Source organism: Roseicella sp. DB1501 (genome assembly GCF_013112485.1).
Taxonomy (GTDB): Bacteria; Pseudomonadota; Alphaproteobacteria; order Acetobacterales; family Acetobacteraceae; genus Paracraurococcus.
In genome coordinates this window covers 224,876-280,771 of record NZ_JABFHG010000004.1, presented here as the reverse complement: position 1 = coordinate 280,771, position 55,896 = coordinate 224,876, and the positions used below count along the sequence as shown (strand labels likewise).

The following is a 55,896-nucleotide window of genomic DNA, read 5'->3' as shown; positions in this document are numbered from 1 at the left end:
GGCTGACGCCCGAGGAGCAGGCAGAGACGGCGGCGGAGGTGCTGGCGCTGCTGACCTCCCCGGCCATCGCCGCGGCCTTCGCCCCGGGCAGCCTGGCCGAGGCGCCGATCGCCGGGCGGATCGGTGGCCGGCTGGTCACCGGCCAGGTGGACCGGCTGGTGGTGACGCCGGAGCGGGTGCTGGTGCTCGACTACAAGACCAACCGCCCGCCGCCCGCCTCGGCCGAGGCGGTGCCGCCGCTCTATCTGCGGCAGATGGCGGCCTATCGCGCCGTGCTGCGGCAGGCCTTTCCGGGGCGGCAAGTGGATTGCGCCCTGGTCTGGACCTATGGCGCCCGGCTGATGCCGCTGCCCGGCAGCCTGCTGAACGAGCACGCGCCCTTGCCGGCCGAGGACCGCTGAGGGGCGCAGGCCGAGTCGCCAGGCGCCCGCGCCGCACGCATGCCGGGCGTGAGCGCACGCCTCCTTGACCCGGCCGCGACGGCGCCCGACCTTTGCGGCAGCTTCGGGGCACTCCGCCCCCTCGCCCGGCCCCTGGCCAGGCGGGTCCGAGACAAGGCATGCAATCCATGAGCGAACTGACCAAGGCCGTCACCGACGACACCTTCAAGCAGGACGTGCTGGAGGCCCCCGGCGCCGTGCTGGTGGATTTCTGGGCGGAGTGGTGCGGCCCCTGCCGGATGGTCGGCCCGATCCTCGATGATCTGGCCAAGGAGTATGAGGGCAAGCTGACCGTCGCCAAGGTGAACATCGACGAGAACCCGATGACGCCGAACGAATACGCCGTCCGCGGCATCCCGACCATGCTGCTCTTCAAGGACGGCAAGCTGGTGGACACCAAGGTCGGCGCCTCGCCCAAGGGCCAGCTCAAGGGCTGGATCGACAGCAACATCGGCTGAGACGGGGCGGCACCGGGGATGGCGGCGGCCGGGCGCCGTCCCATCTTCCGGCGCATGCGGCCCTTCCTCCTCGCCTTCCTGTCCCTGATCCTCGCCGCCGGCGCCCGGGCGCAGCCGGCGGCGTTTCGTGTGGAGACCTTCGCCTCCGGGCTGGAGAATCCCTGGGGCGCCGCCGTCCTGCCGGATGGCCGGATGCTGGTGACGGAGCGCCCTGGCCGGCTGCGGCTGGTCGGGCGCGACGGCCGCCTCTCGCCGCCGCTGGCCGGGGTGCCGCAAGTGGAGGCGGCGGGCCAGGGCGGGCTGCTCGACATCGCCCTCGCCCCGGATTTCGCCCGCACGCGGGAACTCTATCTCTGCCAGGCCGCGCAGGTGCCGGGCGGCGTCCTGACCCGGCTGGTGCGCGCCCGGCTCTCGCGCGACGCCCGGGCGCTGCAACGGCTGCGGCCCATCCTCGACGCGACGCCGCCGCAGGCGAACGGGCGCAACCACTATGGCTGCCGTATCGCCTTCGGCCGCGACGGCGCCCTCTTCCTCTCGACCGGCGAGCGCAATGAGACCAAGCTGCGGGCGCAGCGGCTCTCGGATCTCGGCGGCAAGGTGCTGCGGCTCGGGCGCAACGGCGCGCCGCTGCGGGACAATCCCTTCGCCGGCCGCGCCGGGGCGCGGGCCGAGATCTTCACCTATGGCCACCGCAACCCGCAGGGCCTCGCCATCAATCCCTGGACCGGCAGCCTGTGGGAGGCGGAGTTCGGCCCGCTCGGCGGCGACGAGATCAACCTCCTCCGCCCCGGCCGGAACTACGGCTGGCCCGTCGTCACCCATGGTCGCGACTATGACGGCACGCCGATCGGCGAGGGCGCCTCGCGGCCGGACATGGAGGAGGCGATCCATGTCTGGCTGCCCTCGATCAGCCCCTCGGGCATCGCCTTCTACACCGGCAGCGCCTTTCCCGCCTGGCGCGGCAGCCTCTTCGTCGCGGCGCTGAACCCGCCGGGGCTGGTGCGGCTCTCGACCGAGGGCGACCGGGTGACGGGGGAGGAGCGGCTGCTGACCGACGGGCCCCGCCTGCGGCAGGTGGTGCAGGGGCCGGAGGGCGCGCTCTACCTGCTCACCGACGAGGCGGAGGGGCGCATCCTGCGGCTGGTGCCGGCGCGGTAGGACCGCCGCTCAGTACAGCAGCACGTCGCGGTCGGTGAAATGCACCCGCTCGATGGAGACGAGCCGGTCCATGCCGTCCGGCCCGGTGGCGAGCCAGGACCCGTCCGCCTGGCGGGTCAGGAGGGTGCTCGCCGCCTTGCCGGCGATGACGGCGACATCGGTTCCCGTGCCGCCATCCAGCAGGTCGTCGCCGGCGCCGCCGATCAGCGTGTCGTGGCCCGCCCCGCCGCGCAGCGTGTCGGCGCCGGCGAGGCCGCGGAACCAGTCATTGCCGGCGCCGCCGGTGATCGACTCCGTCTCGAAGCCGCGCAGCAGCATGGTATGGCCGCCGCCCGTCAGCACCTGACCGGCCGCGTCGCTCTCGAGCCGCAGCGCGCCGACGGCATTCGCCAAGCTGAAGGTGAGCCGGTCCTGCCCCGCTCCGCCATCGAGCAGCGTGGCCCAGGTCAGGGCGACGAGCGTGTCGTTGCCGGCGCCGCCGAGCAGACTGTCGGCGCCGCCATTGCCGTCCATGGCGTCGTTGCCCTCGCCGCCCAGCAGCGTGTCGGCGCCGGCGCCGCCGCGCAGCGTGTCGTTGCCCAAGCCGCCATCCAGCAGGTCGTTGCCGGCGACGCCTTCCAGCACGTCGTTGCCCGCCCCGCCGCGCAGCGTGTCGGCGCCGGCCAGGCCACGGAAACTGTCGTTGCCGGCGCCACCGATGATCGATTCCGTCTCGAAGCCGCGCAGCAGCACCGTGTTGCCGCCGCCCGTCATCACCTGCCCGGCCGCGTCGTTCGCCAGCCGCAGCGCGCCGACCGCGGCGCCGAGGTTGAAGGTGAGCCGGTCCTGCCCCGCCCCGCCATCGAGCAGCATCGCCCAGCTCGAGGCGATGATGGTGTCGTTGCCGGCGCCGCCCAGCACGCTGTCGCGCCCGGCATTGCCGTCCATCGCATCGTTGCCGTCGCCGCCCAGCAGCGTGTCGTTGCCGGCGCCGCCGCGCAGCGTGTCGTTCCCCGCCCCGCCCAGCAGCAGGTCGTCCCCGGTGCCGCCGTCCAGCACGTCCTTGCCGGCGCCGGCCGAGAGCGTGTCGTTGCCGGCCCCGCCGAGCAGCGTCACCGCTCCGGCGAGGCCCGCCGGCAGCAGCAGCGCATCGGCGCCGGCATTGCCCTCGTACCGCTCCAGGCCGAGCGGCGGGGCACTGCGCAGGTCGAGCAGGTTGGTGCCGGCCGGCGCCACCCAGCGATCTGTCCCGGCGCCGCCATCGAGGCGGTCGGCGAAGGTGGCGGCATTGGCGAAGACGAGCCGGCGCGTGGTGCCGTCGCCGAGATCGAGCAGCAGCGTGCCGGTGAAGCGCCCATCAGCCTCCGGCGTGATGGCGTCGTCGCCATCGCCGCCCTGCACCAGATCAGCGCCGGGGCCGGGTTGCAGCGTATCGGCACCGGCGCCGCCGATCAGCGTGTCGGCGCCCGCGCCGCCCATCAGCATGTTCGCATTGCCGTTGCCGGTCAGGCGGTCGGCGAAGTCGCTGCCGCGGGCATGGTCGATCAGCACCAGCCGGTCCGTGCCGCCCCAGCCGTCGCGCGCGGTGCCGGCGGTGAGATCGACCGTGACCGCGGCCGGGTCGCCGGCGTAATCCGCCAGCACCAGGCTGCGCGGCTGCGGCCCGCGCAGCGTGTCGTCGCCGGCGAGGCCGCGCAGGGTGACATAGACGCCGGCCAGGGCGATCCCGGTCAGGTCGTCCCCGAGCCGCGTGCCCCAGGCGCCCTCGACATTGCGCAGCACGTCCTGCCCGCCCCAGGGATCCGTCGCCCGGCCGGCCGAGAGATCGACCACCACGCCCCGCAGCGGCAGGTCGCTGCCCGGCGCGATCACGTCATAGGCGAGGATGTCCTTGCCGGCCCCGCCATCAATGGTGTCGTCCCCCGCCGCACCCGCCAGCCGGTCATTGCCCGCCGAGCCGCGGAGGCTGTCATGGCCGGCGCCGCCGCTCGCCGCCTCGATGCCGGTCAGGCGATCGACGCCGCCCGGCTTCTCGACCAGCCCCGCGGCGAGGTCGATGGTGACGGCGCCGCTGCCGGCATAGCGCCATTCATCGGTGCCGCCGCGGCCATCGAAGACTTTGCTGCCGGAGGCGCCCGAGAGGAACAGCTCGTCGGCGGCGCTGCCGAGCACGGTATCGGCCCAGGCGGAGGTGACGGCGATGCGGCGGATGCCGCTCAGCCGGTCGGTGCCGCCCCAGCCATCCTGGGCGGTGCCGGCGGCGAGGTCGATGCGCGCCGCTGCCGGGCTGGCGGCATAGCTCGTCTGCACGCCGGCGCCGCCGATCAGCGTGTCATCCCCCGCCCGCCCCTCGAGGCTGATGACGAAGAGCCCGGCCGGCGCGGCGCCGGCATCCAGCCGGTCCGCCGCATCGCTGCCCGTGAAGGCCTGGACGCAGGCGACGCTGTCGGTGCCGCCCTGTGCCTTGGTCACGCTGGCGCTGCCATCCGCCGCCAGAGTGAGCGTGATGCCGCCGCCAAGCCCGGCATAGCTCAGCGCATTCGCCGCGCCGGCGCCGCCCCGGACGACGTCATTGCCGGTGCTGCCGAGAAAGGCCTCGGTGAGGCTGCCGCCGACGAGGCTGTCATCGCCGGCCGTGCCGGCCCGCTGCACCCCGCCGCGCAGCACCGAGAGAAAGGTGCCCGCGACGAAATCTCCGGGCCCGATGCTCACCGGATCGGCGGTGGAGCCGATGCGCCAGACCGCATCCGTGGCATCGACGCGGCCGTTGCGGTCGAGGTCGAGGACCAGCCAGCCGCCGGCCGGCACCGTGCCGCCGGCGAGCGCCGGCACCCAGTAGACGGCATAAGCCTCTGTCGCGCCCGTCGGCACCGCGGGCAGCGCCGTGCCGGCCGGCAGGCTGGCGAGGGCGCGGGTGACGCCGCCCCAGAGCAGGGCACGGGCGATGCCATCTGTCCCGACATAGGTGCCGGCATCGGCAGCGGTGCCGTCGGCATTCCCGGTCCAGGCATCGGAGAGGCGCAGGCGGTCGCCCTCGGCGGCATTGAAGCCCACCAGCAGGTCCATCCCGGCCAGGGTCGACCAGGCCACCTCGCCCATCGCCTGCAACAGGATGGTGTCCGCCCCGGCGCCGCCCTCCAGCGTATCGGCGCCGGGCCCACCTTCCAGGCTGTCATCGCCATCTCCGCCCCGCAGCACGTCGCGGTCGGCGCCGCCCTGCAACAGGTCGTCGCCGGCGCCGCCGAGCAGCGTGTCGTTGCCGGCACCGCCGAGCAGGATATCGGTCGCGGCGCCGCCATCGAGCGAATCAGCCCCGTCGCCGCCCTCGAGGCTGTCGACGCCCTCGCCGCCGAGCAGCGTGTCCTGCCCGGCGCTGCCGAGCAGCGTGTCGCTGCCGTCACCGCCGAGGAGGCGGTCATTGCCGCCGAAGCCGTGCAGCCGGTCATCCGCGACGCTGCCGGAGAGGGTGTCGGCGCCCGTGCTGCCGAGCAGGGCCAGGCTGCCGGGGAGGAAGGCCTCCGGCCCGATCACCTGGCCGGCGGGCAGATCGAAGCGCACGACCAGGTCGCCGGCATCCAGCACGCCGTCGCGGTCGGCATCGAGGATCAGCCAGCCGCCCGAGCCGGTATCGGGCAGCCAGCGCAGCAGGAAGCCGGCGCCGCCGGTCGGGTCGGGCAAGGCGAGGCCGGCGAGCGGCGCCGCGGCCGGCGCCAGGCTGCCGCCCCAGCCGATCGGCAGCGGCGCCTCCCCGGGCAGGGTCCAATTGCCGGTGGCGATGGGCCACAGCTCGCCCGCGACGGGTTGGGCGCGGAGCCCCAGCAGGTCGCCCTGGGCGAGGGAGAAGTCGAGGATGCGCTGCATGGCGCCCAGGGTGGAGGCGACGCCGGCGACGCCTTGCAGGAGGAAGAGATCGGCACCGCCGCCGCCGCGCAGGCTGTCTGCCCCGCCGCCACCGAGCAGCGTATCCGCCCCCATGCCGCCGGTGAGCGAGTCCGCGCCGGCACCGCCCTGCAACAGGTCATCCGCACCGCCGCCGCCCAGTACCGCCATACCCGCCGCCCTAACCTCCGTACCCGCGACCGAGGGCGGGCGCGGGCCAGGCCGGGTTAGCGACCTTGGGCTTGAGGAAGGGTGAAGACGCCCAGCCCGCGAGGCATCGCTATTCCTTCGCCGGATGCTCCTTGCGGAATACGGCGTGGAACTCCTCCGCCATCTGCTTCAGGGCGCGGCCGATGCGCGCATATTCGTACTCGTTGAGATTGGCGAGGGAGGCGCGCGCCGCCGGGCGCTGGGTGCCGAAGCCACGCCCGGGGAGCAGCACGATTCCGGTCTCGTCGGCGATGCGGAACAGCAGGTCGCCGGAGGAGGAGCGCTCGGTGATCCAGGCGGCGAACTCCTTGCCGTAGAGTCTCTCGGCGATGCGCTCGAGATCGAGCAGCGTGTAGTAGTCAACGGCATTCGGCCCGGATTCCGGCGGCAGGCCAAGCTCGCGGTACAGCGCCGCCTCGCGCCGCCGCACAAGATTCTTCAGCTCGGCCTTGTAGCTGTCGTTCTCGTCCATCATGGCGAAGAGGGCGAACATCACCATCTGCACCTGCTGCGGCGTGGACAGGCCGGCCGTGTGGTTCAGCGCCACGGTGCGGCTGTCGGCGACCAGGCGGTCGATGAAGCGCAGCGTCCGCACATCCGGCAGCAGCGAGCCGTAGCGACGGTCGAGCGCCGCCTTGGCCTCCTCCGGCAGCGCGGCGATGGCGCGGTCCATGGCGTTGTCGCGATGCGTCGCCACCACGCCGAGGCGCCAGCCGGTGGCGCCGAAATACTTCGAGAAGGAATAGACCAGGATGGTGTTCCGCGGGCATACCGCGAAGAGCGAGCGGAAATCGTCGGCGAAGGTGCCGTAGACGTCGTCGGTGAGGATGATCAGGTCCGGGCGGCTCTCCTTCACGATGGCGGCGACGCGCTCGAGGCTGCGGTCGTCCATCTTGACCGAGGGCGGATTGCTCGGGTTGACGCAGAAGAACACCTTGATTGCCGGGTCCTTCAGCTTGTCGAGCTCGGCATCCGGATACTGCCAATCCTGCTCCGGATCGGCATGGATCTGCACCTCCTCGAGCCCGTGATTGTCGAGCTGCGGGATCTCGATATAGGGCGTGAAGACCGGCAGGCCGATCGCCACCTTGTCGCCCTTCGCGACGAGGCGGTTCTTCTGCATGCTGTCGAAGATGTAGGTCATGGCGGCGGTGCCGCCCTCGAGCGCGAAGAGGTCGATGTCGCCGCCGGGGAGATAGCCGCCGATCATCTCCTTCACGAGATACTGCCGCACGATCTCCTCGCTCACATGCAGCATGCGCGGCGGCTCGGGATAGGTGCCGCCGAGGATGCCCTCCACCATCTCGTGCAGGAAGGCGGAGGCGGAGAGGCCGAGCTGGTCGCGCACATAGCTCAGCGCCCGGCCGAGGAAGGCCACGCCCTCCTGGTCGCGGTGCTCGGCGACGTAGCGCTCGAAGCGGCCCTCGATGCCGTCGATGCGCGGCAGGCCGCCGACGCCGTTCGGCATGTAGGAATAGGACAGCTCGGATTCCGCCACCGCGAAGAGGCCGAGGCGGAGGAAGGCCCGGCGCGGCAGCGTCGCCATGAAATTCGGGTTGCCGCGCCCGGCATTCAGCATCAGCCGGTTCGTCTTGCTCGAAGCGAGCTTGATCAGCTCGTCCTTCAGCTCGAAGGGGCTCAGCTTGGCGTATTGCGCGTAGTCGTCCTTGCGGGGTTCCATGGGTCGGCCTCCTGCCGATGCGTCACGCGAGCGCCACGACCAGCGGCCCGAGCAGCGTGAGGAAGACATTGGCCAGCGCGTAGGTGATGGCGAAGGGCGTGGTCGGGATGGAATTGCCCGCCTTGTCCAGCACCTCGCCGAAGGCGGGATTGGCGGAGCGGGAGCCGGACAGCGCGCCGGCGAAGATCGCGGTGTTGTCGTAGCGTAGGATGTAGCGGCCGACCGCCATGGTGATCAGCAGCGGCAGCAGCGTGACCACCACGCCGATGAGGAAGATCGACAGCCCCTGTTGCAGCACGGTCGTCACCGCCTGCTGCCCCGATTGCAGCCCGACCGCCGCGACGAAGCCCGCCAGGCCGAGGTCGCGCAGCAGGGTCGAGGTGCCGATCGGCATGTTGCCGACGGCGAGGTTGCGACCGCGATACCAGCCGAAGAGCAGGCCGGAGAGCAGCGCGCCGCCGCCGCTGCCGAGCGTCAGCGGCACCTCGCCGATGCGCACCACGAGCAACCCGATCAGCAGCCCGACCGCGAGGCCAAGGCCATGGAAGATGAAATCCGTCTTGTCGGAGGGCACGATCACCGTGCCGGCTGAGGCCGCGACCCGCTTCACGTCGCTCTCCGTCCCGTAGAGCGTGGCGACATCCGCATTCTCGATCCGCGTTTCCGGCGTCAGCGGCACGGGCTGCCCGGCGCGATGCAGGCTGGCGACGAAGACGCCGTGCTTCATCTCGGGCGCCGTGGCGACGATGATCTCGGCCAGGCCGCGCCCGACATAGGCCGGGTTGGTGACTGCGACGTCGCGGCTCAGGGTGACGACGTCCATCCCTTCCGAGGATTGCAACTCGGTGCCGATCTGCCCGGCGAGGCCAACCAGGCCGGCGCGCCGGCCGACGAGGAGCACGACGTCGTCGCGCTCCAGCCGCACCGAGGGCTCGACGCCGACCAGCCGGCCCGCATGCTTGATCCGCTCGACCGAGACCGGCGCGCCCGCCCGCGCCTCAAGCTCCGCCACGCTCCGGCCCGCCGCCTGCTCGACCCGGAAGATCCGCCCCACCAGGTCAGGCGCCGCCGGCTGCTCGCCCTGCGCATAGACATGCGCGCCGGCCAGCAGCTTCGCCTCGGCCTTCAGCGCATCGTCGCGATGCTGCGGCCGGTGAACCAGGACAGGATGTTGACGCAGACGATGATCGCGCCGAAGGAGCCGAAGATGTAGGTGACAGCATAACCTACGGCGACATTGCCCTGCAGGCGCTGCACCTCGTCGAGCGGCAGGCCGAGCTTGGCGATGGCAGCGCCCGCCGTGCCGATGATCGCCGATTGCGTCAGCCCGCCCGCGGCGATGCCGGCGGCGAGCCCTTTGTCGAGCCCGAAGAGCCGCGCCAGGATCACCACCGTCGCCAGCCCGCTCAGCGCCAGCACCGCCGCCATGACGATCTCGCGGATCGATTGCAGGCCGAGCGAGCGGAAGAATTGCGGCCCGCTCTCGAAGCCCACGGCGTAGATGAACAGCGCGAAGAGGATCGACTTCACGCCGTTGTCGATATGCACGCCGACTTGGCTGATGACGACGGCCGTGAGCAGAGAGCCGGCGACGCCGCCGAGCTGGAACTTTCCGAACTGGATCTGACCGATGGCGTAGCCTATGGCCAGTGACAGGAAGAGAGCGACCTCCGGCGACTGGTTCAGGATGTCATGCAACCAGGACATGACGCACCCCTCCCGCAGGCCAGCCGACACAACCGGTCATCAGCGGCAAGGTTTCGGGTCAATCCGGTGGCAGCACCCGGATCTTCTCCGGCGGGCGCCGCTCAGAACTGCTTCAGCAACCGGTCGATATAGTCGAGCTCCTCGACCGGGCGTTCCCGCTCCGCGCCACGCCGCCGCAATTCCTCCTGCAGCCGCCGCGTCCGCAGCACCTCCGCCTCGTCCGGCACCCGCGTATCGGCGCCGTTATCGGCATTGCCGTTCACGTCGCGCGAGCGGCGGCCGAGCGGGTCGCGGCCCTCGCCCTGTCCCTGCGCCTGATCCTGGCCATTGCCGCCGGGCTGGTTCTCGCCCGTCATCTCCTGCGGGTCGCCTTCCTCGTCGCCCTCCTGGGTCATGCCGAACTGGCGCTGCATGGACTGGGCCATCTGCCGGCCGCCTTCCTGCAACGCCTGCAGGGCGCGCTGCTGGGCATCGCGGGCGTCGCCGCCGCGGCTCAGCTGCTCCTGCGCCTCGCGCATCGCCTGGTCGGCGCGACCGAGCGCCTCGGGCACCTCCCCGGTAAGGTCGCCGAATTGCTGCATCAGCTCGCCGAGCGCGCGGCGCAGCGCGCGCTGCCGGCGGCCATCCTGGTCACGCTCCGCCTGCTGCTGCTGCCCTTGCTGCCCTTGCTCGCCGCGGCTCCCCTGCTGCGGCGATTGCGGCGCTTCGGGCGGCCAGCGGGAATTCTGCTGGTTCAGCCGCTGCTGCCGCTCCCGCGCACTGCGGCCGCGGTCATCCTCATCGGCCCGCTGATGGCTGCGGTCGAGCATCTCGGACTGGCGCTTCACCATGTCCTGCACGACGCCCCGCTGCTGCTGGCCCTTCTCGCGCCGCTGCTGGCGCTCCGGGCTCTCGGCGCGTTGCGCCCGGCCTTCCTCGAGCGCCTTCAGCATCTCCTCGAGCTCGGCGAGCTCCTTCTTCGCATCCTCCGTCCGGCCCTCGCGCGCCGCCTGCTCCATGCGGCGGGTGCGGCGGTCCATCTCCTTCTGGTCCATCAGCCGCGACTGCGGATCGAAGGGCATCGCTTCCGCATTCTCGCGCTGCAGCTTCTCGGCCAGTGCCTCAAGATGCTGACGGATCGCGTCGCGCAGCTCCTGGATGCGGCGTTCGAGCTCGGCCCGCTGCTGCTCGGCCTTCTCGCTGTCCTGGTCCGGCGCCTTCTGCTGCTGCTCCGCCTTGTCGAGCGCCTCGCGCAGCGCTTCGCGCGCCTGCTGCAGCGCGCGCAGGGTGCGGCCGTCGCGCCCCTCCTCGAGGGCGAGGGCCACCTGCCACAGGATCTCCTGCACCTCCGGCACCGCCTCCGGCCGACGATCGACGATCAGGCGGGTGCGGGCGACGCGGAGCGCGAGATAGGTGGCGGTATCGTGCTCGAACCCCTCGGGCGCCGCGGCGACCGCCTCCAGCTCGCGCCGCACCGGGGCCCGGCGCTCCGGCTCCAGCGAGAGCGCCTTGCGCAGTGCGATCAGCCGGCGCGCCACGGGATGGTTGAAGCTCCGCTCCGGCAGGGTGAGCACCGCCGTCTCCGAGCGCCCCTCCTGGCCTGCCCCGTCCTTCGCCAGAAGCTGCGCCACAACCTCGAGCCCGGCCCAGGGATGCGCGGAGAGATCGGGATTGGCGGCGCCCTTCGCCTGCTTCGGGTTCAGGCCCGGCAGCGGCAGCTCAAGCCGCATCGGCGGTGCCTCCGGCCGTGCCTGCAACCGCAGCTCGGCCTGCACCGCGGCGAGGCCCCAGTCATCCTCGGCCTTCCAGGGCAGCCGGGTGCCAAGCCCGCGTGCCGCCCGGCCGGGCGGCTCGGCGAAGGCGACGCGTGGCGGCGCATCGGCCTGCACCGTCAGCGCCCAGCGCGCAAGCTCCTCGCCGCCGCGCCGGACGGCGAGGCGGCCGCCGCGCTCCAGCACCGTCTCGGCGGCGAAGCTGGCATTGTCGAGCGCGCGGAAGGGCGTCGCCTCGGCATCCATGACGAGATCCGGCACCGCGCCATGGCCACCCGAGAGGGAGACCTGCAGCTTGCTGCCGGCCGGCACGGTGGCAGTGCCGCCGGCCGGGTCGAGGAAGATCGGCGCGGCGCCGGTATAGGCGGGCGGCGTCACCCAGGCCTCGAGCTTCTGCGCCGGCGTCGGGGCGGGCCCGGCGAAGGCTGGCGTGACCGCGCGCCGCAGCCGCTCGGGCACCTCGTCCCCGGCCACGACCAGCGCCGCCAGGACGGCGAGCCCGACGGCCGCCCGCAGCCCGCGCGGATCGCGCGCCGCCAGGCCGGGCCGCGGCAGGCCGACCTGCAACCGCCGGATCTGCGCCGCGGCGCGCGCCTGATGCACCCGCCAGAGCGCCAGCGCCGCCGGGTCATTGCCGGCCGGCCGGTCGGAGAGCGTCGCCAGCGGCCGGTGGCGCAGCCCGGCATTGCGCTCCAGTCGGCGCTCGGCCCCGGCCTCGTCGGGCAGGCGGAAGCCGCGGAAGGCTCGCCAGCCGGTCCAGCCGAGCAGGCCGAGGGCGGCGATCAGCAGCAGGATGTGCAGCCAGGGCGGCAGGCGCTGCGGCAGGTCGAGCAGGGCGGCGACGAGATAGAGGCCGAGCAGGCCGAGCACCGGCCAGGCGCGCGGCCAGGCGGCCTCCCAGAACTGGGCGAGCCGGGCCAGCCGCCGCCGGCGCCGCAGCATCGCGGCGAGACGCCCCATGCCCCCCGCCGCGGGATCGTCCGCCGGGGGCCTGGAACGGGGGGGCGGTCCGGCCGGGCTCAGGGCCCGGCCTCCGGCAGCCAGGGCGGCAGCCGCTCGCCAGCGAGCAGCGCCTCATGGCCCTGGCGCTCCCGCGTCACCGCGAAGCGCGCCCCGTCCACCATCACCTCGGCGGCCAGGGGCCGCATGTTGTAGGTGCTGCTCATCACGGCGCCATAGGCTCCCGCATCCAGGAAGGCGACCAGCGCCCCCGGGGACAGAGATGGCAACGCCCGGCCGCGGGCAAAGGTGTCGCCGGTCTCGCAGACCGGGCCGACCACCTCGGCCGGCGAGAGCGGCGCCACCAGGTCGCGCGCGCCGACCGGCAGGATGCCGTGCCAAGCCTCGTACATCGCCGGGCGGACGAGATCGTTCATGGCGGCGTCCAGCACCAGGAAGCGGCGGCCCGCGCCCTGCTTCTGCAGGATGACCGAGGCGAGCAGCAGGCCGGGCGGGCCGGCGATCCAGCGCCCCGGCTCCAGCATCACCGGCAGTCCGAGCGGGCCGAGGGTGGATTTGATCGCCCCGGCCAGCGCCTCCGGCAGCGGCGCCGGCTCGTCGCGATAGGGGATGCCGAGGCCGCCGCCGCAATCAACATGCCGCACCGGCAGGCCGGCGGCGCGAAGCTCCCGCACCAGCTCGGCGAGCCGGGCATAGGCGGCGCGGTAGGCGGCCATGCCGGCGGTGATCTGGCTGCCGATATGGGTGGCGACGCCGACCGGCTCGAGCCCCGGCAGGGCGGCGATCCGGGCGTAAAGGGCAGGCGCCTCGACGATGGCGATGCCGAACTTGTTCTCCGACAGGCCGGTGGTGATCTTGGCATGGGTGCGGGCATCGACATCCGGATTGACCCGCAGCGCCACCCGTGCGGTGCGGCCCATCGCCGCGGCGAGGGCGGAGAGCATCGCCGCCTCCTCGGCGCTTTCGAGGTTGATCTGGGAGATATCCTCCGCGAGGGCGAGGCGCAGCTCCCGCTCGGTCTTGCCGACCCCGGAGAAGACGATGGCCGAGGCGGGGATGCCGGCGGCGCGGGCGGCGCGCAGCTCGCCCTCCGAGACGACATCGGCGCCGAGCCCCTCCGCGGCCAGCACCCGCAGCACGGCACGGCTGGCATTGGCCTTGACCGCGTAGTGGATGGAGGCGCGCAGCCCGGCGCCGTCGAGCGCCGCCCGCAGCGCCCGGGCGCGGCGGCGCAGGCTGCCGGCGGAATAGACCCAGGTCGGGGTGCCGACTTCGGCGGCGATGCGGGCGAGCGGGACCTCCTCGACGGTCAGCCCGTCGAGCGCGTGCGCGGAGAGATGCGGGCGGGCGGCGATGAGCTCGGCGAAGCTCGGATCGGCCTCGGCCGGCGCGAGGGAAAGGGGGGCAGCCATCCCCGCATTGTGCGGCGCCGCACCCCCCCGGGACAAGCGGCACGTCCGTCCCGCGCGCAGGGTCGCCCGCCAGGACGGAAAGCCCCCCTCACCTGCCTCCCGCCGCCCTGCCGCGGGTTCGCGGGGATCTACGCATAGGCCAGCCGGGTCCGCCGCCGCAGCACCAGCCAGCCAGCGATGCCGATGGTCACGGTGTTCCAGGCGATGCCGTTCAGCACCGCGGCGCGGTAGGAGCCGGTGAGGTCGAAGGCGAGGCCGGACATCCAGCCGCCGATCGCCATGCCGACCAGGGTCGCCGAGAGGGCGATGCCGACCCGCGTCCCGACCTCCCGCGCCGGCACGTTCTCCCGCACGATCACCGCATAGGTGGAGACGATGCCACCCTGGAACAGGCCGAAGATGCCGGAGATGAGATAAAGCGAGACCAGCCCGTCGAAGGGCAAGAACAGCGCCAGCGCCACCGCCTGCAGGGTCGCCGAGAGCAGCAGCGTCGCGGTGCTGCCGATGCGGTCGAGGATGGCGCCGAAGGAGAGGCGGCTGACCACGCCGCAGGCGAGCATCACGGAGAGCATTTCCGCCCCGCGCGCCGGGCCGTAGCCGAGATCGGAACAATAGGCGACGATATGCACCTGCGGCATGGCCATGGCGATGCAGCAGGCGACGCCCGCCACCGCCAGCAGCGCCTGCAAGCTGTTGGGCGCGAGGCCGAGCGGGCTCACCGGAACCGCCCGGCCGGCCGCCGGCGCGGCATCCTGGCGCGGCGCCGGCCGGCGCAGCACCATCGCCAGCGGCAGCATCAGCACCAGGCAGGCGATGCCGATCATCACATGCGTCTGCCGCCAGCCATAGCTGGCGATGCCGGCCTGGACGAGCGGCGGCCAGACCGCGCCGGCGAAGTAATTGCCGCTGGCGGCGAGCGAGACGGCGAAGCCGCGGCGGCGGCGGAACCAGAGCGAGGTGTCGGCCACCACCGGCCCGAAGGTGGCGCAGGCGCCGAGCAGCCCGATGAGGCCGCCATGGATGACGGCGAACTGCCCCATGCTGCCGGCCTGGGCCGAGAGGATGTAGCCGAGCGCGAGGGCGCCGATGCCGATCAGCACCGGCAGCATGACGCCGAAGCGGTCGGCGAGCCGGCCCATCAGGATGCCGCCGGCGGCGAAGCCGAGGGTGGTCAGGGTATAGGGGAGCGAGGCATCGGCCCGGGCGGTGCCGAATTCCGCCTGCACCGCCGGCAGCGCCACGACGATCGACCACAGCCCGACCCCGCCGATGGTGCTGAGCAGCACCGCGGCGCCGAGCCGCATCCAGGCATAGCGGCTGTCCACGCCATCCTCGGCGCGGTGCGCTGCGTGCATCGTTTCCTCCCGCTCGTGCGGCCGGCCAGCAAAGCAGCAGATCGGTCCGGGCGGGAAGGGGCCCGGCCACCCGCCCATCGCATCGCTGCATTGCGCGACAGCCTCTCGGGTGGAGAACGACCGTTGGCCGCACCAAGAACATTCCGATATTGTAAATAGACACAGCGGGCCGGCCGTGTTCCAGGGCGCGGCGCGGCGCGGAAATCGGTTGCCCGGTTATCGATTTGTGTAAGGTGTTTCGATTGGAGCCCCGCTTTCCGCAACAGGATTTCGACGAGGCATCAGGATAGCCGATGCGCCACATTCAGCGACTTTGCCGGTTCGGCATGCTTGGCCTTGCGCTGGCCGCGCCGAGCCTGTTGGCAGGCTGCTCCACGACCGGCGCAACCCCTGGCGGATCCGTCGCCGAGAGCGGCTCGCCCACGGATTCCGCAACGCTGAGCCGCGCCGCCGGAGACACGCTGGAGCAGTTCTTCACATCGCCCGAATGGCAAGGCGTGCGCAATCTCACGGGCGGCGCGCGGGCAATCTTCGTAGCGCCGAGCGCGGAGAAGATCGGCTTCATCCTTGGCGCCCAGCAGGCGCATGGCCTGCTCCTGATGCGTCATGGCCAGGTCTGGAGCGACCCGATCTTCGTCCGGCTGACCAATCTCGATGTCGGCTTCCTCGCCGGTGCCGCGAAGTCGGAGATGATCACGCTGCTGCTGACCCGGGCTGCGCTGGAGGAGTTCCTCGCCAGCCAGCGGATGAGCGCCGCCGGCGGCTTCGCAATCGGCAATTGGGGCGTCGGCACGCTCGGGGCAGGTGGCCTCTCCGGTGGGGTCCAGGTGCTCACGGTGGAGACCAGCCGCGGGCTGTTCGCCGGCGGCGGCTTCGGCTCCGCCCGGCTTTCCCTGGATCAGGAGGCCAACAGCGTCGCCTATGGTCCGGGTTTCAATGCGGACCGGGTGCTCGGCAGCCCCACCGGCCATCTCGCCGCCGCGGCACCGCTGCGCAGGACGCTGTCGGAGGCCGTCCGGGCATCCTGGAACAACGATTGATCGTCGCGTCACGACATGCCGATGCCGGGACCTGCTCCAGACGCCGGCGCGCCCTGGCCGTCGGCCGCGGCAGAGCCGTCGCCAGCCGCCCGGGCAGGCCCGACCCCGCCGCCACCTGCGGCGGGTTGTCGAACCAGCCTCAATCCACCCGCGCGCCCGAGGCGCGGATCAGCGGCGCCAGCCTCGCCTCCTGCGTCGCGCGGTAGCTGGCGATGTCCTCGGTCGAGGTCCACCAGGGCTCGGCGCCGAGGTCGCGATAGGATTTCGCCAGCGCCTCGTTCTCCAGCGCCTTGCGCGACAGGGCGCTCATCCGCGCCACCATCGCCGGCGGCAGCCCGGCCGGGGCCGAGAGGCAGGTCCAGGAGACGATGTCGAAGCCCGGCAGGAATTCGCTCAGGGCCGGGATCTCCGGCGCCACCGGGCTCCGCTTCAGCGAGGTGACGGCGAGCGGACGCACCCGGCCCTCGCGCGAGAGTTGCAGGGTGCCGGGGATGTTGTCGAACATCATGTGGATACGGCCGGCGACGAGGTCGAGCTGCGCCGGCGCGCTGCCGCGATAGGGCACGTGCACCATCTGCACGCCGGCGAGCTGGCCGAACATCTCGCCCGCGAGGTGCAGCGTGGTGCCGGCGCCGGCCGAGCCGTAGCTGTACTTGCCGGGATGCGCCTTCAGCACCGCGATCAGCTCCGGCACGTTCTTCGCTGGCACGTCGAGATTGACGGCCAGCAGGTTCGGTAGCTGCCAGAGCCCGCCGACCAGGGTGAAGTCCTTGTGCGGATCGAAGGGCAACGAGGCATAGAGAGTCGGCGCGATGGCATGCGAGGCGATGCCGCCGAGCCCGACCGTGTAGCCGTCCGGCGTGGATTTCGCGATCATGTCCGCCCCGACATTGCCGCCGGAGCCGCTGCGGTTCTCGACCACGAATTGCTGGCCGGTGACCTCGCTCATCCGCGCGCACCAGAGGCGCGAGAGCGTGTCGGTCGGGCCGCCCGGCGGATAGGGGTTCACGTAGCGGACGGGCCGGTTCGGCCAATCGCTCCCTGGGGCGCTGCCTGGGCCGGTCCCTTGCGCAAGCGCGCCCCTGGCCAGGGCCAGCCCCGGCGCGGCGAGCGCCGCCAGCCCCAGCACTGCGCGCCGGCCCGGCGCGGCCTTCCACTGCTGCATCTTGGTCCTCCAAGCTTTCTTTATTCTGTCCTGCCGACGGGATGGCCGGGCCGGGGCGGCGTCAATCCACCCGGGCGCCCGAGGCCTCGATGATCGGCGCGAAGGCGCGCTCCTCGGCGGCGCGGAAGCGGGCGAATTCCTCGGGGCTCGCGGCCCAGACCGTGGCGCCGTTCTCGGCGTAGCGCGCCGCCAGCTCGCGGCTCGCCAGGGCCTGCCCGCTGCGCTCGGCGATGCGCCGGACCATGCCGGGCGGCAGCCCGGCCGGGCCCATCACCCCGGCCCAGGAGGTGATCTCGAAGCCCGGCAGGAATTCCGCCATGGCCGGGATCTCCGGCGCCTGCGGCACGCGCTGCGCCGAGGTGACGGCGAGCGCCCGCACCCGGCCCTCGCGTGCCTCCTGCAGGGCCTGGGGGATGTTGTCGAAGATCATGTGGACGCGGCCGGCCAGCAGGTCGACATGCGCCGGCGCGCCGCCGCGATAGGGGACATGCACCATGTCGAGCCCGGCCCGGGCGGCGAAGGCGGCGCCCGAGAGATGCACCGTGGTGCCGGAGCCGGAGGAGGCGTAGCTGTACTTGCCGGGATTGGCCTTCACCAGCGCGATCAGCTCCGGCACCGTCCGCGCCGGCACGTCCGGATGCACGACCAGCAGGTTCGGCAGCTTCCAGAGGCCGCCGAGCCAGGTGAAGTCGCGGTGCACGTCGAAGGGCAGGCGCTTGTAGAGCGTCGGCGCGATGGCCAGCGGCGCGACCGAGGCGAGGCCGATGCTGCGGCCGTCGGGGGTCGCGCGCGCGATCGCCTCGGTGCCGATATTGCCCGCCGAGCCGCTGCGATTCTCGACGATGAATTGCTCGCCGCAGACCTCGGACATCTGGTTGCACCAGATGCGGGAGAGGATGTCGGTACCGCCGCCGGGCGGGAAGATGCCGATGAAGCGGATGGGGCCGTCCGGCCACTTCTCCTGGGCCAGTTTCTCCTGGGCCAGTGCCGGCGCCGCCAGCAGCGCCATGCCCGCGGCCAGCGCGGCGCGCCGCCCGATTGATCCCGTCCCGGCCATCCCGACCCTCCCATGCCTGCCGGCTGCTGCCGGTCCTTGGGCCACAGCATGGTGGCAGGAGGCGGGGGTCTGGCAAGCCCGCGCGGCGCGCGGACCGAGCATCGGGGCCGCGCGCGGGCGGCGAAGCGCCGCGAGACGGTCGCGGCGCGGGCGGTCAGCGTGCCGGCGTGGCGGGCGCGGCCGGCGCCGGCGGACCCTGCGGCGCCGGCTGCGGCGCGTATTTCGGATAGGTCCGCGGATAGATGATCTGGTCCTTCGGCCCGGGCGCCCTCGGCGGCCCGGCGCGGCCGCAGCCCGCCAGCGCCGAGGCCGCGAGCAGGACGAGCAGGCGCCGCGTCATGCCAGCCGCTCCCGCCACTCCGCTGCCATGCGGCGGACATTCTCCGGCGCCGTGCCGCCATAGGAGGTGCGCGAGGCGACCGAGGCCGCCACCGTCAGCACGCCGAAGACGCCCTGGGTGATGCGGGGCTCCTCGGCCTGCATCTCGGCCAGCGTCAGCCCGGCGAGGTCGCAGCCCTTGGCCTCGGCCCGGGCGACCAGCCGGCCGGTGACGTGATGGGCGTCGCGGAAGGGCATCTTCAGCTCCCGCACCAGCCAGTCGGCAAGGTCGGTCGCCGTGGAGAAGCCGGCGCCGGCCGCCTGCTCCAGCCGCGCCGCGTCGGGCTGCAGGTCGCGCACCATGCCGGCGACGGCGGCGAGGCTGAGGGTGAGGTTCTCCGCGGCGTCGAAGATCCCCTCCTTGTCCTCCTGCATGTCCTTGAAATAGGTGAGCGCCAGCCCCTTCAGCACGGTGAGCAGCCCGACCAGGGCGCCGGTGATGCGCCCGGTCTTGCCGCGCACCAGCTCCGCCGCATCCGGGTTGCGCTTCTGCGGCATGATGGAGGAGCCGGTGGTGAAGGCGTCGGAGAGGCGGACGAAGCCGAAATAGGGGTTGGTCCAGATCACCACCTCCTCGGCGAAGCGCGAGAGATGGGTGGCGCACATGGCGCAGCAGAACAGGAACTCGGCGGCGAAGTCGCGCGAGGCGACGCTGTCGAGGCTGTTGCGCGTCGGCCCCGCGAAGCCGAGCGCCCGCGCCGTCATATGCCGGTCGATCGGGAAGCCGGTGCCGGCCAGGGCGGCGGCGCCGAGCGGGCTCTCGTTCATCCGCGCCCGGGCGTCCCGCAGGCGCGAGAGGTCGCGCGACAGCATCTCGACATAGGCGAGCAGGTGGTGGCCGAAGGTCACGGGCTGCGCCGGCTGCAGATGGGTGAAGCCCGGCATGACGGTGCCGGCATGCTCCTCGGCGCGCGCGACCAGCGCCCGCATCACATCCTCGATCTGGCCGGAGAGGCCGTCGATCGCATCCCGCACCCAGAGCCGCACGTCGAGCGCCACCTGGTCGTTGCGGCTGCGCCCGGTGTGCAGCCGCTTGCCCGCCTCCCCGATCTCGCCGGTGAGGCGGGCCTCGATGTTCATGTGGATGTCCTCGAGCGCCTCGTCCCAGGGGAAGTCCCCGGCCTCGATGCGCTGCGCGATCCGGCCGAGCCCCTCGCGGATCGCGGCCTCGTCTGCCGCGGATATGATCCCCACATGCGCCAGCATGGCGGCATGGGCGAGGCTGCCCGCGATATCCTGCCGCCAGAGCTTGCGGTCGAAGCCGATCGAGGCGTTGATCGCCTGCATGATGGCGGAAGGCCCCGCGGCGAAGCGGCCGCCCCATTGGGCGTTGCCCTGGGATGTGCCTGAGGACGTGCCAGGGGAATTGCCAGCGGAAGGATGTGACACGATGGCTGCGCTTTCCGGTCTCTGGGCGCCCCGACGGGCGGTGCTGGGCCTGGCCCTGGTTGCGGGCGGGACCCTAGCCGCCGCCCCCACGCTGCGCAAAGTCCGGGCCGCCGGCGCCATGGGGCGGCTGGTCGAGGACGGGCCGAAGCCGCTGCCCGAATTCGGCTTCACCGATGCCAACGGGGCGGAGCGCGACGTCTCCGCCTTCGCCGGCCAGGGGCTGCTCGTCAATCTCTGGGCGACCTGGTGCGGCCCCTGCGTCGAGGAGATGCCGGCGCTCGACCGCGCCCAGGCGGTGCTGGGGGCGGAGGGGATCCGGGTGCTCGCCCTCTCCTCGGACCGCGGCGGCAAGGCGGCGGTCGAGCCCTTCTTCCGCGACAAGGGCATCCGCCGGCTCGAACTCTGGCTCGACCCCAAGGGCGCGGCGCAGCGGGCGCTCGGGGTGCGCGGCCTGCCGACCACCGTGGTGGTCGACCGGCAGGGGCGCGAGCGGGCGCGGCTGGAAGGGGCGGCGGCCTGGGACCAGCCGGAGATGCTGGCGACGATCCGCCGCCTGGTCGGCCCGGCGGCGGCGCCGGAGGATCAGTCGAAGACCTGAACCTGCCGGCCGGGCTCCGATCGCGGCCGAGGCCCGTCGCAGCCTGGAGCAGGACCGCGGCGGGCCGCGGGACGCTATCCTTGCGTATAGACCGTCTCGGTCGGGATGCCGAGTTCCGTGAAGACGGTCTTGCGGGCGAAAAGCCCGTCGGGGTTGATGGTCACCCCATCGGTGCTGTCGATGAACAGATAGGCCGCGGCGTCCTTGCTGATCGCGGCGTCATGCAGGGCCGTGGCAGGGCCGCCGAGGCTGAATTGGAAGGTGTCCCAGCCGCTCTGCGACAGCCAGCCCGTCCCCTGCACCCAGGACCATGTCACGTAGTAGGCAGGGTGCTTCTCGATGACCTCCTGGGCATAGGCGATCGGCGGATCGCTCTCCTTCCCGGCCAGCGGGGGCTCCGGCGGCGCGGGGACCCAAGCCGTCACCTTGAAGTCGGTCGTGAGGACGTATTCCCAGGTATTCTGGTCAAAGCCGTGGATGGCCGCATCCATCATCGGAAAGAAGGTGCTGTCCTGCTCGATCGGGAAGTCGATGTCGGCAAGGTCGGAAAGCGTGGCGGTTTGTCCGTTGAAGCTGAAGGAGGTGTTCCAGTTCCCGGCCACGTCGTCGATGTATTCGGTCAGTTGCTGATCCACCGCGAGGAATGTGTCCTGCATGCGGGTCAGCAGATCTGAGAAGGTGGTGTTCAGGCTTGCGGGCGTGCTCGTCGTCCAGGAGGCGACCATGCCCGAGACGAAGGTCGCGGCGAAGGCACCCGCGGTTCCGAACCCCCCACCGAGCGCACTGAACGCCCCCTCGATGATGTCGAGGCCGATCCCGAGGCCGGGATCCCTGTTGTCGGATTCCGACAGGAGGAGGTAGGCGTTGTCGATCTTCGTCTGGCCTTGCGGATACAGGTAGTCGTTGAAGGCCTGGATGGCCTTCAGGTTGGCCTGCACCGCGCTGATCTGCTCCGGCGTAGGGTCGGCGGAGGCCTCCGCTGCCGCCTCCGGCTCTGCGAGGGACTCCGGCTCGCAGACCGGATCCGCCGTCCCGACGAGGCGACATCCATAATCAGGGAGCCCGCCGTCCCACGGATCGTCTTGGTACATCCACGTCATCGTCACGTCTCCCCTTCCCTGCGCCATCCGCGCGGTCCGAATCCGCGCCGGATGCTGGAACAATCGTTCGGGATTGGCTTCGCAGCGGGTGCAAGGCCGCTTCTCGTGCGGCGCAAGCGGATCCCGCCATGCCCTTCCCCATTGCGAGGCCGAAGCGGCGCTCCCCTCGGAGGGCGGCGGATGAGGTGAATGCCGCGCTGTCCTGGACTGTCCGGATGCTTCGCCGCGCGGCGCTCGAGAGGTGCCGGAACCGTCAGCGGCCGATGCGGCGCAGGTCGCCCGGCGCCATGCCGAACTCGCGCCGGAAAGCGCGATAGAAGGTGGCAAGGCTCGCGAAGCCCCAGGCAAAGGCCACGTCCGTGACCGCGCGCGGCGAGGCCGCCGGACGTTCCAGGGCAGCGCGGCACTCCTGCAGGCGGCGGCGCGTCACGTGCTCGGCGAAGCTGGTGCCGGTGGGCTCGAAGGCGAGGTGCAGGCTTCGCACCGAAATGCCGAGCGCTGCGGCGGCCTTGCCGGGTGAGAGGTCCATCTCGGTCAGATGCCGGTCCACGTGGCGCTTGATCTGTGCGAGGCGGGCGGCACGCAGCGCGTCCTTCTGCTCTGGAGGGGCGGTGCCGCATGCGGCGGCGATCAAGCGACACAGGATGTCTCCGGCATGCCTGGCTTCCGTGTCGCTGAGAGCGGCCGCCTGCTCGCCGAGGCTGTCCAGGTAGCTCGTGAGAAGCGCCAGCATGCCGCTGCCGGCCCCACCCGGCGACAAGGTGACGCAGGGCGGTCCACCGAAGGCCGGAAGGTGTGGCTCGAGCAACACCCGTGGCAGCACCCAGTAATCGCCATCGAACCTGCTGCCCTCGTTCATCGGACGTGTCCGGTGAGGATGGTCAGTGCTCGACAGGATGAGCTCGCCACGGGGAATGACGAACTGGCCGCGCCCCGGCACGTCGAACCAGGTGTCGCGGGCCAGGTCGCGGTGAAGCCAGTACGCGTCGCCGCTCCTACGCGCGATCTCGCGTGGGCTGCGGCATGCCAGGTGCGCATCGGCCGTGCCGCGAAGCCGGGTGAGACCCCCTCCGCTCCAGACGGTGATCCGCGCGTCGAAAGCCTGGGGCGTCGCGTCGATGGCCTCGCCGGCCATGCCGAGGACACCTTGGAGCAGGCCATCGCACCAGAACGAGAAACGCTCGCGCTCCGGAACGCTGTCGGTGGTCAGCACCATGCAGTCCATGCATGTCTTCCGTGCGGATGGGAAAGGAAAAGCTGCTCTCGACATTTAGAAAGCGCAAGCATTTCTCCATCTCGCGCCGCCGGCGCCTGGCGCCGAAGACCGGGGTGGCTGGTTGCCGCCGGGGTCGCGGGGGGCAGTACCACGAGGCGAGCGACGAGGGCTGCGGCCGCCGTCCCAGGGGCCGTCCCGAGGGCCGTCGCGGCCGGGGCTCACGCTACCCTGGCGCCGCGCCTCGCCCAAAGCGCCAGGGCGCAGACGGCGACCGCCGCGGCGAGGAAGGCGCCGCGATAGCCGATGACGGTGAGGCCGAGCCCGAAGCCGAGCGAGCCGGCGCTCTGGCCCAGGAAGAGGGCGAGGGCGAAGGCGCCGACCGCGGTGCCGCGCGCCTCCGGCAGCGCCTCGGTCGCCAGGGTCTGCAGCACGCCGTGGAACATGTAGAAGGCGAGGCCCATCGCCACCTGGATCGCCGCCACCACCGGCCAGGCGGGGGCGAGGGCGAGGCCGGTCAGCAGCACCGCCAGCGCGCCGCCGCCGAGCGTCAGCAGCCCGCGCTCCCCGAAGCGCCGCAGCAGCGGCCGCGCCATGCGGGTATAGGCGAAGGCGCCGAGGCCGAAGCCGGCGACGATGGGCCCCGCCTCGCCCGGGCTGCGGCCGAGTTCCTCGATCAGGAAGGAGCCGGTGAAGGGAAAGGCGCCGCCGAAGAGCAGCGCGCCGTCGAGGAAGGCGATGGCCATCAGCCAGCGGCCGGACCCCGTGCGCAGCAGGTCGAGATAGGCCGCCATGCCCCGGCCGCCCGCCACCTCGGCCGGCCGCCGCCAGAGCGCCGGGCCGAGCCGCAGCGCCAGCACGCCGCCGACGCCGAGCGCCAGCAGGCCGAGCACCAGGAAGGGCGCCCGCCACCCCGCCTGCTCGGCCAGCACGCCGGCCCCCGAGCCGGCGAGGAGCTGCGCCATCACCATGCCGGTGAGGAAGCGGCTGATCGTCACCTGCCGCTCGGCATAGGGCACGCTGTCGGCGATATGCGCCATGAGCAGCGGGATCACCGCGCCGGCGAAGAGGCCGCACCAGGCGCGCAGCGCGACCAACCCGCCGAGCCGCGTGGCGAAGGCGCTGGCGATGAGCCCGGCGCCGAAGAGCAGCACGGCGAAGCAGGCGATCCTCACCTTGCCCATGCGGTCGCCGAGCGGCCCGGCGACGAGTTGCACCAGGCCGTAGGGCAGGACGAAGCCGGCGATCAGCCAGGCCGCCTCGGCGATGCCGACCCCGAAGGCGGCGGCGATGGGCGGCAGGAGCGGATCCAGCATCCGCATGCCCGCGCCGGTGGTGAAGCCGGCCAGGGCGAAGAGGGCGATGGGGATGGCGGGAGGCATGCCCGGCCGATAGGGAGGCGGGTGGCGGCCTGCGTCAAGCCGGCCCGGATCAGCCCGCCGCCGGGTCCAGGCTCTCGGCCACCTTCTCCTTCTGCCGCCGCGGCAGCAGCTTCATCGTCAGGATGAAGGCCGAGAGCACCAGGCAGATGCCGTTGGTCAGGATCAGCGGCCATTGCCAGAGCAGAAGCCCGTAGGTCAGCCAGAGCGAGAAGCCGGCCACCGTCACCGCATACATGCCGGCCGAGATCGCCTCCGTGTCGCGGGTGCGGATCACCTTCCAGGCCTGTGGCACGAAGCTGGTGGTGGAGCAGAGCGTGGCGAGCCCGCCGACAAGGGTCGCGGCGTCCAATGGATTTTCCTCCCTGTGCAGGCACCGATGGGCAGGGGTGGCGCGGGCCCGAGACGGCCCGGCGCGGTCCGGGCCGGCCATCAACCCGGCAGCCGGCGGGGGGTTCCGGCCGGGTTGCCAATGGGTTGACAGCGCCGGCGGCGCCGGGAAGCCTGCCGCGCGACGATCGACGGATACCGCATGACCGAGGCGCCGCCCCTGCTGGGCCAGGGGTTCCATTGGCAGGAGCTGCAGCCGGGGCAGCGGTTCCGCAGCTTCCGCCGCACCGTGACCGAGGCCGACCTGATCGGTTTCGTCACCCTCACCGGCATGCAGGAGCCGCTCTTCGTCGATGCGACGCTCGCCGGCGCGCTCGGGGCGCGGCCGGTGCCGGCGGCGCTGACCCATGCGCTGATCGAGGGCATGGTGCTGGCGGGCATGGCGCATGGCACCGGCCTCGCCCTGCTCGAGACCCATATCCGCGCCCGCGCCCCGGTGCGCGTCGGGGATACCATCGGCGCCGAGGTGCTGGTCGCCTCGGTCCGCCCGACCACGACCGGCAACCGGGGCGTCGTGGTCAGCGAGATCACGGTGCGCAACCAGCGGGACGAGGTGGTGATGGACTACACGGTGACGCGGCTGCTGGCCGGGCGCGCGGAGCAGCGGGCATGAGGCGCCGACCGCTGCTCGCCCTCGGCGCCGGGGCGCTCGCCCTCGGGCCCGGCCGCCGCGTGGCGGCGCAGGGTGCAGCGCAGGGCTTCCCGACACGGCCGGTGCGCCTCGTCGTCGCCTTCCCGCCGGGCGGTCCGACCGATGTCGTCGCCCGCATCCTCGCCGAGCGCATGGGGCGCGAGCTCGGCCAAGCCATCGTGGTGGAGAATCGCGGCGGCGCGAACGGCAACATCGCCGCCGAGGCGGTGAGCAAGTCCGAGGCGGATGGCTACACGCTGCTCTACAACACCTCCTCCATCGCCATCAGCCGGGCGCTCTACCGCAAGCTCGCCTATGACGTGCTGCAGGACCTGGTGCCGGTGTCGCTGACCGCCGCCTCGCCCCTGGCGCTGGTGGTGAACCCTGCCATGCCGCCGCGCGACCCGGCCGGCTTCATCGCCTGGGTGAAGGCGGAGGGCGGCCGGCTCAGCTATTCCTCGGGCGGTGTCGGCAACATCTCGCACCTCGTCAGCTACCTGGTGCTCCGCCATATCGGCGCCGAGGCGGTGCATGTGCCCTATCGCGGCACCGCCGCGGCGCTGACCGACACGGCGGCGGGCAACGTGCAGTTCACCAGCGACACCGTCGTCACCGCCCTGCCGCTGATCCAGGACGGGCGGGTGCGGGCGATCGCGGTGAGCTCGGCCGAGCGCACGCCGCTGCTGCCCGAGGTGCCGACGATGTCGGAAAGCGGGCTGACGCCGCCCGGCTTCGACCTCGGCGCCTGGCAGGGGATCATGGCGCCGGCGAAGACCCCGCCCGAGGTGGTGGCGCGGCTGAACGCGGCGGTGGCGGCGACGCTGGCCGATCCCGAGGTGCGGGGACGGCTGATGCAGCAGGGCGCGCGGCCGACCGGGGGGAGTGCGGCGGATTTCGCCCGGTATCTCGGCAACGAGGTCGCGTTCTGGACGCGGGTGGTGAAGGAGAGCGGGGCGACGGCGGAGTAGGGACCCGGCGGCATCCTGCCGTCACGCGGCGGGATCGGCGCGGCCCCTGCCCGCCCGCTCGCTCTCCGTCTTCAGCTGCCCGCAGGCCGCCAGGATGTCCCGCCCGCGCGGCCGGCGGATCGGGCTGCTGTAACCGGCCTCGTTCAGGATGGCGGCGAAGCGCGCCGTCTGCTCGTAGGTCGAGGTCTGGTAGGGGCTGCCGGGCCAGGGGTTGAAGGGGATCAGGTTCACCTTGGCGGGCAGGCCGTGCAGCAGCCGCACCAGCTCGCGCGCCTCGGCCTCGCTGTCGTTCACCCCGCGCAGCATGACGTATTCGAAGGTGATGCGCCGGGCATTGCTGGCGCCCGGGTAGCGGCGGCAGGCGGCCAGCAGCTCGGCGATCGGGTATTTGCGGTTCAGCGGCACGATCTCGTTGCGCAGCTCGTCCGTCACCGCATGCAGCGAGACGGCGAGGTTGACGCCGAGCTCCTCGCCGCAGCGGTCCATCATCGGCACGACGCCCGAGGTGCTGAGCGTGATCCGGCGCCGCGAGAGCCCGATGCCCTCATGGTCCATGATGATGCGCAGCGCCTTGGCGGTGTTCTCGTAATTGTAGAGCGGCTCGCCCATGCCCATCACGACGATGGTCGAGAGCAGCCGCGGCTTGTCGTCCTTCGGGCTCGGCCACTCGCCATAGCTGTCGCGCGCCGCCATGAACTGGCCGACGATCTCGGCGGCGCCGAGGTTGCGCACCAGCTTCTGGGTGCCGGTATGGCAGAAGCGGCAGGACAGGGTGCAGCCGACCTGCGTGCTGATGCAGACGGCGCCGCGATCCTCCGCCGCATCCGGGATGTAGACCGTCTCCACCTGCTGGCCGTCACGGAAACGGAACAGGAATTTCCGCGTCTCGTCGCGGCTGGTCTGCACCGTCGCCGGCTCGGGGCGGGAGATGACGAAGCGCTCCGCCAGGCGCTGCCGCAGCGGCCCGGCGATGCTGGTCATCCGGGCGAAATCGGTCTCGCCCTGGTGGTAGATCCAGTGCCAGAGCTGCTTGGCGCGGAAGGGCTTCTCGCCCATCGCCGCCAGCTCGGCCGTCAGCTCCTCGCGCGAGAGGCCGACCAGCTCCCGCCGTCCATCCGCCGTGGTGATCGGCGGCGGGTTGAACAGCGCGGTCTTGGCGAGGATGCGGTCGCGCTCGGCCGCGCTCAGCTCGGCGGAGGGCGGGGCGATGGCATTCATCGCTTGCCCCCGCCCGCCGGGCATTCCTTGGAGATCGCGTCATAGGCGGCGCTGAAGCCAGCGAGCGAGAAGGTCTCGCTGATGCTCCCCTTGCCGCCGGCCGGCGCCTTCAGCACGGCTTCGTTGCCGCTGCGGAAGGCCCGCACCGCCGCCGCGCCCGAACGTGCCGCGGCGGTGGAGCCGGCGGTGTAGAAATCGAGGTCGGTGCTGCCGACGGTCACGCTGGCCTCGTTGCCGCGCAGGGCGGTGCCGGCCGAGATGGTCACCGTGTCGCGGGCATTGTGCCGGTGGGTCACCGTCAGCATCACGCCCTTGCGGTCCCCCTCGCCCTTCGCCGGCCGGGTGAAGGCGTAGCAGGTCTTGTGCCCGCCCTCGGTGAAGCTGGCGGCGATCCAGTCCTGGAAATCGCCGAGCTTCTGCGGCTTGGCCTGGGCGCGGGCCGGCGCCGGGGCGATGGCGGCGAGGATGGGCAGCCCCAGCAGGAGGGCGGCGCGCAGGGCGAGACGGCGGGGCATGGGCATGGCCCGCTAGATACGAGCCAAGGCGGCCGCCAGCAACCGCGCTGGCCGCCGCCCCGCCCCCGCTTTATGCACCGCAGCCATGACCGACGCCACCGACCGCCAGCTCGCCGCCCAGTACGAGGCCTATCCCTACCCTGCCCGCGACCCGCGCGAGGAGGCGAAGCGGCTGATCGTGGGCAGCCCGAGCCATCTGCGCGAGATCGACCACTGGATCTTCGGCAGCCGCCGGCCGGCCGGCGAGCCGCTGCGGGCGCTGTTCGCCGGCGGCGGCAGCGGCGACGGCACCCTCATGCTGGCGCAGCACCTGGCCTGGGCCCGGCGGCCCGGCACCGTCACCTGGCTCGACCGCAGCGCCGCCGCCCGGCGAGTGGCCGAGGCGCGGGCGGCGGCGCGGGGGCTCGACAACATCCGCTTCGAGGCGGGCTCGCTGCTCGACCTGCCCGGCTCCGGCCTCGGGCCCTTCGACTACATCGATTGCTGCGGCGTGCTGCACCACCTGCCCGACCCGCTGGAAGGGCTGCGGGCCCTGGTCTCGGTGCTGGCGCCGGGCGGCGGGATCGGGCTGATGGTCTACGCCCCACATGGCCGGACCGGGGTCTACATGCTGCAGGAGGCGCTGCGGCTGCTGGCCCCGCCGGAGGAGCCGCCATCGGCCCGGCTGGACGCGGCGCGGCGGCTCTGGCGGCAGGTGCCGGAGACCGCCTGGCTGCGCCGCAACCCCTGGCTGACCGACCACCTCTCGGGCGGCGATGCCGGGCTCTACGACCTGCTGCTCAATCCGCGCGATGTCGCCTTCACCGTGCCGGCGCTCGACGCCCTGGTCCGCGCCGCCGGGCTGCGCATCGCCTGCTGGGTGGAGCCGGTGCGCTACGACCCGGATGCCTACCTGCCAGACCCGAAGCTGCGCGCCCGCACCGCCGGGCTGGACCCGGTGCAGCGGGCGGCGCTGGCCGAGGCGATCACCGGCAATATGGGCATCCACATCGTCTACTGCCTCCGCGCCGAGGCGCCCGTGGTCGCGCCGCCCTGGGAGGACCCGGCGGCGGTGCCGGTGCTGCGCGAGATGGACGGCCCGACGCTGGCCAAGGGGTTGCCGAAGGACGGCACCCTGCCGGTGACCTTCGACGGGCTGCGGGTGAACCTGCCCCTGCCGCGCCTGGCGCCGGCGATCCTGCAGCGGGTGGACGGGCGCACCAGCCTCGGCGCCATCGCCGATGCGCTCGCGGCCAATGGCGTCTCCCGCGAGCAGTTCTGGCGCGAGTTGCCGGCGCTGCGGCAGGCGATGGAGGCGATGAACCGGCTGCTGCTGGCGGCGCCCCAAGCCCCGCCAGGGGCATGAGGGCGTGACGCCGATCATCATCTTCGGCGCCGCGGTGCGGCCGGATGGCAGCCCGAGCCCGGCGCTCCGCCGCCGGGTGGAGGCGGCGCACCGCTTCGGCAGCCGGCGGCCGGACCCGCTCTACCTGCCGACCGGCGCCCGCGGCTGCTACGGCGAGGCGGAGAGCCGCGTCATGGCCCGGCTGCTCCGCGAGCTCGGCGTCCCGCCCGGGGCGATCCTCGAGGAGCCGACCGGCACCGACACCCTCTCCTCGGTCCGCGCCTGCCGCGACCTGCTGCGGGCGCGCGGCCATTGCGGCCCGGTCCATGCCGCGACCAGCCGTTACCACCTGCCGCGCTGCGTGCTGCTGCTGCGCCTGGCCGGGCTGGCGGCACGGCCGGTGCTGATCGGCGCCTCGGGCAATGTCGGCCTGCTGCAGCGCTGGTACTGGCGGCTGCGGGAGATCCCGGCCATCCCCTATGACGCGGCGCTGCTGCTCTGGCACCGCGCCCGGGGGAGATGAGGACGGGCGGGGAGCCTCACCCCGCCGCCGGCAGCCGCGCCCGCGCATCGTGCCGCGCCAGGCGGGCGAGCAGGTACTCGACCTCCGACACCGCCCGCTGGCTGAGCGTCCCGCCCGGCGCCCGCTGCGCGTCGGAGGCGATGATGCCGCGGCGCATCAGCACGTATTTCCGCACCGCGAGGCCGACGCCGAACTGCTGCTCGTAGCGGATCAGCGGCAGATGCGCGTCGAACAGGTCATGCGCCCGGTCCCGCTCCCCGGCGCGGGCGAGCCGCACCAGCTCGACCAGCATGTCGGGGAAGGCATAGCCGGTCATCGCCCCGTCGGCGCCGCGCTCGCATTCGAAGTCGAGGAACAGGCCGCCATTGCCGCAGAGGATGCTGATCGGCCGCATCGAGTCCTCGGCCTGGTAGCCGCGCAGGGTGCTGATCTTCTCGAGTCCCGGCCAGTCCTCGTGCTTCAGCATGACGCAGGAGGGCAGCGCCTGGACGATGCGGCGGATGACGCCTGGCGTCATCTGCACCTGGAACAGCAGCGGGTAGTCCTGCAAGACGAAGGGGATGTCGGCGCCGATCGCCTGCACCGCCTGGGTGTAGTAGGCGACGATCTGGTCGTCGGTGCGCAGCGTGCTCGGCGGCGCGATCATCACGCCCGCCGCGCCCGCCTCCATCACGCCATGCGCGAGGGCCCGCATGGCGGCGAAGCCGGGGGCGGAGACGCCGACGATGATGCCCGCCTTGCCGGCGCGGCGGATGATGCGGCGGCTGATCTCCAGCGCCTCGGCGCCGTCGAGCTTCGGCGCCTCGCCCATGACGCCGAGGATGGTCATGCCGTCGCAGCCGGCCTCGAGGAAGAACTCCGTCATCCGGTCGGTGCTGGCCTCGTCGATCCGGCCATCGGGGTGGAAGGGCGTCGGCGCGATCACGTAGACGCCCTGGGCGGATTCATCGAGCGGCATGGTCTTCTCCTCGGGGGAACATGGGCGGGCGAGCCTGTCCCGGTATAGCGCAAGACGCCGGACGCCCCGAGCGCCCGCCCTTCCCAGTCGCGGCCCGCTGCCCTGCCGCGCCCCCCCCTGCGGCGCGCAGCGACGTCGGGGGGCGTCAGCCCAGCACGCGGGCCAGCAGCTCGGCCGAGCGGCCATTGGCGATGGTCGCCGCCCGCGCATCCCAGGCATGGCCGCCCATGCGGGCGAAGGCATGGTCGACGCCGGGATAGACATAGGCCGAGACCTGCTTGTGGCCCTTCAGCCCGTCGAGGATCTTGGCCTGCGCCTCGGGCGGCACGAACTTGTCCTTCTCGGCGATGTGCAGGATCAGCGGCGCCTTGATGCTGCCGGCCTCGCCGAGCAGTCCTTCGATGCCGACGCCGTAATAGCTGATATTGGCATCCGCATCGGTGCGCGCCGCCGCCATGTAGGCGAGCCGGCCGCCGAGGCAGAAGCCCATGGTCGCCACCTTGCCGTTGCTGCCGGGCATGGTCCGGGCATGCACGATGGTGGCCTTGATGTCCTCGATCGCCTTGTCCTGGTCCATGCCCTGCATGAGCTTGAAGGCCCGGTCCCACTGCGCCTGGCCGGCATCGGGGTCGAGCTGCACGCCCTTCTCCTGCCGCCAGAAGAGGTCGGGGCTGACGGCGATGAAGCCCATCTCCGCCACCCAGTCGCTGAGCTGGCGCATGGTGGCGTTCACGCCGAAGATCTCCTGGATCATCACCACCACGCCGGCCGGCGTGGTCTTCGGGGTGGCGACATAGGCGCCGAAGCTGCCGCTGCCGTCGGTGGCGGCGATCTCGATCTCTGACATGGTCCCCTCCTTGTCTCTGGCCCGGTTTCTGGCGTGCCGGGGGCATCTAACCATCCGGGCCCCGGCTTGCCATGCCCCCCTCGCCGCGGCGGCTGGGGTCGGCCGGGGCGGGGCGGGCCTCAGAGCGGCTGCAGGGGCACCGGCACGCCGGGCGGCAGCGGCACCTCGGCGACGTTGAGCGTCATCGCAACGGCGACGTAATAGCCGCTGACGGCGATGAGATCGATCACCCCCCGTTCCCCGAAGCGCTCCTTCACCTTGGCGTAGCTGGCATCCGAGACCGTCCGGGTCCGGTGCAGTTCGGTGCAGAAGCGCCAGACCATCTCCTGGTCGGCATCCATGCCGTCCGGCATGCGCCCCTCCGCCACCGCCTCGGCGATCGCCGCCGGCAGGCCGGCCTTCATGGCGAGGAGGTGATGCGCGTACCATTCGTACTGCGCCGTCCATTCCCGCGCCGTGATCAGGATGGCGAGCTCGTTCAGCGCTGCCGGGATGGAGGAGTTGAAGCGCAGGTATTCGCCGAGCTTCTGGAAGCGCTCGGCCACCTCCGGGCTGCGCAGCATGGCGGGAAAAGGACCGCGGAGGCCGCCGCGCGGGCCGGCGGCGATGCCCGCCGCGACGCGCTTCTGCTCCGGGGTCATGGCCGCCTCGGGGATGGGCGGCAGGCGGCCGCTGCGGCCGTCATCGGCCGGCAGGCCGGTATCGCTGGGCATGGGGTTTCCTCCTGGGTTGCGGCGGCATTGTCGCCCCCGCAGCGGCGGGGCGGCAACAGGGGGCGCCCTGGCGCGGCGCCGCCGATTCGCCCCCGCAGACGCTTTCGCCCTGCGGCGAATGGCTCTAGCGTCGGCGTTACAGGGATACTTCACGGCCAGGAGACACCATTGGCCTATGCGCTGCAGCAGCTGATCAACGGGATCAGCCTGGGCATGATCTACGGCCTGATCGCCGTGGGCTACACCATGGTCTACGGCATCATCGGCATGATCAATTTCGCCCATGGCGACATCTTCATGATCGGCGCCTTCGTCTCGCTCATCACCGTCCTGCTGCTGCAGATGGGCGGGCTGATGGCCGGGCCGGCGGCGATCCTCGCCGTCCTGCTCGTCTCCATGGCGGTCACCGCCCTCTATGGCTGGACGATGGAGCGGGTGGCCTACCGGCCGCTGCGCGGCAGCTTCCGCCTGGCGCCGCTGATCTCGGCGATCGGCCTGTCCATCGTGCTGCAGAACTACATCCAGGTCAGCCAGGGGGCGCGGCCGAAGCCGCTGGAGGCGTTGGTCCCGGGCGGCATCGAGGTGATGCGCGACGGGCCCTTCGTCGTGCAGTTCTCCTACATCCAGATGCTGATCATCGCCCTGACCCTGGCGGTGCTCGCCGCCTTCACCATCCTCGTCACCCGCACCCCGCTCGGCCGCGCCATGCGGGCCTGCGAGCAGGACCGCAAGATGGCCTCGCTGCTCGGCATCGACACAGACCGCACGATCAGCCTCACCTTCGTCATCGGCGCGGCGCTGGCCGCCGTCGCCGGCACCATGTACCTGCTGCGCTACGGGGTGATCGATTTCTACATCGGCTTCCTCGCCGGGGTGAAGGCCTTCACGGCCGCGGTGCTGGGCGGCATCGGCTCGCTGCCCGGGGCGGTGCTGGGCGGGCTGCTGATCGGACTGATCGAGACCTTCTGGTCGGCCTATTTCAGCGTGCAGTACAAGGATGTCGCCGCCTTCTCGATCCTCGCCATCACCCTGATCTTCCTCCCCACCGGCCTGCTCGGCCGGCAGGAGGTGGAGAAGGTATGAGCGCAGCCGCCGCCCCGAAGGCGGGCCTCGCCTTCGCGCTGCGCGACGCCGCCATCGCCGCCGCGGTCGCCTTCGGCCTCTTCGCCATGCCGGTCGGGCTGCGCACCGATATCGGCCCGACCGGCAGCCTTGTCCTGCGCCAGCGCTGGGAGGTGGTGGCGCTGCTCTGCGGCCTCGTCTTCCTCGGCCGGCTGCTGGTCACCACCTGGCTCGGCCGCCGGGCGCTGCGCGCGAGCACCGCGCCCGGGCCCTGGACCCTGCGGCTGCAGCAGAGCGGCCGCTTCGTCGCGCCGCTGCTGCTCGCCCTTGCCCTGACCCTGCCCTTCCTGCCGAGCATCGGCCGCTACGAGCTCGATATCGGCATCCTGGTGCTGACCTATGTGATGCTCGGCTGGGGGCTGAACATCGTGGTCGGCCTCGCCGGGCTGCTCGACCTCGGCTACGTCGCCTTCTACGCCATCGGCGCCTATTCCTACGGCCTGCTCTCGACCAGCTTCGGTCTCTCCTTCTGGATCTGCCTGCCGCTGGCCGGCATCCTGGCCGCCTTCTGGGGCGTGCTGCTCGGCTTCCCGGTGCTGCGGCTGCGGGGCGACTACCTGGCGATCGTCACGCTCGCCTTCGGCGAGATCATCCGCGTGGTGCTGCTGAACTGGACCGAGTTGACCGGCGGCCCGAACGGCATCAGCGGCATCCCGCGCCCGAGCTTCTTCGGCCTGCCCTTCAGCGCCGCCGGCGGCGAGGGCAGCTTCGCCGGCTTCTTCGGCCTCGAGCCCTCGCCGAGCCACCGGGTGATCTTCCTCTACTACCTCATCCTCGTCCTCGCCCTGCTGACCAATTGGGTGACGCTGCGGCTGCGCCGCCAGCCGCTCGGCCGCGCCTGGGAGGCGCTGCGCGAGGACGAGATCGCCTGCCGGGCGCTCGGCATCAACATCACCGTCACCAAGCTCACCGCCTTCGCGCTGGGCGCCATGTTCGGCGGCTTCGCCGGCGCCTTCTTCGCCACGCGCCAGGCCTTCATCAGCCCCGAGAGCTTCACCTTCATCGAGAGCGCGATCATCCTCGCCATCGTCGTCCTCGGCGGCCTCGGCAGCCAGGTCGGCGTCGCCATCGCGGCGCTGGTGATGATCGGCGGCTTCGAGCTGTTCCGTGGCCTCGACGAGTGGCGGATGCTGGTCTTCGGCGGCGCCATGGTGGTGATCATGGTGCTGCGGCCGCGCGGCCTGGTCGGCACCCGCACGCCCTCCATCGCGCTCGGGGAGAAGCGGGTCATCGGCGGCGACCTGGTCGGGGAGGGCCGGGGTTGAGCGCGGCGCCCGGCGGTCCGGGGCCGATCCTCGAGGTCGAGGACCTCACCATGCGCTTCGGCGGGCTGACCGCCGTCTCCGCCGTCACCTTCACCGCGCGGCGCGGCGAGATCACCGCCGTCATCGGCCCGAACGGCGCCGGCAAGACGACGCTGTTCAACTGCATCACCGGCTTCTACCGGCCGAGCGGCGGCGCCATCCGCCTGCACCCGGCCAACGGCCCGGCGATCGCGCTGCAGAGCCTGCCAGGGCATCGCATCGCCCGCGCCGGCATCGCCCGCACCTTCCAGAACATCCGCCTCTTCCCCGGCATGACCGCGCTCGAGAACCTGCTGGTGGCGCAGCATAACAAGCTGATGGCGGCGACCGGCCTCGGCATCGGCGCGGTGCTCGGCCTCTCGCGCTATCCGCGGGCGGAGCGCGAGGCGGTCGCGCTCGCCCGCCGCTGGCTCGAGGCGACCCGGCTGATCGAGCGCGCCGACGACCCCGCCGGCGCCCTGCCCTATGGCGCGCAGCGGCGGCTCGAGATCGCCCGCGCCATGTGCACCGAGCCGCTGCTGCTCTGCCTCGACGAGCCGGCGGCCGGGCTGAACCCGCGCGAATCCGACGAGCTGGCGAGGCTGCTGCTCGATATCCGCGGCCAGGGCACCTCGTTGCTGCTGATCGAGCACGACATGGGCGTGGTGATGCGGATCAGCGACCGGGTGGTGGTGCTCGACCACGGCAAGCTGATCGCGGATGACGCGCCGGCGGCCGTGCGCGCCGACCCGCGCGTCATCGCCGCCTATCTCGGCGAGGGCGACGAGGACGAGGACGTGCCGCCGGCCGAGGCGCGGGCATGAGCGCCGCCGCGCCGCCGCTGCTCGAGATCGAGGGCGTCTCCGCCGGCTATGGCGCGGTGCAGGCGCTCGACAACGTCTCGCTGCAGGTGCGGCCAGGCGAGATCGTGACGCTGATCGGCGCCAACGGCGCCGGCAAGTCGACGCTGCTGATGACCATCTGCGGCCAGCCGCGGCCGCGCGCCGGGCGCATCCGGCTCGGCGGCGAGGACATCACCGGCCAGCCGACCCATGCCATCATGCGCCGCGGCGTCGCCCAGTCCCCGGAGGGGCGGCGCATCTTCCCGCGCATGACGGTGCAGGAGAACCTGCTGATGGGCGCCGAGGCGCTCAGCAAGGAGGACCCGGCGCCGCAGATGGCGCAGGCCTTCCGCCTTTTCCCGCGGCTGCAGGAGCGGCTCTGGCAGCGCGGCGGCACCCTCTCGGGCGGCGAGCAGCAGATGCTGGCGATCGGCCGGGCGCTGATGTCGAAGCCACGGCTGCTGCTGCTCGACGAGCCCTCGCTCGGCCTGGCGCCGCTGGTGGTGAAGCAGATCTTCGATGCCATCCGGCAGCTCAATGCCGAGACCGGGCTGACCGTGCTGCTGGTCGAGCAGAACGCCAACCTGGCGCTGCGGCTGGCGCACCGGGCCTATGTGCTGGTCAATGGCCGGATCACCATGGAGGGGCCGGGCCGCACCCTGCTCGCCCGGCCGGAGATCCGCGACGCCTATCTCGGCGGCGGCCACGGCTGACAGGGCCAGCCCCGTCGCTTACAGTTCGCAACGGCCGGCCGCCGCGCCGGACGGGTTCGTCAGGAGAACAGGGATGCTGAGCAGAAGGCTGATGCTGGGGGCGGCGCTGGCCGCCGCCGCCGCGGTTGCGCTTCCCGGGGCCGGCAGGGCGCAGGGCAATTCCGGCCCGATTCGCATCGCCACCGCCGGGCCCATGACCGGGCAATATGCTGCCTTCGGCGGCCAGATGCGCGCCGGCGCCGAGCAGGCGGTGGCCGACATCAATGCCAAGGGCGGTGTCCTCGGCCGACAGCTTGTGCTCGAGGTCGGCGACGATGCCTGCGACCCGCGCCAGGCCGTCTCGGTCGCCAACCAGCTTGCCAGCCGCGGCGTGCGCTTCGTCGCCGGGCATTTCTGCTCCGGCAGCTCGATCCCGGCCTCCAAGGTCTATGCCGAGGAGGGCGTGCTGCAGATCAGCCCGGCCAGCACCAACCCAAAATTCACCGATGACGGCGGCTGGAACACCTTCCGCACCTGCGGCCGGGACGACCAGCAGGGCCAGGTCGCCGGCAAGTACATCGCCGAGCATTTCAAGGGCAAGAAGGTCGCGATCCTTCACGACAACTCCGCCTACGGCAAGGGATTGGCCGACGAGACCAAGAAGTCGCTGAACGCCGCCGGGACGACGGAGGCGCTCTACACCGCCTACACCCCGGGCGAGCGCGACTACAACGCCGTCGTCTCCCGCCTCAAGGGCGCCGGGGTCGAGGTGATCTATATCGGCGGCTACCACACCGAGGCCGGCCTGATCCTGCGCCAGGCCAAGGAGCAGGGGATGAACGTCACCCTGATCGGCGGCGACGCGCTGGTGACCAACGAGTTCTGGCAGATCACCGGCGCCGCCGGCGAAGGCGCCATGATGACCTTCAGCAGCGACCCGCGGAAGCGCGCCAGCGCCGCCGAGGTGGTGCAGCGCTTCAAGGCCAAGAACATCGATCCGGAGGGCTACGTCCTCTACACCTATGCGGCGATCCAGATCTGGGCGCAGGCGGCGGAGAAGGTGAAGAGCCTCGATCCGAAGAAGATCGCCGAGGCGATGAAGGCCCAGGGGCCCTTCCAGACCGTGCTGGGCGAGATCAGCTTCGACAAGAAGGGCGACGTGACCGTTCCGGATTACGTCTTCTATGTCTGGAAGAACGGCGCCTATTCCGAGATGTAGGGCTTGCAGCCAACCGGCTGCGGCACCATTCTCATCGCAGTCGTCAACAACTGAAAGGAGGTGATCCAGTGTCTCATTGCTCGAAGGCGGGTGCCGCGGTCGCGGCCTGGATCATCGTCCCTGCCACTGCGGGGATGGCTTCCTGAGCCAGCCGGGGCGGCAACGCCTCTGACCAATGGAAGGGCCTCGGCGGGCGACCGCCGGGGCCCTTCGCAATTCCACGCCGGGGACTGGCGCGACACCTCGTTCAGCGCGTTCGACTGGACCTTCCCCGGGCCCGCCGCCGGCCCGGCCAGGACGCCTGCTAGGGCGTGATCGCTTGAGGTAGCCTCACCGAAAAGCGTGACTCACGCGATCAAACAACGGCCTGGACCATGATCCGCGACCCTGTGTGAGCGAATCATGGTCTAACGTCGCGCACGACCATCACCTGGGCGGAGGCGGAGCAGCGCACCGACAGCCACAGGAAGGCCGTGTCTTCCTCGGCGAATGGCAGGGCGGCGTTGCGCCCGGGCGGTCAGGCCCGGGCGCGTCGCCACCACTCAGCTGTGCCAGACATTGTCCTGCACGGTGACCTGCGCCGTGAAGGCACCGCTGTTGTCGGCATAGGCCTCCGGGCGGCCGTGGAAGGCCGTGGCGTCGGCGATGCCGAGCACCAGGGTGGTCGCCCCGTCCGGCACCAGGAATTGCTGGACATCGCCCTCGCCGGTGCCGACTAGGCCGTCGCCGACATAGAAGACCTGATCGAGATCCGGCGAGACCGAGGCGAAGCCCGTCCCCAGCGCGTGGAAGTCGAGCGCCCCCGGGGCGACGTGGTCCGCATCCTGCTCGTGCCCGCTGAGGAAGACGCCGACCAGCATGCCGGCCTTCGGCGCATGTATGCCGGCCAGCCCGGCGGTCGGGTCCAGATCGGTGCCGAGCGGGAAGTCGAAGCCGTCGGCGCCGTTATAGACCTTGTCCGGCCCGAAGGCGACGCTGCCGCCGACATTGGTGATGGTCACCACCCGGCCGGTGCCGGCGCCGAGATCGATGCTGACCGGCGCGCCGGCGCCGTCGCCGGAGACGTCGCCAGCATGGTTGTAGACGGCTGCCGTCGACTCCACCGTCACCGCGGTGGTCGTCGGCGTCACCGCATCCGTGGGCAGCGGCGCGACACCGAGCGGCTGCACCACGCCATCGAGGCGGAGGAAGGCATGCTCCACGCCGCTCATGTCGAGGTTCAGCACCGAGCTCACGAAATGCGCCGTCGGGTCGCTCGCCTGCGTCTTCATGAAGCTGGTCAGCTCGGCGAGCGCATTGTGGATGTCGGCCCGCGCGAAATCGGCCGAAGTGGTCGCGATGTAAATGCTGTCGGCGCCGTCGCCGCCGACGATGGTGTCCGACGCGTCGACATAGGTCGTGGTGAAGAAGTGGTCGGCGCCTGCGCCGCCGATCAGCATGTTGTGGCCGCTGCCGCCGGCGAGCCGGTCGTTCTGGGCGCTGCCGATCAGGGTGTCATCGCCGATCCCGCCGCGCATGACGGCGTTGTCGGCGATGGCCGTGGCATCGAGCGCGCTGCCGGTGGCTGGCGCCTGGAAATCGATCAGTTTCATGCAGAATTGTCTCTTCGAATCCATACGGCCCCGTTGCGGCCGCCGGACCCGTAATAGCTAAAAAATGCATAATTTCCACAAGAACCTTACCCTTATGGTTGAATATCTGATCCTGCGCTCTCAATTTAGATGATTATTCGAAACTATTCCTGAAAAGTACCGTCCTGCTAAGCCCCTTACTCCGCTGCGGCGCGGTGGTCAGGGCCCCGCCGCCATCGCGCCCACGGGGTGATAGTCGCGCCCGAAATAGATCAGCCCATGGTCGTGCCGGCTGCCGAGCAGGATCGCCTGAACCTCGGCGAAGACGACGAGATGCGTGCCCTTCTCGACGATCTCGGCGATGCGGCAGTCGAAGGAGGCTACTGCGCCCTGCAGCACCGGCGCGCCGGTCGCCAGCGTGGCCCAGCTGCCGGCCTCGAAGCGCTCCTCCATCGTGCATTTGGTCGCGCCGGCGAAGACCATCGCGGCTTCCTTCTGCCCGGCCGCGACCACGTTCACGCAGACCGTGCCGTTCGCCTTCATCGCCGGCGCCGCCGTCGCGCCGCGGTTCATGCAGACCAGCAGCGTCGGCGGTTCGTCCGTCACGCTGCACACGGCGCTCGCGGTGAAGCCGCCGCGGCCGGCCGGTCCGCCGGTGGTGATGATGTTCACCGCGGCGCCCAGCCGGGCCATCGCATCGCGGAATTCCTGACGGGTGACGGTCATCGCGCTCGGCCTCGCTGTTCCGTGCGAGTTAAGCACGGGCGACCGGAATGGGAACCCGGCCCCGCCGCGGCGCCCATCCTGGTTGCCCTCTTATACCCGCGGACCGGTCTTCTGACCGGGCCGAAGCCCCGAACGAGGCCCGCCACAGATGCGGCGAAGCCAAGCAAACCGGAGGGTTGCGCCCGGCGTCTGAGGGGGCCGTTGATGGGCCACCATCAACGGCCACGGGTATCAGTGTGCCGGGCCGAGAGCGGCGTCGAGACCTGCTCCAGCGGCTTGCCCTCGGCGGCGAAGCCGAGCCGCCACTCGGTCGCGGCCGCCACCAGCATCAGCGTGGCGGCGACGAGGTAGCCCCAGAAGATGTCGAGGCGCTGGCCGCTCTCGATCAGCCAGCCGAACAGGGCCGGGCCGATCACGCCGCCCGCCGCGGTGCCGATGGCGTAGAAGAGGGCGATCGCCATCGCCCGCATCTCGAGCGGGAAGCTCTCGCCGACCGTCAGATAGGCGGCCGAGGCGGCGGCGGAGGCGAAGAAGAAGATCACCGTCCAGGCCAGGGTCTGCTCCCAGGCCGAGAGCCAGCCGGCGGCGAAGGCGCCGCCCGTCGCCGCCATCAGGATGCCCGCCAGCGCATAGGTGCCGGTGATCATCGGCTTGCGCCCGATGGTGTCGAAGAAGCGCCCGAGCAGCAGGGGCCCCATCAGGTTGCCGAGGGCGAAGGGCAGCATGAACCAGCCGATCTCATGCGGCGGGATGCCGTAGAACTTCGTCAGCACCAGCGCATAGGTGAAGAAGACGGCGTTGTAGCAGAAGGCCTGGCAGGCCATGAGCACCAGGCCGAGCACCGCCCGGTCGCGATGGGTGTCGAACATCGCCCGCCAGACCTCGGCGATGGAGGCGGCGCCGCGCCGGTGCAGCACCACCGCGCCATAGGCGGGGGGGGGCAGCCAGCCCTTGCTCTCGACCACCTCCCGCTCGATGCCGCAAACGATCCGGCTCGCCTCGGAGGGCTGGCCGTGCAGCATCAGCCAGCGCGGGCTCTCCGGCAGGTGGCGGCGGAGCAGCAGCACGACCAGGGAGAGCGCGCCGCCGACCACGAAGGCGGCGCGCCAGCCGATCTCGGGATCGACGATGGCGGGATCGAGCACCACCAGCGCCGCCACGGCGCCGATCGCGGCCCCGCCCCAGAAGGTGCCGTTGACGCAGAGATCGGTCGTCCCCCGGTAGCGCGCCGGGATCAGCTCCTGGATCGCCGAGTTCACCGCCGCGTACTCGCCGCCGATGCCGGCGCCGGTGAGCGCGCGGAACAGGGCGAAGCTCCAGAAATTCCAGGAGAAGCCGGTGGCGATGCTGGCCAGCATGTAGACCACCAGGGTGACGAAGAAGAGCCGCCGCCGGCCGATCCGGTCCGCCAGCCAGCCGAAGCCCAGCGCCCCGGTCACCGCGCCGATCAGATAGGCCGAGGCGCTGAGGCCGATCTGGCTCTCGGTCAGCGCCAGGGAGGGGCTCTGATGGATGGCGCCGGCCAGGCTGCCGACCAGCGTCACCTCCAGCCCGTCCAGCACCCAGGTGATGCCGAGGGCGATGACGACACGCCAGTGGAAGCCGCTCCAGGGCAGGCGATCGAGCCGGGCCGGCACATCCGTCTCGAATGTCTCGCCTGCCGTCGCACCCGTCGTCGTGCCCCCCGGCTTCCCGCCCCTTGTGGGGTCCGACGTGTCAGGCATAGGCGGTCTCCTTGGGCAGGGCAGATCCCGCCGGATGAAGCGGTTGCGCCATGCCCGCGGTTCCCGCCAGCGGGTCCCGCAGCCGCGCATGGCCAAGCGATGGCAGGCCGGCCTCCCGCGCGGAGGGAGGCGGAGCGGTCACGCCGTCAACTCCCCGGAGCATCCGGGCCCGATCCGGCGAAGGAGGCTGCTGCGAGTCCGCCTGCAGAAACGCGCCGCCCGCTCCCCCTTTGAGGCCGGGCCGGTCAGCCGGGACTTGCCCCGGGAACCGGCGGGCCACGGAAAGCCAGGGCCGGCGCCCCGATCCCGAAGGCCGCGAGATGGCGAGGTCGCGGCACTAGAGCGCGATCGCTTGAGGTGGAAACATCGAAAAGCGCGACTCACGCGATCAAGCAACGGCCTGGACCATGATCCGCGACCCTGTGTGAGCGGATCATTGTCTAGACGAAGGCCGGCCGCTGCGGATCCCCGAGCAGCCAGCGCCCTACCGTCTCCAGATGCCAGGGTGTCGCCTGCAGGTGCTGGGAGATGCTCATCGCGTCCCGGAAGCGCCGTTCGAAGGGGTTCGATTCCAGCACCGCCGTGGTGCCGGCGGCGCGGTAACAGGCGATGGAAACATCGGTCGCCTGCCGCATCACCGTGGTCGTGGCCAGCCGCAGCGCGATGCGGCCCTCCATCCCGGGCTCGCCGCGCGCGACCGTCTCGGCCCAGACCTCGCGCACCGTCCCCAGCAGGTACATCCGGGCGCCGCGCAGGCTGGCCTCGAGCTGCGCCACCTCCGATTGCACGCCGTGATTCTCCGCCATGGGCTGCGCCCCGGCGCGCGCGGTCTTGCCGCGGGCGAGGGCGATAGCGCGATCGAGCAGCCCGCGGGCGGTGCCGAGGGCGGTGGCGGAGAAGCCGGTGGCATAGCAGAGATGCGAGGTGATGGCGGTCACCGGCCGGCGGTCCTGGCGCGCCTCGAAGCGGTCGCGGGTGCAGGCCTGTGCCGTGGGGACGAAGAGGTCCCGGACCTCGTAGCTGTCGCTGCCGGTGCCGAGCAGCCCGATCGCGTTCCATTCCGGCGTCACCTGCGCCGCCTCGCGCGGGAACAGCACCGTCACATCCTCCGGCCGTCCCTCCGGCGAGAGACGCGGGTTGCCCTCGGGAAAGACGGCGGGCAGGTGCGCGCCGAGCAGCGTCGCATGGCGGTTGCCGCTGGCGAAGTCCCAGCGCCCGGTGACGCGGTAGCCGCCCTCGACGATCACCGCCCTGGCCTGGCCGTGCCGGGCGCCCCAGGCGAGGGCGCTGCGCGGCTCGCCGAACAGGCGGCGCGCCACCTCCGGCGCCAGATAGGCCGCGGCGCTCATGGCCGAGACATTGCCCTGGCAGACGCACCAGGCGGTGCTGGCATCGCCCATGGCCAGCGCCTCGCAGAGTTCGGCGAAGTCGGGCAGCGGCAGGTCGCGGCCGCCGATCTCGCGCGGCAGCAGCAGGCGCAGGAAGCCGCGGGCGTGCAGCGCCTCCAGCACCTCGGGCGGCAGTGCCTTGGCCTGCTCGATGGCGGGACCGGCGGCGGTCAGCATCGGGATGAGGGCGCGGGCCTCGGCTACGGGGTCGGGCTCCGGCACCGCCGCCCGGCGCTCCGGCGGCAGGGTGCCGGCTGCGGCTACGGCCATGAAGGCACCTCCCCTGTTGCTGCCGTACGTCGGTGATGGCGGCCGCGTCGGCGGTTGCGGCCAGCATGGGGCGGATCGTCGCCCCCGTGCAAGACGGCCGACCGCCCGCCGCGCGCGCCGCGCCTCAGCGGTGCAGCCGGGCCAGGCTGTCCGCCGCCGCCGCGGCGGCCATGGCCGTGGCATCGGCCGGCAGCAGCAGCCGCTCCGCCACCAGATGCGCCGCCGCCCGGCGCACCGCGGCGACATAGGCGCCCTGGTCCGGGTAGCGTTCCTCCAGCGAGGGACGCGGGTCGCCCGCCGCCAGGCGCTCCGCGCGGGTCGCGGCGAAGGGCAGCACGGCGCCGGTGTTGTAGCAGAGCGCGCCGGGGGCGAAGCCCTCGGCCCGCGGGTTCCAGCCGGTATAGGTGGCCTTCGGCACGGCGAGGACCGGGCTGCGCAATCCGGCCGCGGCATTGCCGTCGGCATCGACGCGGGGCAGCAGCACCGTGTACTCGCCCTTGACCACCGGCGGCATCGCCTCGGCATCGACCAGTTGCGCCGGCCCGTGCTCGCCGCGATAGGGCAGGCCGGGAATGGCGGGGTAGAGCCCCTCGGCGGGCTGGAGCGTGCCGTCGGCGTGGCCGGGATAGCGGCTGGCAGGGGGCTCCTTCCCCTCGCGCAGCCAGGCATCCAGCGCCAGCAGCAGGGCTCGCATCGGCGCCCCGGCCTGCAGCGGGTTCACCGGCAGGGCGCAGCGGTCGATCCGCGCGGCGACGGCCTGCGCCGCGGCGAAATGCGGGTGGCCGGCCAGCATGTAGGCCCGCACCTCGGGCGGCAGGGGCAGCGGGTCGCCGCGCGTGTCGGTGACCAGCAGCGAGGCCCGGGCGCCCCAGAACTCGTACTCGCTGTCGGTCTGCATGAGGCGCGGGCAGGTGTTGCTGGCCCGGCACCGCTCGAGCAGCCCGTCGCGGCGGCCGGTCAGATGGTCCTCGCTCGCCGCATAGGCGAAGGGGAATTGGTCGGCCGGATAGAGTCGGTCGCCATGCGGCGTCGGGTTGCGGCCGGGTTGGGCGAAGCGGGCATTGGTGAAGGTCCGGCGGGTGCCGGGGATATGCGCCAGCATGGCGCCATAGACCTGGCGGCCCTGCTCGTCCTCGTTGAAGCCCTGGTAGAGGTAGTCCCGCACGAAGCGCCCGGATTGCGAGATGCCGGCGAGGATGGCGCGCTCCGGCGCGATGCCCGCCGATGCCAGCGGGTTCCGCAGCCCCGGCGCATGCCGCAGGAAGGCGGCGATGTCGCGGAAGGCGGCGAAGGCGATGCCCTGCACCACCGGCTCCTTCGCGGTGTAGATCAGCTCGTAGAGCGCGCCGGCATCGAAGCCGGCGGGGCGGGTGATCTCGATCTGCCGCGGGCCGGTGAAGCGGAAGCCGAGATCGGCTGGGGTCTGCCGGGGGTCCTCGGCCCGGGCCCGCACGGTGAGCCGCGCCCCCGCCTCCGTCGCGACCGGATAGGTGAGCGGCGCCGTCACCGGGCTGCGGAGGTGGTCGAAGAGGAATTCCTCGCGCGAGAGGCCGGTCACCCCCGGCAGCACCGGCGCGGCCAGGCGCAGCCCCTCCCCCGGTGCGAGATCGGCCTGCCAGCCGATCCAGGCGAGGGTATAGCCCTCCCGCAGCAAGTAGCCGTTGCCGGCGTCCCGGCCGGCGGCAAGCAGATTCGCCGCGGCGGTGTCGTCCAGGAGCTGGCCGAGAAGCTCGCGGCCGCGATTCGGCACCTCGACCAGCAGGGCGCCGTTGCCTTGGCCGGTCGGGCGCAGCAGCACCAGATCCGCCACCGCCTCCACCCGCCCCGCGGCGTTGCGCGGTGCGATGGCGAGGTCGACGATGCCGGCATTGCGCGGGTCGGCGGGATCGAGGGCGATGGTGGCCTTGAAGGCCAGCCGCTCGTACTGGCCGGCCTTGCTGAACGTCCGGCCACCGAAGGCCGGGGCGGGCGGCCCCTCGGGATCGAGGCGCGTCACCTCCGCCCGGCCGCCGGCCGTCGCCGCGACGGTCAGCAGGCAGGCGGCGGCAAGGCGCAGCAGGGCTCGGCGCATGGACGGTCTCCTCCGGCGCGGGAGGGTAGGCGCCCTTCCGGCGATGGGGAATGCGGCCGCTGCCCTCACCCCGGCTGCCGCGCCCGCCAATCCGCCCACGTGAGGCGATAGAGGATGTGCGGCCGGGCGGGATGGCCCTCGGGCAGGCGCGGATGCTCGAAATCCGTTCCGCGCGTCATGCCGAGCTTCTGCATCAGTCGCCAGGAAGGCTCGTTGGCCGGCCGGGTGAAGGCGACGATCTCGGCGAGGCCGATCGGCCCGAAGCCGGCGGCGAGCGCCAGGCGAGCCGCCTCCTCGGCTAGGCCCTGGCGCTGCAGGCCGGGGGCGATCCGCCAGCCGATCTCGACCACGGACGCGCCGCCATCCACGTCCCAGGGTGGGGCGAAGGCGAGGTGCATCAGCCCGACCGCGCCGATGCAGCCCGGCGCGTCCCGCCGCTCGACGCACCAGAAGCCCCAGCCATGCGCCTCGATATGCCGCTGCAGCCGGTCCATCCAGGCATCGCTTTCGGCCCGCGTCATCGGTGCCGCGAAATGCCGCATCGCCACCGGATCGGCGTTGATGGCGGCAAGCGGCGCCCGGTCCGCCTCCCGCCAAGGGCGGAGGAGGAGGCGCGGGCCGGTGGGGCTCAGGGGCCTCGGCATGACCCGCAGCCTGGGTGCCGAACCGGGTCGGCGGCAAGCCCCCTGAGCAAAGGAGATCCCGGCGCGTTTCCGGTCGAAGCGATCTGCTCTAGTCTTGGCGCCAAGGAGGAGAGCCGATGACCAGCCCGATCAGCCTGGAGGCGATGGCCGCGAGCGTGCCGGATGGCGCGCTGCTGGCCCTGCCGCCCGACAATTCCCTGCCCTCCGTGGCCCTGGCCAAGGCGCTGGTGCGGCGCGGCGCGCGCGGCCTGCGGCTGCTCGGCGTGCCGGTCGCGGGCTTCGCCGCCGACATGCTGATCGGCGCCGGCTGCGTCGCCGAGATCGAGACCAGCGCCGTCTCCCTCGGCGAGGCCGGCTTCGCGCCGCGCTTCTCGGCGGCGGTGAAGGCCGGCACGATCCGGGTGCGCGACTGCACCTGCCCGGCGGTCCACACCATGCTGCAGGCGGCGGAGAAGGGCGTGCCCTTCATGCCGCTGCGCGGGCTGATCGGCAGCGACATCCTGGCCCACCGGCCCGACTGGAAGGTGGTGCCGAACCCCTATGAGGGGACGGGCGAGGATCCGATCGTCCTGCTGCCGGCGCTGCAACCGGACGTGGCGATCTTCCATGCCGTCATGGCGGATGCGGAGGGCAATGTCTGGCTCGGCCGGCGGCGGGAATGCGCCACCATCGCGCATGCCAGCAAGCGCGCCCTGGTGACGGTGGAGCGTGTGGTACCCGGCAATTTCCTTGAGGACGAGCGCCTCGCGGCCGGCACCATCAGCGCCACCTATGTCACCGACATCGCCATCGCCGAGCGTGGCGCGCATCCGGTCGCGCTGCTCGACGAATACGGCTTCGACGCCGCCTATGTCTCCGACTATGCCCGCATGGCGCGGACCGAGGCCGGCTTCGCCGAGTGGCTGGCGCGCGAGGTGACGGCGCCGCAAGCGGCACAGCGGGCGGTGGCCGCGGAATGAGCGACATCCGTCTCGAGGAGCGCCTGGCCGCGGTGCTGGCGCGGCTGATCCTGGACCCGGAGGCGCCGCCCGCCCGCCATATCGCGGTCGGCGCCGCCTCGCCCATCCCGGCCGCCGCCTGCTGGCTGGTGCACAAGCAGGGGCATCCGGTGCGCCTCTCGCTGCTGCACAAGCGGAGCGGCAACCCCTTCACCGAGGGCACGCGCGAGCTCTTCGACCTCACCGGCCAGGGCCGCATCGACCTGTTCTTCCTCGGCGGCGGCCAGATCGACGGCAAGGCGAACCTCAACCTGGTCGGCACCGGCGAATGGCCGGGCCGCAGCGTGCGCTTCCCGGGCAGCTTCGGCTCGGCCTTCATGTATGCGATGGCCCACCGGACCATCCTGTTCCGCGAGGAGCACTCGCCGCGGGTGCTGGTGGAGCAGGTGGACAACATCTCGGCCGCCGGCGTGAACGAGCCCGGCGTCTTCCGTCGCGGCCATGCCCAGGCGCTGGTCACCGGCCGCTGCGTCTTCCGCTTCCACCCCGACCGCGCCCGCTTCTCGCTGCAGAGCCTGCATCCGGGCGAGACGGTGGAGAGCATCCGCGAGGCGACCGGCTTCGCCTTCGACGTCCCGGAGACGGTGCCGCAGACGCCCGACCCGACGCCCGCGGAGCTGGCGCTGCTGCGCGGCCCGGTTTGCGACGAGATGCTCGAGACCTATCCGGAGTTCTGTGCCCGCGTGTTCGACAGGAAGGCTGCCGCATGACCGACGCTCTGCCCACCACCGAAGGCAAGGGCCTCGCGCGTTCCGCCGGGGCGCTGGCCGGCCTGCGGGTGATCGATCTCACCCGCGTGCTCGGCGGCCCCTATTGCACCATGGTGCTGTCCGACCACGGCGCCGATGTCATCAAGCTCGAGCCGCCGCAGGGCGACGAGGTGCGCGACTGGGGCCCGCCCTTCGATTCCGCCGGCGATGCCAGCTACTTCCTCGGCGTGAACCGCAACAAGCGCTCGGTCGGGCTCGACCTCTCCAAGCCGGAAGGCCGCGAGGTGCTGCTGCGCCTGCTCGAGGGCGCGGATGTGCTGATCGAGAATTTCAAGCCCGGCAGCATGGAGAAATGGGGCCTCGGCTACGAGCAGGTGCTGAAGGCGCGCTTCCCGCGCCTGGTGCATTGCCGCGTCTCGGGCTTCGGCGGCACCGGCCCGCTCGGCGGCTTCCCCGGCTATGACGCCGTGCTGCAGGCGATGACCGGGCTGATGTCGATCAACGGCACCGAGACCAGCGGCCCGACCCGCCTCGGCAACCCGATCGTCGACATCGCCACCGGCCTGTTCAGCGCCATCGGCATCCTGATGGCGCTGCAGGAGCGGGAGAAGAGCGGCCTCGGCCAGTATGTCGACATGACGCTGCATGATTGCGGCATGGCGCTGCTGCACCCGCATGCCGCCAATTACTTCCTGAACGGCAAGCGGCCGAAGCCGACCGGCAACCCGCACCCGAACCTCGCGCCCTACTCCAAGTTCAAGACCAAGACCTGCGAGATCTTCGTCGCCGCCGGCAATGACCCGGCCTTCCGGAGGTTCTGCGACTTCCTCGGTTTCCCGGAGGTGGCGAAGGATCCGCGTTTCGCCACCAACGGCGCCCGCGTCACCAACCGCGACGCGCTGACCGAGATCCTCGAGAAGCGCTTCGCCGAGGAGGACGGGCATGCCCTGACCCGGCGCATGCTCGCCGCCGGCCTGCCCGCCGGCCCGGTGCTGCATGTCGACGAGGCGATGGCGGCCGAGCACACGGCGCACCGCGCCATGGTGACGGAGCTCGGCGATTACCGGGGCCTCGGGACGCCGATCAAGCTCTCGCGCACCCCGGGCGGCACCCGCGCCGAGCCGCCGCGCTTCGCGGAGCACACGGATGCGGTGCTGGCGGCCCGTGGCTTCTCGGCCGAGGAGCTGAAGGCGCTGCGCGCGAGCGGCGTGCTGGTGGAGCAGCGGCGCCGCTGACCGCTGCTGCCTGGGGGCGCCCCGAGGGGGTGCCCTTGGAGGCGCCCCCGGGGTCGCCCCTGAGGCGCGCCCGGCCCGGAGGATGGGCCGGGTCCGGCGACCGCCGCCGCCGCCATGTTACCGGATGGCAAGCGGGGATTGCGTCGCGTGGCGGCGGGGTTTGCCGGCTTGCGCCCGGCGCGGCCTCCCGGTCTAATGCCCGCCATCCAGGAATGTCTCGCCGCCAGAGCCCCGTAACGGGCCCATCACGCGGCACAGGGAGGTTGCATGCAGCGTCGCAGCGGGCCGCAAACGCGGTTCCGACCCACGCCCGATCCCGCGCCTCGGCGCGACCGCCGGGGCTGAGCCGCCGCATGGCCCTGCTCGAGGTCCAGGATATCGTCATCCGCTTCGGTGGCGTCACCGCCGTCGCGGGCGTCTCCTTCGAGGTCGAGGAACGCCAGATCTGCGGGCTGATCGGCCCGAACGGCGCCGGCAAGACCACCACCTTCAATTGCATCAGCGGCATCTACCGGCCGAATTCCGGCCGCGTCCGCTTCGCCGGCCAGGACATCACCGGCGAGCCGCGGCATCGCATGACCGGCTTCGGAATCGGCCGCACCTTCCAGAACCTGGCGCTGTTCCGCAGCATGACGGTGCGGGAGAACGTGCTGGCCGGGGCGCATTCCGCGGGCCACAGCGGTTTCCTCGCCAGCGCCCTCGCCCTGCCGCAGGTGCGGCGCGAGGCGGCGGAGGCGGAGCGACGGGCGAACGAGCTGCTGGCGCTGCTCGATCTCGGCCGGGTCGCCGAGGCCCCGGTCGCCGACCTGCCCTTCGGCTGGCAGAAGCGCGTCGAGATGGCACGGGCGCTGATCAGCCGGCCCAAGCTACTGCTGCTCGACGAGCCGGCGGGCGGCCTGAACCACGGCGAGGTGGACGAGCTGGCCGAGCTGCTGCGCGAGGTGCGGCGCAACTTCAACCTCGCGATCCTGCTGGTCGAGCACCATATGAGCCTCGTCATGCGCGTCTCCGACAAGGTGGTCGCGCTCGACTTCGGCAAGAAGATCGCCGATGGCACGCCCGAACAGGTGCGCAGCGATCCGGAGGTGATCCGAGCCTATCTCGGCGGCGGGGACGACCATGCCGACGCTGCTTGAGGTCAAGGGCCTGAAGGCCGGCTACGGCCCGACGCATGTGCTGCACGGGCTCGACTTCCGGGTGGACGAGGGCGGGGTGACCGCGCTGCTCGGCGCCAACGGCGCGGGCAAGACGACGACGCTGCGCGCCATCTGCGGCATGGTCCGCACCGAGGGGGCGATCGACTTCCTCGGCCAGACGCTGCAGGGCCGGGCCACCGAGGACATCGTGCGGCGCGGCATCGCGCATGTGCCGGACGGCCGCGGCACCTTCATGGAGCTGACGGTCGAGGAGAATTTCCGCCTCGGCGCCTATACGCGGCGCGACCGCGAGATCCAGGCGGATTTCGACCGGCTCTGCGGCTGGTTCCCCCGCCTGAAGCAGCGCTGGCGGCAGCAGGCCGGCACCCTCTCGGGCGGCGAGCAGCAGATGCTCGCCATCGCCCGCGCCCTGCTGCTGCGGCCCAAGCTACTGCTGCTGGACGAACCGAGCTTCGGCCTGGCGCCGCTCATCGTGCAGGAGATCTTCGGCATCATGCGGCGCATCCGCGCCGAGGCCGGGGTCGGCATCCTGCTGGTCGAGCAGAACGCCAACCTCGCGCTCGAGCTCGCCGATCTCGCCTATCTGCTCGAGACCGGCTCCATCGTCATGTCCGGCATCGCCGCCGAGATCCGCCAGGACGAGGCGATCCGGCGGTCCTATCTCGGCTATTAGCCCCTTCGGCTGCCACGGAGTTCGGGAATGGACGGCCTCGCGCACCAGATCGTCGCCGGCATCGCCACGGGCGGCATCTACGCCTCCGTGGCGCTCGCCATCGTCATGATCTACCAGGCGACGCATCACGTGAACTTCGCCCAGGGCGAGATGGCGACGCTGTCGACCTTCATCGCCTGGAGCATGATCCAGGCCGGCATGCCCTACTGGGTGGCCTTCTTCGGCACCATCGTCGTCTCCTTCGCGATCGGGGTGGTGGTCGAGCGGATCCTGATCCGGCCGGTGGCGAATGCGCCGGTGCTGACCATGGTCGGCGTCTTCATCGGGTTGCTGCTCATCATCGGCAACGCCACGGGCTGGATCTTCGGCTACACCACCAAGGTCTTCCCCAGTCCCTTCGCCAGCGACAGGCCGCTCTTCGGCGGCCTGGTCTCCGCGCATGAGCTCGGCAGCACCCTGGTGACATTGGCCGTGCTGACGCTGGTCTGGGCCTTCTTCCGCTTCACCCGGCTCGGCCTCGCCATGCGCGCCGCCGCCTATAACCCGCGCTCGGCGCGACTCGTCGGCATCCGGGTCGGCTGGATGCTGGCGCTCGGCTGGGGCATGGCGGCGGCGATCGGCGCGGTCGCCGGCATGATGGTGGCGCCTGTCGTCTTCCTCGACCCGACCATGATGCTCGGCATCCTGCTCTATGCCTTTGCCGGCGCCCTGATGGGCGGCATCGACAACCCGGCCGGCGCGGTGCTCGGCGGCTTCTCGGTCGGCGTGCTGGAGAACCTGGCCGGAGCTTATGTGGTCGGCACCGAGCTGAAGCTGACCGTCGCGCTGGCGATCATCATCGGCGTACTGGTCGTGCGTCCGTCCGGCCTGTTCGGCCGCGTCGTCCTGAGCCGGGTGTGAGGTGAGCATGAGCGCGAGCAAGGGTCTGAACCCCGAGGCCGCCATCGGCCCCATCGCCGCCCCGGTCGCGACCCCAGCCTGGCAGCGGGGGCTCTATCTGCTGATCGGCCTCTGCCTCGCCATCGCGCCGCTGTTTCTGCTGGAGAGCTTCCACCTCTTCCAGCTCACCATGGCGGTGATCATGGCGCTGGCGGTGCTCGGGCTGAACATCGTCTGCGGCTATAACGGCCAGATCAGCCTCGGCCATGGCGCCTTCTTCGCGGTCGGCGCCTATGCCACCGCGATCCTGATGTCGCATTTCGACTGGTCCTTCTGGGCGACGCTGCCGGTCTCGGCCGTGGTCTGCGGCATCATCGGCTACGGCATCGGCTTCCCGGCGCTGCGGCTCGCCGGCCATTACCTGGCGCTGACCACCTTCTCGCTCGCCGTCGCGGTGCCGCAGATCCTCAAGCACAAGTCGATCGAGGACTGGACGGGCGGCGTGCAGGGGCTGTTCCTGGTCAAGCCGGATCCGCCGGCCGGGCTGCCGCTCTCGCCCGACCAGTGGATGTACGTGGTGACCCTTATCGTCGCCGGGGTCTGCTTCCTGCTGGCCTGGAACCTCATCCGCAGCCGCATCGGCCGGGCCCTGATCGCCACGCGCGACAACCCGACGGCGGCCGAGGCGATGGGGATGAACATCGCCTCCCTGAAGACCCGCGCCTTCGCCGTCAGCGCCATGATCACCGGCATCGCCGGCTCGCTCTCGGCAGTGGCGATCGAGTTCGTGGCGCCCGACAGCTTCAGCATCTTCGTCTCCATCACCCTCTTCGTCGGCATGGTGGTGGGCGGCGTCGCCTCCATCCTCGGCTCGCTCTTCGGCGGGCTCTTCGTGCTCTTCGTGCCGAACATCGCGGAAGCGATCAGCAAGGCGGCGCCGGGCGTGATCTACGGCGTCATCCTCATCCTCTTCCTCTTCCTGCTGCCCGGCGGCTTCGCCGGCCTGATCCGGAGCATCGGGCACCGGCTGCGCAGCCGCAGCTAACCAAGGGACTGACCACCCGCATGACCACCTCGCGCCGCATCCTCCTCGCCGGCTCCGCCGCGCTTCTTGCCGCACCGCGCCTGGTGCGGGCCGAGGAGAGCCCCGGCGTCACCGCGACGGAGCTGCGCATCGGCACCACCTACGCCCTATCCGGCCCCGCCTCGGCCTATTCGCTCATCCCGAAATGCGTGACCGCCATGGTCAAGCGGCTGAACGAGGAGGGCGGTATCGCCGGGCGGAAGATCAACTTCCTCGTCTATGACGACGCCTACAGCCCGCCCCGGACGCTGGAGCAGACGCGGCGGCTGGTGGAGCAGGACAAGGTCGCCTTCCTCTTCAACAACCTCGGCACGCCGACCAACAGCGCCATCCACCGCTACGTCAACCAGCGCAAGGTGCCGCACCTGTTCCTGGCGACGGGCGCCGACAAATGGGCCGAGCCGAAGCAGTATCCCTGGACCATCGGCTGGCAGCCCAGCTACCGGACCGAGGCGCAGATCTACGCCAAGCACATCCTGGAGCAGAAGCCCGAGGCGAAGATCGGCCTGCTCTATCAGAACGACGATTTCGGCAAGGACTACGTCAATGGCGTGAAGGACGTGCTCGGCCCGCGCTTCGATGCGATGGTCAAGACCGCCTCGCACGAAGCCACCGACGCGACCGTGGACAGCCAGCTCGTCTCCCTCCAGGCGGCGGGTTGCGACGCGCTGGTCTGCGGCATCATCCCGCGCTTCGCCTCGCAGGCCATCCGCCGGGTCTTCGACCTGAACTGGAAGCCGATGATGTTCATGAGCAACGTCTCGGTCTCCGGCTCGGTGGTCATCGAGCCGGCGGGGAAGGAGAAGGCGATCGGCCTGATCACCTCCGACTACCGCAAGGACCAGAGCGATCCCTCCTGGGCGGATGATCCGGGCATGAAGGAATGGCGCGACTTCATGGCGCGCTACATCCCGGATGGCGAGCTCGGCGACAACAACTACACCTATGCCTATGGCGTCGGCCTGACCCTGTTCCAGGTGCTGCGCCAGTGCGGCAACGACTTCTCGCGCGGGAACGTCATGAAGCAGGCGACAAGCCTGCAGCCGATGGCGCTGCCGACCCTGCTGCCCGGCATCATGGTCAGCACCAGCCCCGACAATTACCGCCCGATCCGCCACATGCAGCTGCAGCGCTGGGACGGCCGCGGCTGGGTCCGCTTCGGCAAGGTGATCGAGGGCGCGGAGGTCTAGCCCCAGGCCAGCCGGCCGCGCCCCAGGGAGAGAACGGGATGCTTCTTCGCAGGCGAGAGATCCTCATCGCGGCCCTGGCGGCGCCGGCTGTGGCGCGGGCGGCCGATCTGCCCGGCGTCACCGCCACCGAGCTGCGCATCGGCAACACCATGCCCTATAGCGGCCCGAACAGCGCCTATGGCGTGATCGGCCGCACCGAGCAGGCCTTCATCCGCATGCTCAACGAGCAGGGCGGCGTCGCCGGGCGGAAGATCAACTTCATCACCTATGACGACGGCTTCAGCCCGCCGAAGACGGTGGAGCAGACCCGGCGGCTGATCGAGCAGGACAAGGTCGCCTTCCTCTTCAACCCGCTCGGCACCCCGACCAACAATGCGATCCTGCGCTACTGCAACCAGCGCAAGATGCCGCATCTCTTCCTCGCCACGGGCGCCGACAAATGGGGCAACTGGAAGGAGACGCCCTGGACCATGGGCTGGCAGCCCAGCTACCGGACCGAGGCGCAGATCTACGCCAAGCACCTGCTGTCGCAGCGGAAGGAGTTCCGCCTGGCCATCGTCTTCCAGAACGACGATTTCGGGAAGGACTACATCTCCGGCATGCGCGACGTCATCGGCACCGAGCGCTTCGACTCCAGCGTGAAGACCGCCTCCTTCGAGATCACCGATCCGACCCCCGACAGCCAGATCCTCTCGCTGCAGGAAAGCGGCGCCGATGTGCTGATGATCGCCCTCGGCCCCAAGGCAGCGGCGCAGGCGATCCGCAAGGTGCACGACATCGGCTGGAAGGCCGAGCGCTACCTGACCAATGTCTCGCTCTCGGTCGGCGCGGTGATGCAGCCGGCGGGCATCGAGAAGGGCGTCGGCATCATCACCTCGGGCTATCTGAAGGAGCAGGGCGACGCCGCCTGGCGCGACGATCCCGGCATGAACGAGTACCGCGCCTTCATGAAGCAGTGGATGCCGGATGGCGACCTGCACGACGCCAACACGGTCTATGGCTACGCGCTCGGCCGCACGCTGCAGCAGCTCCTCGCCCAGTGCGACGGCGATTTCTCCCGCGAGAATGTCATGCGCCAGGCGGCCAGCCTGCATGAGGTGGCGATCCCCGTCCTGCTGCCCGGCGTCGTGCTGGACACCGGGCCGCAGGATTACCGTCCGATCCAGAAGATGCAGCTGCAGCGTTGGGACGGCAAATCCTGGGTCCGCTTCGGCGGGCTGATCGAGGGTGCCCAGGTCTGACCGGACCGGGTCTGACAGAAGGAGTGGGAACGACCATGCTGACGCGCCGCCATATCCTCGCCGCCGGCATCGCCGGCCTTGCCACGCCACGCCTCGCCCGGGCGCAGGAATTGCCGGGCGTCACCGCGACCGAGCTGCGCATCGGCAACACCATGCCCTATAGCGGCCCTGCCTCAGCCTATGGCGTGATCGGCCGCTCGCATCAGCATTTCTTCAGGATGATCAACGACCAGGGCGGCGTCGCCGGGCGGAAGATCAACTTCATCACCTATGACGACAATTACAGCCCGCCAAAGACGGTCGAGCAGGTCCGGAGGCTGGTGGAGCAGGACAAGGTCGCCTTCCTCTTCAACCCGCTCGGCACGGCAACCAACAGCGCCATCCAACGCTACGTCAATCAGCGCAAGGTGCCGCACATCTTCCTTTCGACCGGCGCCGACAAATGGGCCGAGCCGAAGCAGTACCCCTGGACCATCGGCTGGCAGCCCAGCTACCGGACCGAGGCGCAGATCTACGCCAAGCACATCCTGGCGCAGAAGCCGGGCGCCAAGATCGGGCTGCTCTATCAGAATGACGATTTCGGCAAGGACTACCTCATCGGCCTGAAGGACATCTTCGGCGCCAATTTCGACAGCATGGTCAAGCAGGTGAGCTACGAGGTCACCGACCCCACCATCGACAGCCAGGTGGTCTCGCTGCAGAGCGCCGGCGTCGAGGTGCTGGTGACGGCGGCGACGCCGAAATTCGCCGCCCAGACCATCAAGAAGGTCTTCGATCTCGG

Annotated in this window: 50 protein-coding genes (2 of these 50 only partly in view); 24 read left to right on the top strand and 26 right to left on the bottom strand. The window is 71.6% G+C overall.

The genetic code is table 11. From position 1 onward, the window contains the following. The 3 genes from addA to HJG45_RS10255 form a co-directional block, all read left to right on the top strand. Nucleotides 1-401, top strand: the end of a protein-coding gene (gene addA, locus HJG45_RS10265; protein WP_171612035.1) for a double-strand break repair helicase AddA. 3,142 nt of this gene lie to the left of the window's left edge; the window shows 401 of its 3,543 coding nt (coding positions 3,143-3,543); its start codon lies off the left edge, out of view; it ends in the stop codon at nt 399-401. A 167-nt stretch (nt 402-568) separates the two neighbouring features. Next, entirely contained in the window at nt 569-898 is a 330-nt protein-coding gene (trxA, locus tag HJG45_RS10260; protein WP_171612034.1) for a thioredoxin TrxA, read from the top strand. 54 nt (nt 899-952) lie between these two features. Beyond that, entirely contained in the window at nt 953-2,056 is a 1,104-nt protein-coding gene (locus HJG45_RS10255) for a PQQ-dependent sugar dehydrogenase (protein ID WP_217362889.1), read from the top strand. A gap of 9 nt (nt 2,057-2,065) precedes the next feature. Here the strand turns inward: HJG45_RS10255 and HJG45_RS29200 are convergent, their stop codons facing one another. From HJG45_RS29200 to HJG45_RS10225, 7 genes are all read right to left on the bottom strand, one after another. After that, nucleotides 2,066-6,085, bottom strand: coding sequence for a hypothetical protein (locus HJG45_RS29200; protein WP_171612032.1), 4,020 nt, complete (start codon nt 6,083-6,085; stop codon nt 2,066-2,068). Between the two features lie 109 nt (nt 6,086-6,194). Beyond that, nucleotides 6,195-7,805 carry a bifunctional aspartate transaminase/aspartate 4-decarboxylase gene (locus HJG45_RS10245; RefSeq protein WP_171612031.1) on the bottom strand — a complete coding sequence of 537 codons (1,611 nt, stop codon included), beginning with the start codon at nt 7,803-7,805 and terminating at the stop codon, nt 6,195-6,197. Between the two features lie 22 nt (nt 7,806-7,827). Further along, on the bottom strand, nt 7,828-8,859 hold the full coding sequence (locus tag HJG45_RS28675; RefSeq protein ID WP_368040559.1) for an aspartate:alanine antiporter: 1,032 nt from the start codon (nt 8,857-8,859) through the stop codon (nt 7,828-7,830). A 71-nt stretch (nt 8,860-8,930) separates the two neighbouring features. Then, nucleotides 8,931-9,512, bottom strand: a complete 582-nt coding sequence (locus HJG45_RS28670) for a permease (protein WP_254452416.1) — start codon at nt 9,510-9,512, stop codon at nt 8,931-8,933. 101 nt (nt 9,513-9,613) lie between these two features. Further along, the gene (locus HJG45_RS10235; RefSeq protein WP_171612030.1) at nt 9,614-12,223 is read right to left on the bottom strand and encodes a TIGR02302 family protein; all 2,610 of its coding nucleotides are present in this window, start codon (nt 12,221-12,223) and stop codon (nt 9,614-9,616) included. Nucleotides 12,224-12,282: 59 nt separating this feature from the next. Beyond that, nucleotides 12,283-13,635 (bottom strand): diaminopimelate decarboxylase, encoded by a 1,353-nt coding sequence (gene lysA / locus HJG45_RS10230; RefSeq protein ID WP_171612029.1) that lies wholly within the window; start codon nt 13,633-13,635, stop codon nt 12,283-12,285. Between the two features lie 128 nt (nt 13,636-13,763). Then, on the bottom strand, nt 13,764-14,990 hold the full coding sequence (locus HJG45_RS10225; RefSeq protein WP_171612028.1) for an MFS transporter: 1,227 nt from the start codon (nt 14,988-14,990) through the stop codon (nt 13,764-13,766). Nucleotides 14,991-15,283: 293 nt separating this feature from the next. Between HJG45_RS10225 and HJG45_RS10220 the strand changes: the two genes are divergently transcribed. Further along, the gene (locus tag HJG45_RS10220) at nt 15,284-16,030 is read left to right on the top strand and encodes a lipid-binding SYLF domain-containing protein (RefSeq protein WP_171612027.1); all 747 of its coding nucleotides are present in this window, start codon (nt 15,284-15,286) and stop codon (nt 16,028-16,030) included. 139 nt (nt 16,031-16,169) lie between these two features. Here HJG45_RS10220 and HJG45_RS10215 read toward each other — a convergent pair whose 3' ends face one another. From HJG45_RS10215 to argH, 4 genes are all read right to left on the bottom strand, one after another. Continuing rightward, a complete protein-coding gene (locus tag HJG45_RS10215; RefSeq protein WP_171612026.1) occupies nt 16,170-17,195 on the bottom strand; it encodes a tripartite tricarboxylate transporter substrate binding protein in 1,026 nt (341 codons plus the stop codon). Between the two features lie 61 nt (nt 17,196-17,256). Then, nucleotides 17,257-18,252 (bottom strand): tripartite tricarboxylate transporter substrate binding protein, encoded by a 996-nt coding sequence (locus HJG45_RS10210; protein WP_171612025.1) that lies wholly within the window; start codon nt 18,250-18,252, stop codon nt 17,257-17,259. 154 nt (nt 18,253-18,406) lie between these two features. After that, nucleotides 18,407-18,592, bottom strand: a complete 186-nt coding sequence (locus HJG45_RS10205) for a lipoprotein (RefSeq protein WP_171612024.1) — start codon at nt 18,590-18,592, stop codon at nt 18,407-18,409. Continuing rightward, nucleotides 18,589-20,019, bottom strand: coding sequence for an argininosuccinate lyase (gene argH, locus HJG45_RS10200; RefSeq protein ID WP_368040558.1), 1,431 nt, complete (start codon nt 20,017-20,019; stop codon nt 18,589-18,591). Before argH ends, HJG45_RS10205 begins: the two co-directional genes overlap by 4 nt. Before the next feature lies 1 nt (nt 20,020). Here argH and HJG45_RS10195 point away from each other — a divergent pair, with 1 nt between their 5' ends. Further along, nucleotides 20,021-20,617: a TlpA disulfide reductase family protein gene (locus HJG45_RS10195; RefSeq protein ID WP_254452414.1), complete on the top strand. Its 597-nt coding sequence runs from the start codon at nt 20,021-20,023 to the stop codon at nt 20,615-20,617. Nucleotides 20,618-20,691: 74 nt separating this feature from the next. Here HJG45_RS10195 and HJG45_RS10190 read toward each other — a convergent pair whose 3' ends face one another. From HJG45_RS10190 to HJG45_RS10175, 4 genes are all read right to left on the bottom strand, one after another. Beyond that, nucleotides 20,692-21,717, bottom strand: a complete 1,026-nt coding sequence (locus HJG45_RS10190) for a hypothetical protein (RefSeq protein WP_171612021.1) — start codon at nt 21,715-21,717, stop codon at nt 20,692-20,694. 253 nt (nt 21,718-21,970) lie between these two features. Then, nucleotides 21,971-22,933, bottom strand: coding sequence for a helix-turn-helix domain-containing protein (locus tag HJG45_RS10185; RefSeq protein WP_171612020.1), 963 nt, complete (start codon nt 22,931-22,933; stop codon nt 21,971-21,973). Between the two features lie 218 nt (nt 22,934-23,151). Beyond that, nucleotides 23,152-24,312 carry an MFS transporter gene (locus HJG45_RS10180; RefSeq protein ID WP_171612019.1) on the bottom strand — a complete coding sequence of 387 codons (1,161 nt, stop codon included), beginning with the start codon at nt 24,310-24,312 and terminating at the stop codon, nt 23,152-23,154. 49 nt (nt 24,313-24,361) lie between these two features. Continuing rightward, entirely contained in the window at nt 24,362-24,661 is a 300-nt protein-coding gene (locus HJG45_RS10175; protein WP_171612018.1) for a SemiSWEET family sugar transporter, read from the bottom strand. Nucleotides 24,662-24,841: 180 nt separating this feature from the next. Here HJG45_RS10175 and HJG45_RS10170 point away from each other — a divergent pair, with 180 nt between their 5' ends. Both HJG45_RS10170 and HJG45_RS10165 read left to right on the top strand, forming a co-directional pair. After that, nucleotides 24,842-25,312, top strand: coding sequence for a MaoC family dehydratase (locus HJG45_RS10170; protein ID WP_171612017.1), 471 nt, complete (start codon nt 24,842-24,844; stop codon nt 25,310-25,312). Further along, entirely contained in the window at nt 25,309-26,298 is a 990-nt protein-coding gene (locus tag HJG45_RS10165) for a tripartite tricarboxylate transporter substrate binding protein (protein ID WP_171612016.1), read from the top strand. Before HJG45_RS10170 ends, HJG45_RS10165 begins: the two co-directional genes overlap by 4 nt. A gap of 21 nt (nt 26,299-26,319) precedes the next feature. Here HJG45_RS10165 and rlmN read toward each other — a convergent pair whose 3' ends face one another. Together rlmN and HJG45_RS10155 are read right to left on the bottom strand one after the other, a co-directional pair. Then, a complete protein-coding gene (gene rlmN, locus HJG45_RS10160; protein WP_171612015.1) occupies nt 26,320-27,516 on the bottom strand; it encodes a 23S rRNA (adenine(2503)-C(2))-methyltransferase RlmN in 1,197 nt (398 codons plus the stop codon). Then, on the bottom strand, nt 27,513-28,031 hold the full coding sequence (locus HJG45_RS10155; protein WP_171612014.1) for an invasion associated locus B family protein: 519 nt from the start codon (nt 28,029-28,031) through the stop codon (nt 27,513-27,515). Before HJG45_RS10155 ends, rlmN begins: the two co-directional genes overlap by 4 nt. 85 nt (nt 28,032-28,116) lie before the next feature. On the opposite strand from HJG45_RS10155, the gene HJG45_RS10150 reads away from it, so the two are divergent. After that, a complete protein-coding gene (locus tag HJG45_RS10150) occupies nt 28,117-29,376 on the top strand; it encodes a bifunctional 2-polyprenyl-6-hydroxyphenol methylase/3-demethylubiquinol 3-O-methyltransferase UbiG (RefSeq protein WP_171612013.1) in 1,260 nt (419 codons plus the stop codon). A 4-nt stretch (nt 29,377-29,380) separates the two neighbouring features. Further along, nucleotides 29,381-29,878: an ElyC/SanA/YdcF family protein gene (locus HJG45_RS10145; RefSeq protein ID WP_171612012.1), complete on the top strand. Its 498-nt coding sequence runs from the start codon at nt 29,381-29,383 to the stop codon at nt 29,876-29,878. Nucleotides 29,879-29,894: 16 nt separating this feature from the next. Here HJG45_RS10145 and HJG45_RS10140 read toward each other — a convergent pair whose 3' ends face one another. The 3 genes from HJG45_RS10140 to HJG45_RS10130 all read right to left on the bottom strand — a co-directional run bounded on the left by HJG45_RS10140 (nt 29,895) and on the right by HJG45_RS10130 (nt 32,396). Beyond that, nucleotides 29,895-30,836 carry a dihydrodipicolinate synthase family protein gene (locus HJG45_RS10140; RefSeq protein WP_171612011.1) on the bottom strand — a complete coding sequence of 314 codons (942 nt, stop codon included), beginning with the start codon at nt 30,834-30,836 and terminating at the stop codon, nt 29,895-29,897. Between the two features lie 145 nt (nt 30,837-30,981). After that, a complete protein-coding gene (locus HJG45_RS10135; protein WP_171612010.1) occupies nt 30,982-31,683 on the bottom strand; it encodes a dienelactone hydrolase family protein in 702 nt (233 codons plus the stop codon). Between the two features lie 119 nt (nt 31,684-31,802). Further along, entirely contained in the window at nt 31,803-32,396 is a 594-nt protein-coding gene (locus HJG45_RS10130) for a carboxymuconolactone decarboxylase family protein (RefSeq protein WP_217362888.1), read from the bottom strand. 168 nt (nt 32,397-32,564) lie between these two features. On the opposite strand from HJG45_RS10130, the gene HJG45_RS10125 reads away from it, so the two are divergent. The 5 genes from HJG45_RS10125 (at nt 32,565) to HJG45_RS10105 (ending at nt 37,554) form a co-directional block, all read left to right on the top strand. Further along, on the top strand, nt 32,565-33,479 hold the full coding sequence (locus HJG45_RS10125; RefSeq protein ID WP_171612009.1) for an ABC transporter permease subunit: 915 nt from the start codon (nt 32,565-32,567) through the stop codon (nt 33,477-33,479). Beyond that, entirely contained in the window at nt 33,476-34,783 is a 1,308-nt protein-coding gene (livM, locus tag HJG45_RS10120; protein WP_171612008.1) for a high-affinity branched-chain amino acid ABC transporter permease LivM, read from the top strand. Before HJG45_RS10125 ends, livM begins: the two co-directional genes overlap by 4 nt. Before the next feature lie 50 nt (nt 34,784-34,833). Next, nucleotides 34,834-35,625: an ABC transporter ATP-binding protein gene (locus tag HJG45_RS10115; protein ID WP_171612144.1), complete on the top strand. Its 792-nt coding sequence runs from the start codon at nt 34,834-34,836 to the stop codon at nt 35,623-35,625. Continuing rightward, complete coding sequence (locus tag HJG45_RS10110; RefSeq protein ID WP_171612007.1) at nt 35,622-36,356, top strand: ABC transporter ATP-binding protein; 735 nt, start codon at nt 35,622-35,624, stop codon at nt 36,354-36,356. Before HJG45_RS10115 ends, HJG45_RS10110 begins: the two co-directional genes overlap by 4 nt. A gap of 73 nt (nt 36,357-36,429) precedes the next feature. Further along, nucleotides 36,430-37,554 carry a branched-chain amino acid ABC transporter substrate-binding protein gene (locus HJG45_RS10105; protein ID WP_171612006.1) on the top strand — a complete coding sequence of 375 codons (1,125 nt, stop codon included), beginning with the start codon at nt 36,430-36,432 and terminating at the stop codon, nt 37,552-37,554. A gap of 542 nt (nt 37,555-38,096) precedes the next feature. Here HJG45_RS10105 and HJG45_RS10100 read toward each other — a convergent pair. The 6 genes from HJG45_RS10100 to HJG45_RS10075 form a co-directional block, all read right to left on the bottom strand. Beyond that, nucleotides 38,097-39,146: a hypothetical protein gene (locus HJG45_RS10100; protein ID WP_171612005.1), complete on the bottom strand. Its 1,050-nt coding sequence runs from the start codon at nt 39,144-39,146 to the stop codon at nt 38,097-38,099. Nucleotides 39,147-39,344: 198 nt separating this feature from the next. Continuing rightward, nucleotides 39,345-39,851, bottom strand: coding sequence for a flavin reductase (locus tag HJG45_RS10095; RefSeq protein ID WP_171612004.1), 507 nt, complete (start codon nt 39,849-39,851; stop codon nt 39,345-39,347). 215 nt (nt 39,852-40,066) lie between these two features. Continuing rightward, nucleotides 40,067-41,575, bottom strand: a complete 1,509-nt coding sequence (locus HJG45_RS10090) for an MFS transporter (RefSeq protein WP_171612003.1) — start codon at nt 41,573-41,575, stop codon at nt 40,067-40,069. Nucleotides 41,576-42,015: 440 nt separating this feature from the next. Then, the gene (locus tag HJG45_RS10085) at nt 42,016-43,233 is read right to left on the bottom strand and encodes an acyl-CoA dehydrogenase family protein (RefSeq protein WP_171612002.1); all 1,218 of its coding nucleotides are present in this window, start codon (nt 43,231-43,233) and stop codon (nt 42,016-42,018) included. A 124-nt stretch (nt 43,234-43,357) separates the two neighbouring features. Beyond that, on the bottom strand, nt 43,358-45,304 hold the full coding sequence (locus tag HJG45_RS10080) for an alpha/beta hydrolase domain-containing protein (RefSeq protein WP_171612001.1): 1,947 nt from the start codon (nt 45,302-45,304) through the stop codon (nt 43,358-43,360). Nucleotides 45,305-45,369: 65 nt separating this feature from the next. Next, nucleotides 45,370-45,948: a GNAT family N-acetyltransferase gene (locus tag HJG45_RS10075; RefSeq protein ID WP_171612000.1), complete on the bottom strand. Its 579-nt coding sequence runs from the start codon at nt 45,946-45,948 to the stop codon at nt 45,370-45,372. Between the two features lie 116 nt (nt 45,949-46,064). Here HJG45_RS10075 and HJG45_RS10070 point away from each other — a divergent pair, with 116 nt between their 5' ends. The 10 genes from HJG45_RS10070 to HJG45_RS10025 all read left to right on the top strand — a co-directional run. After that, nucleotides 46,065-46,907: a CoA transferase subunit A gene (locus tag HJG45_RS10070; RefSeq protein ID WP_171611999.1), complete on the top strand. Its 843-nt coding sequence runs from the start codon at nt 46,065-46,067 to the stop codon at nt 46,905-46,907. Continuing rightward, nucleotides 46,904-47,656 (top strand): CoA-transferase, encoded by a 753-nt coding sequence (locus tag HJG45_RS10065; protein WP_171611998.1) that lies wholly within the window; start codon nt 46,904-46,906, stop codon nt 47,654-47,656. The genes HJG45_RS10070 and HJG45_RS10065 overlap by 4 nt, the downstream gene beginning before the upstream one ends. Next, nucleotides 47,653-48,891: a CaiB/BaiF CoA-transferase family protein gene (locus tag HJG45_RS10060; RefSeq protein ID WP_171611997.1), complete on the top strand. Its 1,239-nt coding sequence runs from the start codon at nt 47,653-47,655 to the stop codon at nt 48,889-48,891. Before HJG45_RS10065 ends, HJG45_RS10060 begins: the two co-directional genes overlap by 4 nt. A gap of 353 nt (nt 48,892-49,244) precedes the next feature. Continuing rightward, nucleotides 49,245-50,027, top strand: a complete 783-nt coding sequence (locus HJG45_RS10055; RefSeq protein WP_171611996.1) for an ABC transporter ATP-binding protein — start codon at nt 49,245-49,247, stop codon at nt 50,025-50,027. Then, the gene (locus HJG45_RS10050; RefSeq protein WP_171611995.1) at nt 50,011-50,721 is read left to right on the top strand and encodes an ABC transporter ATP-binding protein; all 711 of its coding nucleotides are present in this window, start codon (nt 50,011-50,013) and stop codon (nt 50,719-50,721) included. Before HJG45_RS10055 ends, HJG45_RS10050 begins: the two co-directional genes overlap by 17 nt. A 27-nt stretch (nt 50,722-50,748) precedes the next feature. Next, nucleotides 50,749-51,621 (top strand): branched-chain amino acid ABC transporter permease, encoded by an 873-nt coding sequence (locus HJG45_RS10045; RefSeq protein WP_171611994.1) that lies wholly within the window; start codon nt 50,749-50,751, stop codon nt 51,619-51,621. A 7-nt stretch (nt 51,622-51,628) separates the two neighbouring features. Further along, nucleotides 51,629-52,645 carry a branched-chain amino acid ABC transporter permease gene (locus HJG45_RS10040; RefSeq protein ID WP_171611993.1) on the top strand — a complete coding sequence of 339 codons (1,017 nt, stop codon included), beginning with the start codon at nt 51,629-51,631 and terminating at the stop codon, nt 52,643-52,645. A 20-nt stretch (nt 52,646-52,665) separates the two neighbouring features. After that, a complete protein-coding gene (locus HJG45_RS10035) occupies nt 52,666-53,874 on the top strand; it encodes an ABC transporter substrate-binding protein (protein WP_171611992.1) in 1,209 nt (402 codons plus the stop codon). A gap of 38 nt (nt 53,875-53,912) precedes the next feature. Next, nucleotides 53,913-55,115 carry an ABC transporter substrate-binding protein gene (locus HJG45_RS10030; RefSeq protein ID WP_171611991.1) on the top strand — a complete coding sequence of 401 codons (1,203 nt, stop codon included), beginning with the start codon at nt 53,913-53,915 and terminating at the stop codon, nt 55,113-55,115. 35 nt (nt 55,116-55,150) lie between these two features. Further along, nucleotides 55,151-55,896: the 5' portion of an ABC transporter substrate-binding protein gene (locus tag HJG45_RS10025; protein ID WP_171611990.1), read on the top strand. It continues 460 nt past the right edge of the window; the window shows 746 of its 1,206 coding nt (coding positions 1-746); it begins with the start codon at nt 55,151-55,153; its stop codon lies beyond the right edge, outside the window.

What these genes read in the sequence shown, in the direction of transcription:
- HJG45_RS10080 (WP_171612001.1), bottom strand. Translation starts at nt 45,304, where the DNA reads ATGCGCCGAGCCCTGCTGCGCCTTGCCGCCGCCTGCCTGCTGACCGTC.
- HJG45_RS10150 (WP_171612013.1), top strand. Translation starts at nt 28,117, where the DNA reads ATGACCGACGCCACCGACCGCCAGCTCGCCGCCCAGTACGAGGCCTAT.
- HJG45_RS10205 (WP_171612024.1), bottom strand. Translation starts at nt 18,592, where the DNA reads ATGACGCGGCGCCTGCTCGTCCTGCTCGCGGCCTCGGCGCTGGCGGGC.
- HJG45_RS10085 (WP_171612002.1), bottom strand. Translation starts at nt 43,233, where the DNA reads ATGGCCGTAGCCGCAGCCGGCACCCTGCCGCCGGAGCGCCGGGCGGCG.
- HJG45_RS10105 (WP_171612006.1), top strand. Translation starts at nt 36,430, where the DNA reads ATGCTGAGCAGAAGGCTGATGCTGGGGGCGGCGCTGGCCGCCGCCGCC.
- HJG45_RS10100 (WP_171612005.1), bottom strand. Translation starts at nt 39,146, where the DNA reads ATGAAACTGATCGATTTCCAGGCGCCAGCCACCGGCAGCGCGCTCGAT.
- HJG45_RS10050 (WP_171611995.1), top strand. Translation starts at nt 50,011, where the DNA reads ATGCCGACGCTGCTTGAGGTCAAGGGCCTGAAGGCCGGCTACGGCCCG.
- HJG45_RS10170 (WP_171612017.1), top strand. Translation starts at nt 24,842, where the DNA reads ATGACCGAGGCGCCGCCCCTGCTGGGCCAGGGGTTCCATTGGCAGGAG.
- HJG45_RS10070 (WP_171611999.1), top strand. Translation starts at nt 46,065, where the DNA reads ATGACCAGCCCGATCAGCCTGGAGGCGATGGCCGCGAGCGTGCCGGAT.
- HJG45_RS10115 (WP_171612144.1), top strand. Translation starts at nt 34,834, where the DNA reads ATGCGCTTCGGCGGGCTGACCGCCGTCTCCGCCGTCACCTTCACCGCG.
- HJG45_RS10255 (WP_217362889.1), top strand. Translation starts at nt 953, where the DNA reads ATGCGGCCCTTCCTCCTCGCCTTCCTGTCCCTGATCCTCGCCGCCGGC.
- trxA (WP_171612034.1), top strand. Translation starts at nt 569, where the DNA reads ATGAGCGAACTGACCAAGGCCGTCACCGACGACACCTTCAAGCAGGAC.
- livM (WP_171612008.1), top strand. Translation starts at nt 33,476, where the DNA reads ATGAGCGCAGCCGCCGCCCCGAAGGCGGGCCTCGCCTTCGCGCTGCGC.
- HJG45_RS10215 (WP_171612026.1), bottom strand. Translation starts at nt 17,195, where the DNA reads ATGCAGCAGTGGAAGGCCGCGCCGGGCCGGCGCGCAGTGCTGGGGCTG.
- HJG45_RS10195 (WP_254452414.1), top strand. Translation starts at nt 20,021, where the DNA reads ATGGCTGCGCTTTCCGGTCTCTGGGCGCCCCGACGGGCGGTGCTGGGC.
- HJG45_RS28670 (WP_254452416.1), bottom strand. Translation starts at nt 9,512, where the DNA reads ATGTCCTGGTTGCATGACATCCTGAACCAGTCGCCGGAGGTCGCTCTC.
- HJG45_RS10140 (WP_171612011.1), bottom strand. Translation starts at nt 30,836, where the DNA reads ATGCCGCTCGATGAATCCGCCCAGGGCGTCTACGTGATCGCGCCGACG.
- HJG45_RS10220 (WP_171612027.1), top strand. Translation starts at nt 15,284, where the DNA reads ATGCGCCACATTCAGCGACTTTGCCGGTTCGGCATGCTTGGCCTTGCG.
- HJG45_RS10190 (WP_171612021.1), bottom strand. Translation starts at nt 21,717, where the DNA reads ATGACGTGGATGTACCAAGACGATCCGTGGGACGGCGGGCTCCCTGAT.
- HJG45_RS29200 (WP_171612032.1), bottom strand. Translation starts at nt 6,085, where the DNA reads ATGGCGGTACTGGGCGGCGGCGGTGCGGATGACCTGTTGCAGGGCGGT.
- HJG45_RS10165 (WP_171612016.1), top strand. Translation starts at nt 25,309, where the DNA reads ATGAGGCGCCGACCGCTGCTCGCCCTCGGCGCCGGGGCGCTCGCCCTC.
- HJG45_RS10055 (WP_171611996.1), top strand. Translation starts at nt 49,245, where the DNA reads ATGGCCCTGCTCGAGGTCCAGGATATCGTCATCCGCTTCGGTGGCGTC.
- HJG45_RS10185 (WP_171612020.1), bottom strand. Translation starts at nt 22,933, where the DNA reads ATGGTGCTGACCACCGACAGCGTTCCGGAGCGCGAGCGTTTCTCGTTC.
- HJG45_RS10065 (WP_171611998.1), top strand. Translation starts at nt 46,904, where the DNA reads ATGAGCGACATCCGTCTCGAGGAGCGCCTGGCCGCGGTGCTGGCGCGG.
- HJG45_RS10135 (WP_171612010.1), bottom strand. Translation starts at nt 31,683, where the DNA reads ATGTCAGAGATCGAGATCGCCGCCACCGACGGCAGCGGCAGCTTCGGC.
- HJG45_RS10090 (WP_171612003.1), bottom strand. Translation starts at nt 41,575, where the DNA reads ATGCCTGACACGTCGGACCCCACAAGGGGCGGGAAGCCGGGGGGCACG.
- HJG45_RS10060 (WP_171611997.1), top strand. Translation starts at nt 47,653, where the DNA reads ATGACCGACGCTCTGCCCACCACCGAAGGCAAGGGCCTCGCGCGTTCC.
- HJG45_RS10155 (WP_171612014.1), bottom strand. Translation starts at nt 28,031, where the DNA reads ATGCCCCGCCGTCTCGCCCTGCGCGCCGCCCTCCTGCTGGGGCTGCCC.
- HJG45_RS10130 (WP_217362888.1), bottom strand. Translation starts at nt 32,396, where the DNA reads ATGCCCAGCGATACCGGCCTGCCGGCCGATGACGGCCGCAGCGGCCGC.
- rlmN (WP_171612015.1), bottom strand. Translation starts at nt 27,516, where the DNA reads ATGAATGCCATCGCCCCGCCCTCCGCCGAGCTGAGCGCGGCCGAGCGC.
- HJG45_RS10235 (WP_171612030.1), bottom strand. Translation starts at nt 12,223, where the DNA reads ATGGGGCGTCTCGCCGCGATGCTGCGGCGCCGGCGGCGGCTGGCCCGG.
- HJG45_RS10095 (WP_171612004.1), bottom strand. Translation starts at nt 39,851, where the DNA reads ATGACCGTCACCCGTCAGGAATTCCGCGATGCGATGGCCCGGCTGGGC.
- HJG45_RS10040 (WP_171611993.1), top strand. Translation starts at nt 51,629, where the DNA reads ATGAGCGCGAGCAAGGGTCTGAACCCCGAGGCCGCCATCGGCCCCATC.
- HJG45_RS10110 (WP_171612007.1), top strand. Translation starts at nt 35,622, where the DNA reads ATGAGCGCCGCCGCGCCGCCGCTGCTCGAGATCGAGGGCGTCTCCGCC.
- HJG45_RS10045 (WP_171611994.1), top strand. Translation starts at nt 50,749, where the DNA reads ATGGACGGCCTCGCGCACCAGATCGTCGCCGGCATCGCCACGGGCGGC.
- lysA (WP_171612029.1), bottom strand. Translation starts at nt 13,635, where the DNA reads ATGGCTGCCCCCCTTTCCCTCGCGCCGGCCGAGGCCGATCCGAGCTTC.
- HJG45_RS10030 (WP_171611991.1), top strand. Translation starts at nt 53,913, where the DNA reads ATGCTTCTTCGCAGGCGAGAGATCCTCATCGCGGCCCTGGCGGCGCCG.
- HJG45_RS10245 (WP_171612031.1), bottom strand. Translation starts at nt 7,805, where the DNA reads ATGGAACCCCGCAAGGACGACTACGCGCAATACGCCAAGCTGAGCCCC.
- HJG45_RS10035 (WP_171611992.1), top strand. Translation starts at nt 52,666, where the DNA reads ATGACCACCTCGCGCCGCATCCTCCTCGCCGGCTCCGCCGCGCTTCTT.
- HJG45_RS10225 (WP_171612028.1), bottom strand. Translation starts at nt 14,990, where the DNA reads ATGCACGCAGCGCACCGCGCCGAGGATGGCGTGGACAGCCGCTATGCC.
- HJG45_RS10180 (WP_171612019.1), bottom strand. Translation starts at nt 24,312, where the DNA reads ATGCCTCCCGCCATCCCCATCGCCCTCTTCGCCCTGGCCGGCTTCACC.
- HJG45_RS10075 (WP_171612000.1), bottom strand. Translation starts at nt 45,948, where the DNA reads ATGCCGAGGCCCCTGAGCCCCACCGGCCCGCGCCTCCTCCTCCGCCCT.
- HJG45_RS10210 (WP_171612025.1), bottom strand. Translation starts at nt 18,252, where the DNA reads ATGGCCGGGACGGGATCAATCGGGCGGCGCGCCGCGCTGGCCGCGGGC.